This window comes from Chrysosporum bergii ANA360D, assembly GCF_029891735.1.
Classification (GTDB): Bacteria; Cyanobacteriota; Cyanobacteriia; order Cyanobacteriales; family Nostocaceae; genus Umezakia; species Umezakia bergii.
This window is the reverse complement of the sequence record NZ_JANQDH010000064.1, coordinates 1-52,020: the sequence shown is the minus strand read 5'-3', so window position 1 is coordinate 52,020 and position 52,020 is coordinate 1. Positions and strand designations below refer to the sequence as shown.

Annotated in this window: 42 protein-coding genes; 24 read left to right on the top strand and 18 right to left on the bottom strand. The window is 42.1% G+C overall.

Annotated elements, in window-relative coordinates; translation table 11 throughout:
- A partial coding sequence (locus NWP17_RS10155) for a DUF4347 domain-containing protein (protein ID WP_280654796.1) occupies nt 1–1,972 on the bottom strand: 1,972 nt, incomplete at its 3' end.
- Between the two features lie 859 nt (nt 1,973–2,831).
- On the opposite strand from NWP17_RS10155, the gene NWP17_RS10150 reads away from it, so the two are divergent.
- From NWP17_RS10150 to NWP17_RS10130, 5 genes are all read left to right on the top strand, one after another.
- Complete coding sequence (locus NWP17_RS10150) at nt 2,832–3,539, top strand: M15 family metallopeptidase (protein ID WP_280654795.1); 708 nt, start codon at nt 2,832–2,834, stop codon at nt 3,537–3,539.
- Nucleotides 3,540–3,689: 150 nt separating this feature from the next.
- Nucleotides 3,690–4,274 carry a DUF3611 family protein gene (locus tag NWP17_RS10145; RefSeq protein ID WP_280654794.1) on the top strand — a complete coding sequence of 195 codons (585 nt, stop codon included), beginning with the start codon at nt 3,690–3,692 and terminating at the stop codon, nt 4,272–4,274.
- Nucleotides 4,275–4,324: 50 nt separating this feature from the next.
- The gene (locus NWP17_RS10140; RefSeq protein WP_280654793.1) at nt 4,325–4,960 is read left to right on the top strand and encodes a restriction endonuclease subunit R; all 636 of its coding nucleotides are present in this window, start codon (nt 4,325–4,327) and stop codon (nt 4,958–4,960) included.
- A gap of 272 nt (nt 4,961–5,232) precedes the next feature.
- On the top strand, nt 5,233–6,018 hold the full coding sequence (locus tag NWP17_RS10135) for an ABC transporter ATP-binding protein (RefSeq protein WP_280654792.1): 786 nt from the start codon (nt 5,233–5,235) through the stop codon (nt 6,016–6,018).
- A gap of 17 nt (nt 6,019–6,035) precedes the next feature.
- The gene (locus tag NWP17_RS10130; protein ID WP_280654791.1) at nt 6,036–7,505 is read left to right on the top strand and encodes an MlaD family protein; all 1,470 of its coding nucleotides are present in this window, start codon (nt 6,036–6,038) and stop codon (nt 7,503–7,505) included.
- Nucleotides 7,506–7,522: 17 nt separating this feature from the next.
- Here the strand turns inward: NWP17_RS10130 and NWP17_RS10125 are convergent, their stop codons facing one another.
- Nucleotides 7,523–7,822: a DUF3288 family protein gene (locus tag NWP17_RS10125; protein ID WP_280654790.1), complete on the bottom strand. Its 300-nt coding sequence runs from the start codon at nt 7,820–7,822 to the stop codon at nt 7,523–7,525.
- Between the two features lie 233 nt (nt 7,823–8,055).
- Here NWP17_RS10125 and NWP17_RS10120 point away from each other — a divergent pair, with 233 nt between their 5' ends.
- Entirely contained in the window at nt 8,056–10,509 is a 2,454-nt protein-coding gene (locus tag NWP17_RS10120; RefSeq protein WP_280654789.1) for an ATP-dependent Clp protease ATP-binding subunit, read from the top strand.
- Nucleotides 10,510–10,736: 227 nt separating this feature from the next.
- Here NWP17_RS10120 and NWP17_RS10115 read toward each other — a convergent pair whose 3' ends face one another.
- The gene (locus NWP17_RS10115; RefSeq protein WP_280654788.1) at nt 10,737–11,678 is read right to left on the bottom strand and encodes an N-acetylmuramoyl-L-alanine amidase; all 942 of its coding nucleotides are present in this window, start codon (nt 11,676–11,678) and stop codon (nt 10,737–10,739) included.
- 251 nt (nt 11,679–11,929) lie between these two features.
- Here NWP17_RS10115 and NWP17_RS10110 point away from each other — a divergent pair, with 251 nt between their 5' ends.
- On the top strand, nt 11,930–12,550 hold the full coding sequence (locus NWP17_RS10110) for a hypothetical protein (RefSeq protein WP_280654787.1): 621 nt from the start codon (nt 11,930–11,932) through the stop codon (nt 12,548–12,550).
- A 103-nt stretch (nt 12,551–12,653) separates the two neighbouring features.
- Here NWP17_RS10110 and hetR read toward each other — a convergent pair whose 3' ends face one another.
- The 4 genes from hetR to NWP17_RS10090 form a co-directional block, all read right to left on the bottom strand.
- On the bottom strand, nt 12,654–13,553 hold the full coding sequence (gene hetR, locus NWP17_RS10105) for a heterocyst differentiation master regulator HetR (protein ID WP_280654786.1): 900 nt from the start codon (nt 13,551–13,553) through the stop codon (nt 12,654–12,656).
- An 820-nt stretch (nt 13,554–14,373) separates the two neighbouring features.
- Complete coding sequence (locus NWP17_RS10100; RefSeq protein WP_280654785.1) at nt 14,374–16,383, bottom strand: EamA family transporter; 2,010 nt, start codon at nt 16,381–16,383, stop codon at nt 14,374–14,376.
- Between the two features lie 594 nt (nt 16,384–16,977).
- Nucleotides 16,978–18,255, bottom strand: coding sequence for an inorganic phosphate transporter (locus NWP17_RS10095; protein ID WP_280654784.1), 1,278 nt, complete (start codon nt 18,253–18,255; stop codon nt 16,978–16,980).
- A gap of 93 nt (nt 18,256–18,348) precedes the next feature.
- Entirely contained in the window at nt 18,349–18,531 is a 183-nt protein-coding gene (locus NWP17_RS10090) for a hypothetical protein (RefSeq protein WP_280654783.1), read from the bottom strand.
- Between the two features lie 12 nt (nt 18,532–18,543).
- Between NWP17_RS10090 and NWP17_RS10085 the strand changes: the two genes are divergently transcribed.
- Entirely contained in the window at nt 18,544–20,325 is a 1,782-nt protein-coding gene (locus NWP17_RS10085) for an FAD-dependent oxidoreductase (protein WP_280654782.1), read from the top strand.
- Between the two features lie 101 nt (nt 20,326–20,426).
- A complete protein-coding gene (gene patX / locus NWP17_RS10080) occupies nt 20,427–20,621 on the top strand; it encodes a heterocyst-inhibiting protein PatX (RefSeq protein WP_280654781.1) in 195 nt (64 codons plus the stop codon).
- A 372-nt stretch (nt 20,622–20,993) separates the two neighbouring features.
- Here patX and gndA read toward each other — a convergent pair whose 3' ends face one another.
- A complete protein-coding gene (gene gndA, locus NWP17_RS10075) occupies nt 20,994–22,424 on the bottom strand; it encodes an NADP-dependent phosphogluconate dehydrogenase (RefSeq protein WP_280654780.1) in 1,431 nt (476 codons plus the stop codon).
- Between the two features lie 228 nt (nt 22,425–22,652).
- Between gndA and scpB the strand changes: the two genes are divergently transcribed.
- The 5 genes from scpB to NWP17_RS10050 all read left to right on the top strand — a co-directional run bounded on the left by scpB (nt 22,653) and on the right by NWP17_RS10050 (nt 25,612).
- Nucleotides 22,653–23,192: an SMC-Scp complex subunit ScpB gene (gene scpB, locus NWP17_RS10070; protein ID WP_280654779.1), complete on the top strand. Its 540-nt coding sequence runs from the start codon at nt 22,653–22,655 to the stop codon at nt 23,190–23,192.
- Between the two features lie 90 nt (nt 23,193–23,282).
- The gene (locus NWP17_RS10065; protein WP_280654778.1) at nt 23,283–23,627 is read left to right on the top strand and encodes a DUF760 domain-containing protein; all 345 of its coding nucleotides are present in this window, start codon (nt 23,283–23,285) and stop codon (nt 23,625–23,627) included.
- 242 nt (nt 23,628–23,869) lie between these two features.
- The gene (locus tag NWP17_RS10060) at nt 23,870–24,637 is read left to right on the top strand and encodes a thioesterase domain-containing protein (RefSeq protein ID WP_280654777.1); all 768 of its coding nucleotides are present in this window, start codon (nt 23,870–23,872) and stop codon (nt 24,635–24,637) included.
- A gap of 100 nt (nt 24,638–24,737) precedes the next feature.
- Complete coding sequence (locus NWP17_RS10055) at nt 24,738–25,298, top strand: J domain-containing protein (protein ID WP_280654776.1); 561 nt, start codon at nt 24,738–24,740, stop codon at nt 25,296–25,298.
- Nucleotides 25,299–25,345: 47 nt separating this feature from the next.
- Nucleotides 25,346–25,612: a DUF3143 domain-containing protein gene (locus NWP17_RS10050; RefSeq protein ID WP_280654775.1), complete on the top strand. Its 267-nt coding sequence runs from the start codon at nt 25,346–25,348 to the stop codon at nt 25,610–25,612.
- A 169-nt stretch (nt 25,613–25,781) separates the two neighbouring features.
- Here NWP17_RS10050 and NWP17_RS10045 read toward each other — a convergent pair whose 3' ends face one another.
- Complete coding sequence (locus tag NWP17_RS10045; protein ID WP_280654774.1) at nt 25,782–26,870, bottom strand: glycosyltransferase family 4 protein; 1,089 nt, start codon at nt 26,868–26,870, stop codon at nt 25,782–25,784.
- 459 nt (nt 26,871–27,329) lie between these two features.
- Between NWP17_RS10045 and NWP17_RS10040 the strand changes: the two genes are divergently transcribed.
- From NWP17_RS10040 to NWP17_RS10025, 4 genes are all read left to right on the top strand, one after another.
- Nucleotides 27,330–28,055 carry an ABC transporter permease gene (locus tag NWP17_RS10040; protein ID WP_280654773.1) on the top strand — a complete coding sequence of 242 codons (726 nt, stop codon included), beginning with the start codon at nt 27,330–27,332 and terminating at the stop codon, nt 28,053–28,055.
- Between the two features lie 217 nt (nt 28,056–28,272).
- Nucleotides 28,273–30,117 (top strand): bifunctional serine/threonine-protein kinase/formylglycine-generating enzyme family protein, encoded by a 1,845-nt coding sequence (locus NWP17_RS10035; protein WP_280654772.1) that lies wholly within the window; start codon nt 28,273–28,275, stop codon nt 30,115–30,117.
- Between the two features lie 148 nt (nt 30,118–30,265).
- Nucleotides 30,266–30,640: an NINE protein gene (locus tag NWP17_RS10030; RefSeq protein ID WP_280654771.1), complete on the top strand. Its 375-nt coding sequence runs from the start codon at nt 30,266–30,268 to the stop codon at nt 30,638–30,640.
- A gap of 13 nt (nt 30,641–30,653) precedes the next feature.
- Nucleotides 30,654–31,184 carry a ComEA family DNA-binding protein gene (locus NWP17_RS10025; RefSeq protein WP_280654770.1) on the top strand — a complete coding sequence of 177 codons (531 nt, stop codon included), beginning with the start codon at nt 30,654–30,656 and terminating at the stop codon, nt 31,182–31,184.
- Nucleotides 31,185–31,256: 72 nt separating this feature from the next.
- Here NWP17_RS10025 and lepB read toward each other — a convergent pair whose 3' ends face one another.
- Entirely contained in the window at nt 31,257–31,829 is a 573-nt protein-coding gene (lepB, locus tag NWP17_RS10020; protein ID WP_280654769.1) for a signal peptidase I, read from the bottom strand.
- Nucleotides 31,830–32,079: 250 nt separating this feature from the next.
- Between lepB and NWP17_RS10015 the strand changes: the two genes are divergently transcribed.
- Complete coding sequence (locus NWP17_RS10015) at nt 32,080–33,669, top strand: SpoIID/LytB domain-containing protein (protein ID WP_280654768.1); 1,590 nt, start codon at nt 32,080–32,082, stop codon at nt 33,667–33,669.
- An 11-nt stretch (nt 33,670–33,680) separates the two neighbouring features.
- On the opposite strand, the gene NWP17_RS10010 is transcribed toward NWP17_RS10015, so the two are convergent.
- From NWP17_RS10010 to NWP17_RS09995, 4 genes are all read right to left on the bottom strand, one after another.
- Nucleotides 33,681–34,199, bottom strand: coding sequence for a tetratricopeptide repeat protein (locus NWP17_RS10010; RefSeq protein ID WP_280654767.1), 519 nt, complete (start codon nt 34,197–34,199; stop codon nt 33,681–33,683).
- Nucleotides 34,200–34,246: 47 nt separating this feature from the next.
- Entirely contained in the window at nt 34,247–35,137 is an 891-nt protein-coding gene (argB, locus tag NWP17_RS10005) for an acetylglutamate kinase (protein WP_280654766.1), read from the bottom strand.
- A 69-nt stretch (nt 35,138–35,206) separates the two neighbouring features.
- Nucleotides 35,207–36,061, bottom strand: coding sequence for an SWIM zinc finger family protein (locus NWP17_RS10000; RefSeq protein WP_280654765.1), 855 nt, complete (start codon nt 36,059–36,061; stop codon nt 35,207–35,209).
- A gap of 90 nt (nt 36,062–36,151) precedes the next feature.
- Complete coding sequence (locus tag NWP17_RS09995; protein WP_280654764.1) at nt 36,152–39,370, bottom strand: DEAD/DEAH box helicase; 3,219 nt, start codon at nt 39,368–39,370, stop codon at nt 36,152–36,154.
- Nucleotides 39,371–39,880: 510 nt separating this feature from the next.
- On the opposite strand from NWP17_RS09995, the gene NWP17_RS09990 reads away from it, so the two are divergent.
- The 3 genes from NWP17_RS09990 to NWP17_RS09980 all read left to right on the top strand — a co-directional run bounded on the left by NWP17_RS09990 (nt 39,881) and on the right by NWP17_RS09980 (nt 44,407).
- Nucleotides 39,881–42,037: a polyribonucleotide nucleotidyltransferase gene (locus NWP17_RS09990; protein ID WP_280654763.1), complete on the top strand. Its 2,157-nt coding sequence runs from the start codon at nt 39,881–39,883 to the stop codon at nt 42,035–42,037.
- 172 nt (nt 42,038–42,209) lie between these two features.
- The gene (locus NWP17_RS09985; RefSeq protein WP_280654762.1) at nt 42,210–43,007 is read left to right on the top strand and encodes a segregation/condensation protein A; all 798 of its coding nucleotides are present in this window, start codon (nt 42,210–42,212) and stop codon (nt 43,005–43,007) included.
- Nucleotides 43,008–43,237: 230 nt separating this feature from the next.
- Nucleotides 43,238–44,407 (top strand): nucleotidyltransferase family protein, encoded by a 1,170-nt coding sequence (locus NWP17_RS09980; protein ID WP_280654761.1) that lies wholly within the window; start codon nt 43,238–43,240, stop codon nt 44,405–44,407.
- A 73-nt stretch (nt 44,408–44,480) separates the two neighbouring features.
- On the opposite strand, the gene speA is transcribed toward NWP17_RS09980, so the two are convergent.
- Nucleotides 44,481–46,496: a biosynthetic arginine decarboxylase gene (gene speA / locus NWP17_RS09975; protein WP_280654760.1), complete on the bottom strand. Its 2,016-nt coding sequence runs from the start codon at nt 46,494–46,496 to the stop codon at nt 44,481–44,483.
- Nucleotides 46,497–46,726: 230 nt separating this feature from the next.
- On the opposite strand from speA, the gene ndk reads away from it, so the two are divergent.
- Nucleotides 46,727–47,176 (top strand): nucleoside-diphosphate kinase, encoded by a 450-nt coding sequence (gene ndk, locus NWP17_RS09970; RefSeq protein WP_280654797.1) that lies wholly within the window; start codon nt 46,727–46,729, stop codon nt 47,174–47,176.
- Nucleotides 47,177–47,212: 36 nt separating this feature from the next.
- Here the strand turns inward: ndk and NWP17_RS09965 are convergent, their stop codons facing one another.
- The 3 genes from NWP17_RS09965 to NWP17_RS09955 all read right to left on the bottom strand — a co-directional run bounded on the left by NWP17_RS09965 (nt 47,213) and on the right by NWP17_RS09955 (nt 49,524).
- Nucleotides 47,213–47,956, bottom strand: coding sequence for a TerC family protein (locus tag NWP17_RS09965; RefSeq protein ID WP_280654759.1), 744 nt, complete (start codon nt 47,954–47,956; stop codon nt 47,213–47,215).
- A gap of 367 nt (nt 47,957–48,323) precedes the next feature.
- Nucleotides 48,324–48,773: a hypothetical protein gene (locus tag NWP17_RS09960; protein WP_280654758.1), complete on the bottom strand. Its 450-nt coding sequence runs from the start codon at nt 48,771–48,773 to the stop codon at nt 48,324–48,326.
- Nucleotides 48,774–48,831: 58 nt separating this feature from the next.
- Nucleotides 48,832–49,524 (bottom strand): hypothetical protein, encoded by a 693-nt coding sequence (locus NWP17_RS09955; RefSeq protein ID WP_280654757.1) that lies wholly within the window; start codon nt 49,522–49,524, stop codon nt 48,832–48,834.
- Between the two features lie 221 nt (nt 49,525–49,745).
- Here NWP17_RS09955 and acs point away from each other — a divergent pair, with 221 nt between their 5' ends.
- On the top strand, nt 49,746–51,716 hold the full coding sequence (gene acs, locus NWP17_RS09950) for an acetate--CoA ligase (RefSeq protein WP_280654756.1): 1,971 nt from the start codon (nt 49,746–49,748) through the stop codon (nt 51,714–51,716).
- Nucleotides 51,717–52,020 lie beyond the last annotated feature (304 nt).

The window sequence follows — 52,020 nt, the reverse complement described above, 5'->3', positions numbered from 1 at the left end:
AGTCTTTGTTATGAATCAAACCACCAGCATCTGTGGTGGTTAAATTAATGCTGTAAGTTGGTTTGGCTTCAAAGTTGGGTGAAGCGTTGATTCGTAGTTGATTTCCGCTGATGTTGAAGGCTGCTGCATCTGTACCTGATAAGCTGTAGGTGAATGAGCCTCCTTCAGGATCGGTGGTGCTGAGGTTGCCAATTACTGTGTTGGCTGGGACGTTTTCATTAATACTGGTGGTGCTTAATGTTATGTCTGTGGGTGCTTTGTTTTCGTTAGGGAGTTGAAATATCTGTCCATGAATATTGCTACGGCCATCTTCTGCGAATGAGTCCCAAGCAACAACAAACCTACCGTCTGTTAGGGCTGCTACTGATGGGTTACTTTGAATACTATTAGTGTAAGTGTTGACGAGAAACTCGCTGCCATTCTTAGTACCATCTGGGTTGAAATACTGCCCACAGATGTCTCCTAGAGATCCTGATTGCCAGGTGACGACGAAACCACCGTTATTTAGGGGAGTTACGGATGCTGCTATTCCCATTTGGGAAGTACTAATTTTAAATTCGCCGCCATTCGGTGTGCCATTTACATTGTAGAGTTGCCCGTATATTCCCCACGTTGACGGTACATCTTCTTCTGACTGCCATGTGACAACAAAGCCACCATCACTTAACCCAGTTACTGATGGGTTAGACTGAAGACCCGCAGTGGTGGTGTTAACGTGAAACTGGTTGCCATTCTTCCGGCCATCTGCATAGAAGCGCTGACCATAGATTTCAGTCAAATAATTGCCCCAAGTATCAAACCAAGAATGCCAAGTCACGACAAAATCACCGTTGGTGAGAGAGGCTACTGATAATTTATTGATACTGTCGCCTGTGGTAGTGACTTCAAACTCGCTGCCATTTTTTATGCCATTTGCGTAGTAGCGTTGCCCATAAATTCCATTACCTTGTCCTTCTCTGCGTGAAATGACGACAAATCCTCCCCCAGCGAGTTCAGCTACTGAAACATAACGGGAAACAGTGAACAAGATTGGTGGCAAGAATTCTCCTCCTTCTGTGTAAATGTTGACTTCAAACTCAACACCATTTTCTGTGCCATTTGCCGTGTAGAGCTGCCCATAAGTTCCAGATTGTGTGCCTGCTTTATCTGAGTACCAGGTAACAACAAAGCCACCATCACTTAATCCAGTTGCTGATGGAGCCCATTGACCATCTGTAGTATAGGTGTTAACGCGAAACTCGCTGCCATTTTTTGTGCCATTTGCGTAGTAGCGTTGCCCATAGATTCCGGACCCGGAGCCATCTTGTTCAAGTGATTCCCAGACAACGACAAAGCCACCGTCACTCAGATTTGCTAGTTGTGAGGATTGCTGACTATTTAGTGTGTGAGTATTGATTTGGAACTCACTGCCGACTTTAGTTAAACTCAACACACCTTCATAATTAAACATGGCATGGCTAGTAAAGGCCAGGGATAAGTCCATATTGGCGGTGGTTACTTCTAAGTTCCAATCTCCGTTGAGTGCGGCACTACCGGTTAAAGTCTTGGATGCTGCTACTTTTGCCCCGGTGAGGTTACTCAGGCGCTGGATAAATTCTTCTCCCGCATCTCCTGCGGCTACGTTACATCCATATAGTAATAGGTTGCTGATATGCCATTGCTGTAGTTGCTTGCTGTAGCGGTGGAGGGTGTCTAAATTTAATTGAGTGTCTCCTAAATACAAGCAACCGGGGGAACCGTGGCTGACTAGGTGAAGGGTGGTAGAAGGATATGAGGCTAGTGTTGCGGTGATTTGCTCTAGGCCATCTTTGGCGCTATCTAAGAGGATGACGGCTATTCCTGGTTTGACTCCGGCGAGGAGTTGACTCACCACGCGAACTTGGGAGTCGATGAATAGTATTTCTTGGGGGATTTCTTGGGGGATTTCTTGGGGGATTTCTTGAGCTGCTAGGGAAGTTGTGATGCTAAACATGGTTGTCTCCTGATAACTAAAGTAGAGGTTGTTTGAATGGATAATTTAATGGCTTCTTAATGGCTTCATAGCAGAGCTACATCATCCTATTACCTCTGGTTAAGGAGGAGGTTGATGATTGGTTGCTCTTGTTGGAAAACATCTAACTTAGAGATGCTGATGGATTTTGAATAGTCTTTTGTTTATGACCTATGGCTATGCGCCTTTGGTTTAGCTAACCATACATATACTAGCTGACCTAATTGGATTTGTCAACCCTTGTTTGCAATTTTTTTATGGGATTTCTCGCGCCTGAAATTCTGTGTTTATTAATGTTAATAATAATGGCTGTAATGCTTACTGCACAAGTATTTCACGATTTATTAAATGATAAATGTAGGCTGGATAACAAGAATAGGTTAAGAATAGGTTAAGGATATGTTAAGGATATGTTAAGAAAGTACAGTTAAATATTCTTGGCTGTGGGTGAAATATTGAATTGCACTGAATATGTGGCGGTTTTTTGGATGTGAAAATATAGTTTTTAAAAACGATGAGATTAATACTTGAATTCCTGGAGGGCTGACAACTCTCGCTCAAACCCTGTGGAAGTACTTATACTATATATGTTTATGTAATACAGATGACAGCGAATTTTGCCCAAGTGAGGTACATTATTAGGGGGCGGGATATATTCAGCAGCAAGCAGGACTTGTCCTGGGCGCAGTGGAAGTATTCTCCCGCTACAAGAAAAGCATTTACATTGGTCATTGGTATCTTAGGTGTTTAAGGAATGCTATAAGATTGTTTGAGTGGGTTAAATTATTAAAAAACAAAGGGTGATATAGCCCTTCTCAATCTAGTGAGTTACATTGATTTGATGCGGCCTTATCACGAAATACCGATAGTAGAATGCGGTGAACCGCTTGTGGCTATTCCTTTGAAATTTTTTGCGGTGGAATCCCCCCATGCTTATGAAAAACTTGGTGCAAATTATGGGGAATATTCACCTTATTATCTCCGCCAGGGTGTGATTGAGCATTTAATTGAAGCGCAAAGTTACTTACAGTGTCTTTACTCTGGTTGGTATATCCAAATTTTTGATGCCTATCGTCCGGTGGGTGTGCAGCAGTTTATGGTAGACTACACTTTTGCTCAGGCGTTACAAGAACAGGGGCTGACTGAGGCTGAGTTATCACCACTACAACGCCAAGAGATTTGGGAGTCGGTTTATGAAATTTGGGCTGTACCGAGTTGGGATGAAAATACTCCTCCTCCCCACAGTACCGGGGCCGCTGTAGATGTGACTCTGGTGGATGATACGGGGAAGGTGGTATATATGGGTTCGCCTATTGATGAGTTGTCAGAGCGATCGCACCCCAATTATTATGCCTATAGTGATTACCCGGAAGCAGGAGAATATCATGCTTATCGGCAATTGTTGCATGATGTGATGTTAAAAGCGGGTTTTCAACGTAATCCTAGAGAATGGTGGCATTTTTCTTTTGGTGATCAGATGTGGGCTTGGTTGTGTAATCAAGCAGATGGGGCTAGTTGTTTAACTGCACGTTATGGACGGGTTGGATAGTTGCTGAAGTTTTTAGTGAGCAGTGTAATTATGTCTGTGGGGGGGTCTGGGGGATGAACTGGGAAACTAATATTTAGTATGGGGCTAAGGAAATGAAATGGAAATTATCAAACAAATTATCAAACAAATTATACAAATTATAGAAATTATATGGAGCCAGAAACAGAAGTGCGATCGCTAGTGCGATCGCATTTAAGAACATCTAAGCACAAAATTGCCAATCAAATTCGTCTAACAGGATGGATGATGTTATGGGTACAATTGGCGTTGGCGCTGGTTTCTGGCTTATTATTATTATTTGCTTCTACTGGTCGTGATTTTGCCGATAAATCAAATCCCGGACTGGGAGTTGGTGTTTTTTGGGCTGTAATTGGAGTTTTATTATTATTATTCGGTGTATTTTGGGATTTTCGTTACACGCGCCTAGGCAGACGCTTAGACAATCCTAATCCTACTCTGCATCCAAGTAAAGCGGATACAATTACAACCATTCGCATGGGTATTTTGATCAGTTTGGTGGGGATGCTGCTGACTCTTTTAGGTGCTGGAAGCAGTGTGAGTGTGTTAGTGGCAAAGGTTGTATCTCAACCCCCTGGAGTGGCAATTGTTAATCCTAATAAGATTATTCGAGCGTTGGATGTATTTATACTGGTGGCTAATATTAATGGTATTGCTGCTCATTTTGTTGGTATTGTTGCTTCTATGTGGTTACTGGAAAAGGTCCATCAACATTAACCTAACCTACTATAATTTTAGTATTCCTGGCTCACATTCAGCAAAAATCCATGACAATTGTTAATGCTAGTAATTTGTCTCTAGAGGATGTTCAGCGTTTGTTTGGGTTTGAAAAACACTACGATGGTTTATTTTCTCCTCTTTTATCCCTGGAACCGATCACAGATGTAGAACACCAGGATTTGAAACAGCTTCAGAATGACTTTGATAAGTACCTGACAGCAGGTAAGGTTTCGGAAGGTCAGGTAAAGTTTTTGGTACTTGCACCGTTGTTGAGATTAGCTGGCTTTTATCGCTATCCCATGGAAATTCGCCTAGAAGAAGATATTGCTGATATTGAAGTTGAAGATGAGGATACCACCGTGAGAGGGAGGATGGATATTTTAGCTGTGAGTAAAGCTAAACATACCCAGTCCCAACTATATTTATGGATACTTTTAATTGAATCAAAAAATAGTCAAATTGATATTTTCACAGGTTTACCACAACTGCTGACCTACGCTTATAAAGGTTTAAATCATCAAACATCGGTTTGGGGTTTAACAACTAATGGCAGAGTTTATCAGTTTATTTATATTGAACAAGGTAATCCGCCCATTTATTACTTGATGCCGTTATTAAATTTTATGGAATTTCCCCGCGCTGTTGAAGTGTTACAAGTTTTAAAAGCAATTTGTGAGATGTAACAGGAAAATGGTAATGTGCTAATGGGTCTTGACATCTCCCCTGGTTGAAATACAGAGGATTGTAAACTGATGTTGCTACGCGGTCATCGGACAGGCTACGCAAAGTTTACGATATCGATATTATTTATTTATTAAATCATATCGTCTTGGGATTGTCAAAGCCCCCCTACTCACCTTGACTAAGATTATACTTAGCTGTGTGACTACTTGAGTTAGCATCTTATGGGTTTTTCAGTAATTTGTGGATGCTTATTTTTAATAACTAATGACCAATGACTAATGAACCATTAATTGAACTGAAAGGTATTTCTAAGTCCTTTGGTGAGAAGAAAATTTTAGATAATGTGGACTTGACAATTTATCGCGGGGAAGCATTAGGGATTATTGGACCTTCTGGAACTGGTAAATCAACGGTTTTAAGAATTATTGCCGGATTAATTGCTCCCGATGGTGGAGAAATTTATATCCAAGGGGTACGACGAGATGGGTTAATTGAGGACATTACTGATCCTATTAGTATTGGTATGGTGTTTCAACAAGCGGCGTTATTTGATTCGTTGACGGTAGATGAAAATGTGGGTTTTTTACTTTATCAACATTCAAAGATACCGCGATCGCGTATCCAAGAACTGGTAAAAGAAAAATTAGAAATGGTTGGTTTATCGGGAATTAGCCATTTGTACCCATCTGAACTATCCGGGGGAATGCGAAAGCGGGTAAGTTTTGCCAGAGCAATTATCTCTAATCCTGATAGTCTCACAGACGGGCCAGAAGTTTTACTATATGATGAACCCACCGCAGGACTTGACCCTATTGCTTCAACGGTGATAGAAGATTTAATTCGTCAATTGCAATCAACACAAGGAGTCTGTAGTACTTATGCCATTGTTACCCATCAACATAGTACCATTCGTCGTACAGTGGATAGATTAGTGTTCCTTTATCAAGGTAAAGTGCAATGGCAGGGTACTGTTAGTGATATGGATAATACAGAACATCCCTTGATGAGACAATTTATTACTGGCAGTATAGATGGACCGATTCAGGTAGCTGGGTAGGTGGATGGAGAAAAAATATGCGAGATATAACTAATAGTTTTGCTTCTAGGCGCACATTAAGAGAAGGCTCGGTGGGTTTGTTGATTATACTGGGTTTAGGGGCATTTGTGATGATTGTGCTGTGGTTGAATAGATTTACAGCTAGTAGCAATTCATATAAGTTTATAGTAGAATTTGCTAATGCTGGTGGTATGCAAAAAGGCGCACCAGTCCGGTATCGGGGGGTGAAAGTAGGTAATATTTCTGGGGTTAAAGCCGGATCAAATGCGGTAGATGTGGAACTGGAAATTACTAGAACTGACTTAATGATTCCCAGTGAGGTGCTAATTGAAGCTAATCAAAGTGGATTAATTAGCGAAAGTATTATCGACATTACACCGAAAAAATCTATACCTACTGGGGAGGCGATCGCTAAACCATTAGATAATGATTGTGATGAGAGTGTGATTATTTGTGATGGTTCTCGCTTACAAGGTGAAATTGGTATTAGTGTTGATGAACTGATTCGCACGGCCACGAATTTAGCCACTACATATAATGAGCCAGAATTTTATCAGAGACTGAATCGACTGTTAGAAAGCTCCACAGTAGCAGCCACAAATGTTGCATCCCTTAGTCAAGATTTCCAAAGTTTGAGCAAAAGCTTTGAAAAACAACTAGGGACATTTGCCAATACGGCCAATTCAGTACAACAAGCTACAAATAAACTGACTACATCCGCGACGAAAACGGTAGATCAATTAGGGGCGACAGCCAGTGAATTTAGTTCTACAGCCAATCAAGCTAATCGGTTGTTGAATAACTTAGATGAACTATTGACGAGTAATCGCAGTTCTTTGGTTGGTGCTTTAAACAATATTACCGAAACTAGCAATCAACTCCGGGTGACAGTCAGTAGTCTGTCGCCTGCGGTTAGTCAACTGACCCAAGGGGAATTACTGAAGAATTTAGAAAGCCTTTCCGCCAATGCGGCCCAAGCGTCAGCTAATTTACGGGATGCTTCTCAAACCTTAACTGACCCTCAGACTTTATTGCTCATGCAGCAAACCTTAGATTCAGCCAGGGTAACTTTTGCCAATACCCAAAAGATTACATCGGATTTAGACGAATTAACAGGTGATCCAGCTTTTAGACAAAATCTATTGCAATTGGTGAATGGTTTAAGTAGCTTGGTGTCTTCTACAGAACAGATGCAGCAACAAGTAAAGGTAGGGGCTACTTTAGATTCTCTCAAAACAGCTGTTAGCCAACCTGTTGTTAAGCAGCCTGTGGTGAAGAAACCAACTATTAAGCAGCCTCCTGTTAGTACACCCAAGATTGAGCTTTCCCCCACCAAGTCGAGACAACAGGCGCTGAATGTAAAACCCACACCTGCTGCTGATATTTGGGAAGCAAATCCCCAACCAATGGTTAATTCAGTAATTCCAGAATCATCTCAAGAAAAATTACTCAAGGAGTTGCGGAAGTATGGAGAGGAAAGAAAGTAATCACCAATGACCAATGACTAGTTCCAATCTTGCTCTTCTTTTTTACCGCGACTTTGATAAATTCCTCCCGCACTGTGGATTTGGCGGGTTTTGGCAAAAAGTTCTGCTTCCGTTAAACCCCACTGCTGCAACACTTTATCAAGGTCTCGTTGGATGTCTCTAGCCCCTGGAAAGCCTTGATAACGAATTTTTAATCTAGCTAATTCGGCTAAATTGTAGTCTGTTGGCTCTTGACGGAGTAGAATATCAATAGAGGGGCGATCGCGGTTGTAAAGGGGATGTTGTTGATCCTTGCTATTTCCGTGTAGATCAGACATGATTTATACCTTTAGTTGGATGATCATCTCATCCCAGTTCTAGAGTCAATCATCTCTCAATTAGGCAATGATTAATTATGACGGCAAACACACCTTACCTCATACGGCTCTCACCACAGCCATGTAAATTTAAGTAAAGATACATTATCTTTAAGAAAATACAAAAAAGTTTAAATTAGGGTGAAGATTTAGCCCACCCAAAGCCCAAAGCAGCAAGGGAGCAATAACCCGCTATGTTTGAACACTTCACTTCCGAAGCCATTAAAGTAATTATGTTAGCCCAGGAGGAAGCACGTCGCCTGGGACACAATTTTGTAGGAACTGAACAAATTCTCCTGGGTTTAATGGGAGAAGGGACTGGGGTTGCTGCTAAAGTGCTGTCCGAATTAGGTGTGAATTTGAAGGAAGCACGCCGAGAGGTTGAAAAAATTATTGGTAAAGGTTCTGGTTTTGTACCACCAGAAATTCCTTTTACTCCCAAGGTGAAAAGCTTATTTGAGCAATCCTTTAGGGAAGCTAATAACCTGGGACACAACTACATCAGCACTGAACACTTGCTTTTAGGTTTGACAGAGGCTGGTGAAGGTGTGGCGGCCAAAGTGCTACAAAATCTGGGGGTTGACCTGAAGAATATCCGCAGCAACGTGATCCGTCGTTTGGGCGAAGGTACGTCAGTGTTTGCTAGCACAGGTGGGGGTTCAAAGCGTACCCAAAACCTCAGTCTAGAAGAATTTGGCAGAAACCTAACTAAATTAGCCCAAGAGGGTAAGCTTGACCCTGTAGTTGGTCGAGAAAAGGAAATTGAGCGGACTATTCAAATTCTCGGTCGCCGGACAAAGAATAATCCGGTGTTAATCGGGGAACCGGGGGTGGGGAAAACCGCGATCGCTGAGGGTTTAGCTCAACGCATCGTCCATCAGGATGTTCCCGAAGTTCTGCTAGATAAGCTAGTGATTAGCCTGGATATGGGGCTATTGGTATCTGGAACCCGTTTTCGTGGTGACTTTGAGGAACGTCTGAAGAAGATAGTGCAAGAAGTGCGTTCTGCAGGTAATATTATTTTGGTGATTGACGAAGTTCACACCTTAGTTGGTGCTGGTGGTACGGAAGGAGGCTTAGACGCAGCCAATATTCTCAAACCTGCCTTAGCACGGGGTGAATTGCAATGTATTGGTGCCACCACTTTAAATGAGTATCGTCAGCATATTGAGCGTGATGCAGCCTTAGAGCGTCGTTTCCAATCAATTCTGGTGGGGGAACCCTCTGTACCAGAAACTATTGAAATTCTCTACGGCTTGCGTGGAGCCTATGAGCAGCACCACAAAGTACATATCTCTGATGCGGCTGTTGTCGCTGCTGCTGAGTTGTCGGATCGTTATATTAGCGATCGCTTTTTACCAGATAAAGCAATTGACTTGATTGATGAAGCAGGCTCTCGTGTGCGTCTGCGTAACTCCCGCATTTCTGCTAATCAAGAACTGAAGCAGCAATTAGTCAGTGTAAGTAAAGCCAAACAAGATGCGGTGAGAGTCCAGAATTTTGACAGAGCAGCACAACTGCGAGACGAGGAAGTGAAACTCGAAGCAGAACTGCAAGCAGATGCAGAAAATCAGGAATTTGTCAAGCCGCCCATCGTTGATGAGGAAGATATTGCTCAAATCGTCTCTGCTTGGACAGGGGTACCAGTGAACAAGCTCACAGAATCTGAGTCAGAGTTGCTGCTACACCTAGAAGACACACTACATGAGCGGTTAATAGGTCAAGAACAAGCAGTTACGGCTGTGTCTCGTGCTATCCGTCGAGCTAGAGTGGGGTTAAAAAATCCCCGTCGTCCCATCGCTAGTTTTATTTTCTCTGGTCCTACCGGAGTGGGTAAAACTGAATTAGCCAAATCCTTGGCTTCTTACTTCTTTGGTGCTGAAGAAGCTTTGATTCGTCTAGATATGTCTGAATATATGGAAGGACATACAGTTTCTAAGCTGATTGGTTCACCTCCTGGTTATGTAGGGTACGAAGAAGGCGGTCAACTCACGGAAGCTGTGCGCCGTAGACCTTACGCGGTGCTGCTTTTTGACGAAATCGAAAAGGCGCACCCGGATGTATTTAATATGCTGCTGCAACTGTTGGATGACGGACACTTGACTGATGCGAAAGGTCGGAAAGTGGACTTCAAGAATACTCTGATTATTCTGACTTCTAACATTGGGTCTAAGGTGATTGAAAAAGGTGGTGGTGGTTTAGGGTTTGAGTTTGAGACGGAAGCTAATGCTAGTTATAACCGTATTCGCACCTTAGTTAATGAGGAACTGAAGGCTTATTTCCGTCCTGAGTTTCTCAACCGGTTGGATGATATTATTGTCTTCACTCAGCTTTCTAAAGATGAAGTCAAGCAAATTGCTGATATTATGCTCCGTGAGGTTGCTACCCGCTTGACTGAAAAGGGAATCACTTTAGAGGTGACAGAACGCTTTAAAGACCGTGTGGTAGAAGAGGGTTATAGTCCTAGTTACGGTGCTAGACCTTTACGCCGAGCGATTATGCGGTTGTTGGAAGATCCTCTGGCTGAAGCAATGCTATCTGGAGAAATTACCGATGGAGTCATAGCTATTGCTGATGTTGATGATGACAATCAAGTGAGAATCACTAGGTCAGAACAGCGAGAGTTACTCTTGGCTAATGCTGGTTAGTGTGGTCACTGGGTTAATTAATTAGTAATTTTTACCCCTAGTAGTTATACTGGGGGATTTTCATAGGTATATATAACCCACATTCCGCATCCCATCTAAGAAATCGGTTGAGGAGCCGTATGAGGTGAAAGTCTCATGTACGGTTTTGGAGACGAGTCGGTCGGGTGACTGACCGGCTTAGTTTAATAAATTTTGTATTGCGGGCATTTTGCCCGCTACCGTCTATACTAACCAATGAATTTTCCCCAGGTCATTCTCCCCACAATACCATCTGCCAGTAAACCATTTTGCCTTTGAAATTTCCTAATGGCCGCTCCTGTCTGGGGACCATAGACACCATCAGCATCAGCACCTAAACGGAATTGTATGTATCTAACAACCGCACCACCAGCATGATGAGGTCTGACTATTCGTTTTGCTAAAATCAAGTTAATTGCATTCCAGGTGTTTGCGTCTGCAACTCCCGTTGGTGCTAGTCCCACAACATTCTGAAAGTTAACTGTTGCCGATCTAGTTGCCTGGCCTATGATATTATCCTCAGCCAAGGGCTTACCATTGCTATCCTCGATTTTTAACTGATTTAAGGCTCTTTGCAATCTAATGACTGTAGTGTCTGTATTCAACTCTTCATCAGGTACGGGATTAACGGGATTGGTAGGCAATTCACCGGTCAAGCCTTTGACAATAGCATTAGCAGTTGCTTCTGATTCAAAGATATTCATATCCCTTGGTGAATCGACAAAACAGCATTCTATCAGAATTGCTGGCATCCTGGTATTTCTCAAAACATATAAGTGGGAACCACTTTTCACTCCACGATTAAAAAACCCTAATTTGACAATTTCATTTAACACTGGTTGGGCAATTTGTCTTCCCGCTTGACTAGCTGCAAATACTTCCGTACCATTAGCTAAACCATTGAAAGCGTTGAAGTGTATGGAGACAAAAACGTCAACTCTGTTGGTATTGGCTGTATTGATTCTTTGAAATAGTGAATTGGTGACGGAAGTAGACCTATCTGGTTTACACGGTATTACTTCATGTCCCAGGGCGCGTAATTTGGAAATCACCCTGTTCCCGACATCTCTAGTCAAAACATCCTCAGATTTGATCCCTACAGCACCGGTGTCTGGAGGAGAATTGTGCGCGATGTCAATGCCAAATTTCATATGTTAAACCTCACAACTTTTGCTGATCAAGATGGCAAATAAAAGAACGAAGTAATCAAGCCACAGAAAGGTTGCAGCCGGGTTTTAGCTCGTTATACAATATACTCTGTATTTTATACTGGCTAGGGTTTGCTGAAAAAGTTATTTGTCTTGACTATGTAGCCAATATCTACCTGCTATTATTGGGTGGTCTGTACCAAAAGTTGCTGTACATTTGAGTTAACATAACTTTCGGTATTTAAACAAAGGCAATGAACAAAAAAAATCTGAGTAAAGTTGGGAACCAAACAGCCGGTTTAGCTGTCACAATATTCAAGACTGTAACCATTGGGCTGACAACGCCTGTTTTGGCTGTAGCTGGACTGTTGGCAATGATGACTCCGAGTATGGCAGTAACTACCTCTTACGCCAACGATTACCGTCTTTGTACGGCTCAACTCTTGAAGTTGGGCATAACAGAACAAGCAGTATCACAGGGATGTGCAGCAGCAGTCCGTCCGCGAGACTTGTCTGCTTGTGTGGTTAAAATCAATAAGCAAACCCAAATTAGTGTTGTAGATGCTCTTTCTTCTTGCGAGCAAGCCCGGCGACCCCAAAACTTTTCTAGTTGTGTGGTTGGTATCGCCAGGAATACTCCAGAAGCTGTTAATACAACAGTTTTAAATTATTGTGGTCGTAGCTTGTTACCCGATCGTTTTTCTCAATGTGTGGTGGGTTTACTTAGTGAGATTGATATGGCACCCACCCAGGCAATGGATACTTGTATTGATGCCAGTGACCGTGTTGGTGGCTTTTCACCTGCATTTACACCACAAAATCTAGCCCCCACTGAACTTAGTCCCTCTTTTGAGGTGATTCCACAAAGTCTATAAAATAGACTGCTATTAAGTTGACGAATTCTTTTAGGCTGGCTGTAAGTCCAGCCTATTCTGTGATAGCCATGATCGCCTTGCTGGAGACAGTACGGTTTAACTATCAATCTTCTTTTCTGCCAAACACCATCTGCAAAATCATGGGAATACCACCAGTTTGATGATATCTATCTGCCCAAGCCCGAATGATTTCATCTAACTCTTCCATAGCTTGCTCCCATTTGTCTGCTGGAATATCAAGCTCTTCTAAAGCTCGCATGGTGTTTGACCGCCTTTCTGCCCAATCCTTCATCATTCGGAAATACCGGGCAGTATCTTCCACCATGATGTATGTACGCTCCTGGTCGTCTGCTGGAGCATAGAAAGGGCGGGTAAGAGCATAAAATGGCATTCCCCAAGGAGAATCAATCCGAGTTACAGTACCGGAGTATAGTAGCCTACGTTTGATATGCTCTGCTAAGGCTTCGCTCAAAGGCATTTGATGCTCAGGTGGCAATAGCTCCTGCGATCGCTTGTGCAAAAATTCAATTAGATCCAGAAAGTCAAAAGAAGTGGTTAATTGAGCATCAGGCAGATTACTAGGTAGTTTTTGCTCGATTTGCCTTTTTTCTTCACTGGTGAGACTTGTACCAGGCACACGGGATCTTCCTGGTTGCCAAGGAAACTTTTCCATCCACACATAAGGCAACTGAATCAGATACCGGGGTTCTTGAGAACCGAGCATCTTTAACAATTTGCCCTCTGTCAGCGCCTGTCTTACTTCTTCTACAATTATTTTTACCCGTTTTGGTTCCAAGTGGTGCAAGTGACCGGTCATCCGTAGATTTTGTCCTTGCTCTAAATAGGTCATGTATATGGCACACTTAGCTGCCGTTGCGGCTGCATCTAGGAATGCTCCATGCCTATGCCCACTGGTCCGCATCGCACTGAAAGCCAGATAAAGCATGATCTGATCCATCGCACTGGGGCTAAGACGCTTAATCAGATCTATATCGTTACTCATATTTACAGACAACAATTGAATAGCACGTTTACAAATTTACCAGTCACACAGAACTTAGCAGCATACACCCAATTATACCCCATGTCCTTAGTCCCAACCTGAGAGAGAGAATGTTTTAACTCCAAAGTTTTGGGGAATTTAACACCATAGTTATTTTTGTCCCTCTCTGTCTGCATCCAACAGCTGTATTGTATGACTATTTGCTGTCTAAAGATTTGGAGCTTTGCTTGGGAACTATTTAGGAGTAGGTAACCTAATCAAACAACAAATATTGGTGGGTTTGTCCATATTCTGTAAATCAAGAATGCACCGATTACAACTTGTGGTGTTTTTGGGTTTTATTGGTGTTGGATTGCCCGGATAATTATCTACTTTGAATAAGTAGGTTAATTCCCAGTTGAAAATACCTTTTAGTTTACTACAAAATCATATTCTCCTTTCGTTTGTTTTGAGGTTAATTTTGTATAAAGTAATTTGTTGCCAATACCCCTATAAGTAACATCTAAATGGCTAATTTGCAACCATTTGTCAAGATTTCCTGATATTTACTCCCATCCATGAGTGTAATTTAAATTAATTATTTGCTCTGGAAAAGATAGCCAAAAAAGCTATAGTATGGCGAATTTTGGCCAAGTGAGGTATACTCATAGCATGGAAAATGCCTGCACTACAAAACGTTTATCATTTACATTTGTATCTCACTATACGAAAAAGGGCTATATCTCCCTAAATGAATAACAAAAAAATTGGGGTTTTTAACACCCATTACCACGCTTATTTGATGGCTAATTGCGTGTAACGATCCATGAAAAACCGTGATTTAATTTTCAGAATGAGAAGGTTTAACCTGAGTCCGCATTTTCTCAAAGCTGTAAGCTGCTACCCCAAAAGTTACGAACAGCACTCCCATAATTTGTACAACTGTCAAGGTTTCCTCAAGTATCAAACCGGCAAAAACTACGGTTAAAATTGGGACACCAGCGCCGATAATCGTCGCCCGCAACGCACCCAATTTGCGAATACCAACATTGTTGAGTACATAGCCTAGGAGAGTGAGAACGCCCAAAATAAAAGCACTCAAAATCAGTTCCAGCAAGTTAGGCTGCTGAACAGCAACACTCAAATTCTTTGGCCAAGGTAGGATCAAACAAATCAAGCTCAATAGCAACATAGTGGTAAAGTTAACTAATGTAAAAGATACTGGATGCAGCTTACTGGCACATATGCGCGTCAGAATCACGTAGCCAGCAAAAGCCACCCCAGCCAAAATAGCGATGCTAGTTCCCAGGAAAAAATTGACCAGACCCACATTTGGAGAACCGCCTAATACCAGTAATTCACCACAAAAAATAGCAGCTATAGTGGCAAAGTGGAATGTACTAGGACGATGGCGAAACAGTAACCACGAGAGAAGAGCGCCAATCATGGGGTAAACAAAGAATAAAGCGATCGCTGTTCCAGTTGCTACCTGACCAATAGCAAAGTAGAGCAAAACTTGAGATAAAAACAAAAAGCAACCACTGGCTATACTCAAAGGTAAAGTTTTCCGTTGCTTTAAACCACTATTTAGGGCAGAATTGCCACTTAATGATGGCACAAGACTTTGCATATCTTGCCATACTTGTGGATACATCATAGGGGCTAATAGTAACATTATTGGTACAACTACCAGTAAGCGTAAGGTTAAAATTAACAGTATATTCCCAAGGCTTGGCGAAACAATTCCGTGTATCTCTAAAACTCCAGAATTGTCGTAGGCTTTATAAAACATACCTTTGATGACTATGTTGTGCAGCGATGACACCACCGTTGACAACACAACCAACAAGAAACCTATTTGAATCGGAGAAACAACCCCAGGATTAGATGACTGTGATAATTCAGCTTTTGTATCTTGCTTGGTTGCTGGTTCGGAAGTGAGGGATTTACTCTCATTAACGGACAAATCCCCACTCAGTACCGATATTGGTTCACTTGGTGACTGTGGGGCTGATTGATTATGCTCCGAGGACAAATCCCCACTCAGTACCGATATTGGTTCACTTGGTGACTGTGGGGCTGGTTGATTCTGCTCCGAGGACAAATCCCCACTCAGTACCGATATTGGTTCACTTGGTGATATTGTCTCGTCAGATAAATTCTCAGTGGTGCTAGTTGTAATCTCTTCTAACTGTAAATATGTCTGAGAAGAATGAGGCGGTTCTTGCTCTGTTGTTTGCAAAATAGTAGGCGGTGATGCTTTGAGATTTGCTGGAGAGATTTCCTCTTTTGTTTTTACTAGTTCACTGCGTAGATGATTAATAAGCTCCTCCACAATGGCTTCTCCCTGCTGCTGTTGACTTTGCATCCGGGACAACTGTTGGGAAAGATTATTTTGATAATTTTTCAACTCTTGTTGTAAAGAATTAAAGGTACTGGTCAGAGTATCGTTCAAAGTACCAAGCATTTGTTCAGCATTCTGATGATTATCCCCTCCTGAGTTATGGGAATTACCTTCTACTGACTTGCTGACTAAATTGGCCAGAGATAATTGCAGTTGCGAGGATATATGCTTTGCTAAGGCCTCTGATAATTGACGAATTAACACCTGCTGTCCGGTAATTTGCTTGACCTGTTGTAAGTGTTCCTTTTCCGCTAATAACTCCTGGATTTCGTCAGATAAACGAGTTTTTTCCCCTTGCAGCCGTTTGATTTCTTCGTGTAACGATCTGAGGACATTTTGCTGGAGTCTTTCTAAATCCTCTACTACAGCCCATAAAGCCGTCTCTGCTGCTCTGGATAGCTCGCCTCTGACGCGCGGATTGTCTGGTCGCTTCTCAAATCGCCCCATTAGCTTCTAACCTCTAACACCTTGAAGATAAAGCTGCTTTGTGTGAACTTCCTGGACACTGATACTGATTTTATGTATTGGGTCAGGTAAGTTTAAAACTTTAGCAGAAGTTGCGTACATAAATGTAATTTTTCTGTCTAATTTTGTCATTCTAAATACAAACTTCGCAAATTCTGTCATTTATTTTACTCGAAAATCATGTATATACCTGACATCAAAGTTATTTAAATGTGTAGAAAAATCCAAACTTTACAGCCACTCCCAGTACTTGTTGACTAAGAACAGTAATGGGCAAAAGCTTATCAATAACTGCATTGCCACAGCCACATAGTTAAAGTTATAGTTTTTTTATGTTAATTTACGCAGGATGTAAAGTATGTGACAGTCGGCATGATCAATAGGTGTTAAACTAGGATTTCACAGCCAAGAAAAGCCAAGAAAAGTATTACTATCCCTTGTACACTATTTTAATGAATTAACGGCTATTTTGCCAAAACTAACTTTGTTTAGGCTGTTTTAGCAGTTGGGTTTTTCAGAGAAAAGCCCAGGAAATGTCAATTCATGAACATAGATCACCAATTAAACCAATTAATTTTAAAGCAATACAATCCTGGCAGTACTAAAGATGGCAATGCTGAAGATGGTACTCACGGGAAATGTAATTAGCCATGCAACTGCAATACCTTGTAAAGTTGGCAATTGAATTGAGTTGATATTCTGCACCAATCCCACACCAATAACACCACCTACAAGAGCATGGGAAGTGGAAACAGGTAAACCTAAGCGGGAGGCTAGTAGAATGGTGGTAGCGGTAGCCAGTTCGGCACAAAATCCGCTACTAGGCTGCAAGGGAATTATGTTTTCCCCAATCGTGGCAATTACCTTTTTACCCCACACAGCTAAACCAGCGACAATACCTACACCTCCCAGGATCAGAATCCACATAGGAATGGTAATTCCATTTATAGGTATATTACCAGTGGTATTTGTATACACTATGGCAGCTAAAGGTGCGATCGCGTTGCCAACATCATTAGAACCATGAGCAAAGGCCACAAAGCAAGCACTGATGACCTGAAACCGAGCAAATAAATTTTCTACATGAGTGAGAATCATTTCCCCTTTGTTTATTTTGTCTATATTATTCTCTACATCTGGCAACTGTCGCCAACTAATTACCGTGAGTACAACGGCTGCAATGGCACCTGTGAATAAGGGAAGATCGTAGTTAGGTAAGTTTAAACCGATTTCCTCATTCAAGTAATTAGTTAGGGGTTGGGTTAAGGAAGGCAGAACAATTACACCAAATACCCCCAACAGAATTACACTCAGCCAGGGAATCCACTGTTGTAGCTGTGCTAGTGGATTTGGTTGCTCTAAAATCCAATGCTTAATTTGACTGTAGAATAGGGCTGCTATCACACTACTGATTATGGGTGTGACAATCCAGCCCAGAGCCACTAAGCTGATAGACCACCAATTAATTCCATCAACTCCCACAGCTACCCAACTAAATCCAACCATCGCACCCACAACCGCATGAGATGAGGCCACAGGTAAACCGCGAGAGGTGGCAATTTGCAGCCACAAACCACAGGTAATTAATACTGTCACCATACCAATTACATAAATCTCTGGTGTAGGAGCGAATAAGGTGGGGTTGGCAATTTTTGTGGCTAAGGTTTGGGATACTTCCTGGCCAAATAATACCGCCCCTGTAAATTCCAAAATCCCAGCCATGATTATTGCCTGTTTCAGAGTGATGGCTTGGGAACCGACAGAGGTTCCCATGGAGTTGGCGACATCGTTAGCGCCGAGATTCCACGCCAGGTAGAAGGCTAGGAGGGCAATGAAAATTAACGTTATGGACATTTAGCTTGAGGGTAGATGGAAACAAAATAGCGATTCTCAAATCAATCATCAGCTTTGCTCTGGGGTGTCCCGGAACAGGCTTATCCCAAAATATCAAGAACTGCTATAAATATTTTCTACTGTTATCTTGTTTGCCCGGATTACGGATGAATTAAAATTTTTGATATTTTGGGATTGGGCGCGATCGCTTCCTACACGCCTGCTGATAAGTTTTGTAATGGGTAGCGATCGCCATTCATGGCTTGAACGTTGTATATCCAACAGTTCTACAGACACAAAAATTTTACCATGACCCAAACAACATACACAGCCGATGTTTTAGTAGTTGGTGGTGGAACCGGTGGAACAGCTGCGGCTATCCAGTCGGCGCGACAGGGAGCAAAAACTATTCTAGTGAGTGAATTTGCTTGGTTGGGGGGAATGCTCACCTCTGCGGGAGTATCCGCTCCTGATGGTAATGAATTGGTAGCTTTTCAGACAGGGTTGTGGGGGCGGTATTTACAAGAATTACGCCAGCGTCAGCCAGGAGGATTAAATAATAGTTGGGTTAGTTTTTTTAGTTATGACCCCCGCATGGGAGCCAAGATTTTTGCTGATTGGGTACAAGAATTATCTAATCTGCACTGGATTTCTGGACAAGTACCAAAAGAAGTATTGCAGCAAGGTAATTGTATAACTGGTGTGCGGTTTGCAGACTTTACTGTTACAGCCAAGATTGTTCTTGATGGTACAGAATTAGGGGATTTATTGGCTTTGGCGGAAATACCTCACCGTTGGGGCTGGGAATTACAATCAGCATGGGGGGAAAAGAGCGCTCCTGTACATCCTAATCATCTCACAGAAAAGTATCCTGTGCAAGCCCCTACTTGGGTAGTGGTGATGCAAGATTTTGGGGAAGCAATTGCGCCGGAAATTCCCCGCGGGCTGAATTATGATCCTGCTTTGTTTGCAGGTGCTTGGGATAACTATGGTGCGGAAAAATTTTTGAATTATGGGCGCTTACCAGGTGGTCGATTTATGATCAATTGGCCTATTTGTGGTAATGATTATGGGGAAGGTGTAGGGCGTTTAGTAGAATCAGAAGTAGCTAAACAAGAATTTTTGCAAGAATGTCGCTGGCATAGCCAAAACTTTGCCCATTTTATCCAAAATAATTTGGGTAGGCGCTTTGGCTTGGCTGAATCAGTTTTTCCCTCTCACTCTACTGCTTTGGCTTTGCATCCTTACTACCGGGAGAGTCGCCGCTTGGTGGGACTAACTACTGTGACAGAACAGGATATTTTGCCTATGGGCTGCGGTAGGGTAGCATCTTTGTTTCCCGATACCATCGCCATTGGTAACTATGCCAATGACCATCATTATCCTCAGTTCCACTTGTCATTGCAACCTAAATCAATTCGTTGGGGGGGACGTTGGACTGGTACACCCTTTACTATTCCCTACCGTTGCTTAGTTCCTCTGGAAACAGATGGTTTATTGGTTTGTGAAAAAAATATTTCTGTATCTCATATTGCTAATGGGTCAACTAGATTACAACCAGTGGTGATGAATATCGGTCAAGCCGCAGGAATGGCCGCGGCTATGTGCGTGGATTTGAAATGTCAGCCTAGAGATTTACCTGTTAGGCAACTACAAACGTATTTGTTACAAGATTTACACGCTCCTGCCTGTGTTGTACCTCTATTTAATTTAGATATATCACCCCAAAATCCACAATGGCGGAATTGGCAATTGTATTACTTAAATCACTTTCAAGCCTATCCATTAAGTGGTAATTACCCATGGGAATCGTCAAATAGGTATGACCACCAAGTATTTCAACCGGTGGTAAGCAGTCATAGCCAATGTTTTACCGGAGTTTTCCAGCGTTTAAACCAGGAAGACTATCATTTTACCATCATTGCACCAGCTGCATATCATGGGCAAACTTGGCAGATTGTGACTTTGCGATCGCATATACAAGAGCAATTACAAGCTGCTGTGCATGAGCAACTGCTGACTATTTGGGGTCACTTCAATCATGCTGGTGGTTGGTTATTAGCTGAAAGCCTTGATATATCGTCAAAGTAACTTTATTTCAGTAAAGTACAATACTTTTTTGTTCATTTTCCGGAAAAAGTATGAGAGGATCGATAACATTAGATAGGAGATTTCAAACATAAACATCTGTTATGCGAGCTACGATTTCACTTTTAGTTTCAAGTTTAGTCTTCAGTTCCTTTGCCTTTAACTGCCAAGCAAAGCTCAATCGCTTATCTCAGATGTTGTCATGCTCTTCTGGTTCGCAACAGTCATCTCAATATCAAGCCCAAGTCAGCGAACTAGACAGCCCAATACTACATCGGGGTAGTGGACGCTTCGCTTAAACTTGATGGAAAATTTCCATGGTAATGCTTAAACCTCCAGTGAGGCAAAATTTCTGAGTGTTGTATCTGATGTAGAGTTAGCAGTTGTCTGATTGTCACCAAGTCAAAAACTGCCTCTCTCACAAAGATATAAAATCCTAATATTCACGGTACATTTGCTACAATCAGCGCTGTTGCATCGCCAAAATTGCTGTAAATCTCAATTATCAGGCGATAGCTGCCCTCTATATGCGCTTATCCCATTTAATGGTGTGATGATGTGATGAATACATATGTAGATAAAGAGTGACTCTGAAACTCAGAGTCACTTATTAAATATCTAATTTCAACAATGCAAACTTTGACTATTACCCTTGGTCAAGGCGTGAAAGTTTACTTTTTAGCTTCAGCAATGGGAACCCACTCAGTGTGGAATGTTCCTGGCTTGTCAAGACGTAGGTAAGTATGTGCGCCGAAGTAGTCGCGTTGTGCTTGAGTGAGATTTTGGGGTAAGCGATCGCGGCGATAGCTGTCAAAATAATCTAAAGAAGCACTAAAGGCAGGAACTGGGATACCCACTTTTGCTGCTGTCATAATCACTTCTCGCCAAGCATCTTGTCTATCGAGAATAGTCTGCTTAAATTCAGGTGCTAGGAGTAGATTAGGCAAAGCAGGATTTTCGTTAAAAGCTTTCTTAATTTTATTCAGGAAGCCGGCGCGAATAATACAACCACCTTTCCAAATCCGTGCCATCTCACTCAAGTTTAAATTCCAGTTGTATGTTTTGGAAGCTGTATGTAACAGCGCCATCCCTTGAGCGTAAGAACAGATTTTGGAGCAATACAAAGCGTCACGCACCTTGTTAACAAAGTCCTTCCGGTCTCCGTCGAATTTAGAGCTAGGGCCTGTTAGGCTTTGAGATGCTGCTACCCGTTCGTCTTTAATAGAAGATATAATCCTGGCATTAACTGCTGCGGTAATGGTGGGAATAGCTACACCCAATTCTAAAGCAGTTTGTACCGTCCAACGTCCAGTTCCTTTTTGACCGGCTGCGTCAACAATTAAATCTACCAAAGGTTTTTTGGTTTCTGGGTCAATGTAAGGAAAAATATTAGATGTAATCTCAATCAAAAACGAATTAAGTTCATCTGTGGTGTTCCATTCCTTAAACACTTCATGCAGCTGATTATGATCTAATCCTGCTACATTCTTGAGCAGATCATAGGCCTCTGCAATTAACTGCATATCGCCGTATTCAATGCCGTTGTGTACCATTTTTACATAGTGACCAGAACCACCAGGTCCAATATAGGTGACACAGGGACCATCATCTACTTGGGCAGCAATTTTGTTGAAAATTGGTGATAGATACTCATAGGAACTCGGTGTACCACCAGGCATAAGTGAGGGGCCATTGAGGGCACCTTCTTCTCCACCACTCACACCCATACCCAGAAAACGCAATCCAGCAGGTTCTAATTCCTGAGTGCGTTTCTCTGTATCTTCAAACCAAGAGTTACCACCGTCGATAATAATATCACCTTCATCTAACAAGGGTTTGAGTTGGGCGATCACCGCATCCACTGGTTTACCAGCCTGCACCATCACCAGAATTTTGCGGGGACGTTCCAATGATGCGACAAACTCCTCTAAGGTAAAGGCAGCTTTAACGTTCCTTCCGGGCGCACGCTGCGCCATAAATCCATCTGTTTTTTCTCTGGAGCGGTTATAAACTGCAATTGGGAAGCCATTACGCTCAACGTTGAGAGCTATATTCTCGCCCATTACGGCTAATCCAATCACACCAAAGCTTTGTAGTGTCATAAATTATGTTTGGCTAACTCTTGCAGATCCTTTTATCTTTAGGGTAAACCGAGATTTTCCGTTCTCTCCTAAAGAAGACCTTAAGACTTAAATAAAATGCGAAAATTTATAATTAACATAACCAACTGCTCCGGTCAACTTTCCGTTACGAGCAGAATTTAAATTTGTGAATGATTTAAACGGTCATGCTTGTCAAGCATCTGTAGAAAATGTAGAACGTGCTATTAAATGACTACAGCAACTAAGATAGAAGCGATTCTGTATTTAAAAGGTAAGCCTTTGTCCCTCAGCGAAATAGCTGATTATGCAGGATGCGATCGCCGCACAGCTGAACAAGGCATCATGGAACTCATGGATAATTATGCTCACCGAGATAGTGCCTTGGAAGTAGTAGAAACCGCCACTGGTTACAGTCTACAACTGCGGTCAGATTTTCATGACTTAGTACAAACATTGATTCCTGTAGAATTAGGCACTGGCGCACTCAGGACATTAGCAGCGATCGCTTTAAATAACCCCATACTTCAAAGCGATTTAATTGAATTGCGGGGTTCAGGAGTATACCAACACGTCCCTGAACTGGTAGAACTCGGTTTTGTCCGCAAACGCCGAGACAATGATTCTCGGTCTTATTTACTACAAGTTACACCAAGGTTTCATCAGTATTTCCAAATTGAACAACTACCCCAAACATTAGAACACCGCCAACCAGAAGAACAACTACAACTAGACCTCACAGTCACAGAAGAATTAAAACCTGCTGATTAACATTTAGTCTTCCCTGTTCCCAGTTAATCAATTGCACTACTCTTGTACTATGGTTTAGAGTAGAATCAGCAACTCAGCTAAAATTTGCCAATGGTGTTTGACCCTGACTTTTTGAATGACAACTCTGAGGAAAACCCCCATCAGCTTCTGAACGACAATTTTGAGGAAAATCCTAATCAGTTACTCAAATATTTACAGCATCAGCCTCCTGAAGTTCTAGCCCGTGTCGCTCAGTCTGTCACTCCAGAAATTAAACACATAATTTCCCAAAACGTCCAAGGACTGGTGGGAATGCTTCCCGGAGAAAATTTCAATGTGCAAGTTACAACAGATAGGGATAATTTAGCCGGGCTTCTAGCATCGGCCATGATGACAGGATACTTTCTCCGCCAAATGGAGCAAAGAATGCAGTTGGAACGTTTGTCTAATAGTTAATAAGTACCCCCACACCTCAGCCACCTGTACGTGTGGGGGAAACTTAAGGCTTTACACATAAAAATTATCACTTTCATTGTCACAGCGCATCTGCTTAACATTAATTCATACTTTATAGCGAATTCTAGTTAATTAGGTATGGTAGCAGGCAAGATGTATTAAGCTGCGAGCAGGACGTCCGCACTACAAGATTTATATCATTATCTGTTTGCGATCGCACGTATTTAATAAATGCTAATGTTGTGGCTCATCTAGCTGCTGTTCTTGGTTCTTCTGTCACCACACCCTGGCCGACCCTAGTTCCTATTCAATCTCAGGGTTCATTACCGCCCTTTTTCTGTGTACCAGGTGCTGGGGGTAATGTTCTCTACCTGCACTACTTAGCACGATATCTGGGAGAAAATCAACCATGCTATGGTTTACAGCCACAGGGTCTTGATGGTGATTCAGTTCCCCTGGAAAGTATTGAGGAAATTGCATCTCAATACATTCAAGCCATCCAAAGTGTTCAACCAGCAGGTCCCTACTTCCTGGGTGGTCATTCCTTTGGCGGTCGAGTGGCTTTTGAAATGGCTCAACAATTACAACGTCAGGGAGAATCTGTGGGTCTAGTTGCTATTTTCGATACTCCAGCACCAATTCCTCAGTTTAACCATCAACGTGATTTCTCTGATTGGGATGATGCTAGGTGGATATGTGAACTGACTGGGGCAATTGGGGAAGCTTTTGGAGTAAATATAGAAATATCTCACCAGGCTTTAGTTGGTCTCTCACCAGAGGAGCAAATTAACTATGTGCAACAACAGTTAGAAGTAGTTGGCTTGTTCCCTGGTCAAACAGATACAAAATTACTGCGTGGCTTGTTACAAGTTTATAAAACACAATGTCAAATTAACTACCTACCACAACATACTTCTTCCACACCAATTACTCTGTTCCTAGCTGAGGAGGTAAATCCTCAGATGGAAGATGATTATTCCCGGAATCAAAGACGGGGAGAGAGCTTATGAATTTGCCCATAAAGCCGGTTTATACTAGGTTTCCTGTGTTCGCCGTTCCTAAAAGAATTAAAATAGAAAAAACTGAATTTGAGCAAAGTGAACTAAAGCCGTGACTGAAAACGGGACAAAGCGACAAATCAGCAAGATTACAACATACTATGCCGTGTTGGGACTGCATCCCTCCGCATCGGCTATTGATATTCGTCGGGCTTATTGGCAACTGAGTAAACGCTATCATCCAGATACTACAGAACTACCTGCCAAAGTTGCCACTGCTAAATTTCAGCAAATTAACGAAGCTTACGCCACCCTGAGTCATCCAGAACGGCGTTTAAGTTATGATGCTAAAATCGGCTATTCCCGGTTTGGGGTGATTCAACCACCAATGGATTTAAACCAACCGGTGCGGAAACCCTACGATTTTTCCAAATCAATTTATCTAGATGCCAGCGATCGCCCCTTATCAGCGGGAGAAATTTTTGTATTATTTGTGTTAGGCTTAACCCTAGTGGGTTGTGTGGTAGTTGCCATCGCTGTTGCTATGTTCCGTGGTGAAGCCAACATACAAACCCAAGTTACCCAACCACAAGTTGCTGATATTTCTCCCCTACCCAACCCAGAACAAATGAAGATTACTGAATATGGAACTTCTAGATATTTAAATTTTTAATTTTTGAAAATTTTATTTGCAATTTTGTTGTCTTTTTTGAGTGTCCTATGCTTACCCCTGATACACCTTTATATAGCCATCCTTTACCACAAATCGAACAGTGGTTAAAAGACCAAGGCTGTGAACAAGATGAAAAGCAGCCCAATTGTTGGCGTGTGCAACGACCCACTTGGCAAGCTGAACTGTGGCTTGATATTGAGGAAATTATAGTAAGATATTTCAAATCTGGGGAAAATAGCCAAGATATTCAACGCTCTTTTAAATATTCTCTCAGCCGCCAAGATATAGAAGAAGCTGTTTTTTCTGGTCCATAAACCAAAAACCAAAAACCAATTTAAATCAAGCCTCTGTCCACCCTTGACATTCTCCCCTAGCTACAGCTAAGGGGAATTAAAACATCACTGTTTAGGCTTTCTCTGAGAAATTTCTTCAGCAGAGCAGAAGTCGTTTTTTTTTCGGTAAATACCTGGCAGATGTAGTATCTCAGGAATTACTGCTCATACCCAAACTAACCACATGGTGCAGATCAGCATTTTGAGTAGATTTTTGTTGGAGAATTTGTTGATAAACTGCCTCATAACCATCGGTCATCTGTTCTAGGCTAAAGTTATTTTTAACATATTCTCGGCAAACATAGCGGTCTAACTGCCTCACCTGATCAAGGGCGCGACTAAAATCTTCAATGTTATTGCAGAGAAAACCAGTTTTTCCGTGTTTAATTATTTCCACAGTAGACCCTAATGTCATGGCAATAACAGGTGTACCAGCCGCCATTGACTCTACCATAACCAAACCAAAAGGTTCTCGCCAAGTAATAGGAAAAAGAGTGGCTACAGCACCCCCCATCAGGGCATTTTTTTGCACATGGTTTGCTTCACCCAGATACTCAATTTGCTGACCATCAATTTGGGGCTTAATTTCTTGGTCAAAGTATTTTTGGTCAACTACATCTACTTTACCTGCAATTTTCAAATGCCAACCAGTTTGTTTAGCAACAGATATCGCTAGGTGTGTACCTTTTTCTGGAGATATCCGACCTAAAAATGCCAAATATGGTGGATTATCCGGTTGGGGATGAAATTTATAACTGTTAACATCAATACCATTGTAAACTGTTGAAACATAGTTTAACCCTAACCTCAGTTCCCTCTGGGCATCGGAAATACTGACAAAAGGTTGATGTTTAGCATATTGAAACATCTTTTCGTTATCAGGGGTAAAAATACCGTGTAAGGTGTGAACTGTCGGTGTTTTAATCAGATTTGCATAGGGTAGTGCTGGACAGCACACATGGGAATGAATAATGTCAAATTCCTCCGCCCGTTCATAAACAAAGCCCAGTTGTAGCATTTCGTATATGTTTTGTTCCTTGACATCTGGATCAAGTCGTAAAGCACGGGGATGAACTGATACTAACTTGGCCAAACTAATAGAATCTCCTGAAGCGAATAAGGTGACTTGATGTCCCCGTCGAACTAATTCATCAGTGAGTAATCCTACAACTAACTCTATACCTCCATATGCTGGAGGCGGTACTCTCTCAATTAATGGGGCAATCTGAGCAATTCGCATCACAAAACTCCTGCAAGATAAACGATTTAAATACCAATTTAATAACTACATTATTTGAAATTATATTACTATTATCCTATATTTGTTTTCTACCTTAGTAGGGAAATATGGCTATCATCAGCACCTAGACTGAATCATAAATAATTAAAATACTTTTTTTCTCGAAAATGTTGGTTGAATCGGTCAATTTTTCAGCAAAATTCAATTGATTGAGATAATTTTTTAGTATGTTTTGCAGTTGATGTGATCTTTGTTATTCTCACCCCACAGCTAGAGAGTGAGCAGATATATTCCTTCAAGTCCATCCTCAGTCTTGACAATGTGAAAATTTTATGTTATGTAGGACACGGTGAATAATTAGAAAAAATTACAAACACAATTAACGTGGGTATTTCTACATCCAACAAAAAACCGCGTGCCTCTTGGCAGGGGGTTTTCACCATAATTTTATCTGGATTTATGTATCTGCCTATACTGGTACTTGGGTTTTATAGCTTTAACCAGTCACCTTATAGCGCAACTTGGCAAGGATTCACTTTAAGTTGGTACTACAAACTGTTTAGCGACGAGCGGCTGTTATCAGCTTTAAAAAATAGTTTGATAGTAGCCTTTTGTGCAGTGGGTGTTTCAGCAGTGTTGGGAACCTTAATGGCGGTAGGGTTAGCAAGGTATCAATTTTTGGGTAAGAATTTGTATCGGGGTATTTCTTACCTACCGTTAATTATTCCAGATATTGCCATCGCCGTGGCTACTTTAGTTTTTCTAGCCGCCTTTGCTATTCCCCTGAGTTTATGGACAGTTATTGCTGCTCATATAGTATTTTGCCTAGCTTATATCGCAATTGTCGTGTCTTCAAGACTGACAAATTTAGACCCCCACCTAGAAGAAGCAGCACTAGATTTAGGAGCTACACCAACACAAGCATTTCTGAAAGTGTTACTACCTCAGTTAACGCCTGGTATTATAGCTGGTTGCTTGCTGGCATTTGTTTTGAGTTTAGACGACTTTCTCATTGCTAGTTTTACATCTGGTAGCGGTTATAACACCTTACCTGTAGAAATTTTTAGCCGCATGAGAATAGGAGTCAAACCTGACATTAATGCTGTTAGTGTGATATTGATTACAGTATCTGCTATTATCGCCTTTTTAGGAGAATCTATTCGTACTTTTGAACACAAAAAATAATCTGCATATTGTACACAATTAACAAGACAAAACACACTTGACAAATTCCATAGTTTCACAATATTATTTTTATTGTGATCAAAATATATATTCTCAGAATTACTTCTATTTCAAGAGAACTGAAAATAGGTTTCTTCAGGTTTATTTGTTTAGATGTGTATTCTGAATTGGATATTATTGGGGCCAAGTTGGGACAAGATGCTACTTCCTCCTCATTATGCAAATTTGCCAAAATCCCAATTGCTCGAATCCATTTAACCCAGAAGGCAGTAGATATTGCATGAGTTGCGGAAAAAGTAACTTTGGCGAATTTCTCAGAAATCGCTATCGCGTATTGAGCCTTTTAGGGGAAGGAGGGTTTAGCAAGACCTATGCAACTGAAGACGCAGATAGACTAAATGCTCCTTGTGTCATCAAACAATTTTTTCCTCAAGTTCAAGGAACAACCCAACGAAGGAAAGCAGCAGAATTTTTTAAAGAGGAAGCATTTCGACTTTATGAACTAGGAGAAAATCATACTCAAATTCCTAGATTATTAGCTTATTTTGAACAGGGTTCGAGCTTGTATCTTGTGCAGGAATTTATAGAAGGACCAACTCTTTTACAAGAAGTTCAGCAAAAACCCTTTACCGAAGAAGAAATTTACCAACTTTTAACTGACTTATTGCCAGTTTTAGAATTTGTTCATGGTGCTAATGTAATTCATCGAGACATTAAGCCAGAAAACATCATTCGCCGTTACAGTGACGGTAAACCAGTATTAATTGACTTCGGTGGGGCTAAACAGGTAACACAAACAAGTTTAGCAAGACAAGCTACAGTGATTTATACTGTTGGTTATGCTCCATCTGAACAAATGGCTGGATTTCCTTGTCATGCTAGTGATTTATATGCTTTGGGTGTAACTTGCGTGCGTCTGTTAACACAAAGTTTACCAGTACAAAATAGTTATGGAGAAATTAATGATCCTCTTTATGATGCCATGAACGCTAATTGGTTATGGCAGGAAGAATTATATAAAAAAGGTATTACCATAAGCGAAGAATTAAGCAAAATTTTAAATAAATTATTAAAACATTTACCTAGTCAAAGATATCAATCAGCAACCGAAGTTCTCAATGATTTAAAGTCTTGTAAACAGCCGCTTGTTGAATCTAAAAAAACAGAAAATTCCCTACCCCTACTAATCAAACTACCACGACTACCACATAAAACAACACCTCCATTACCCCCCTTAGAAACCTTTGAATTTGAAGTAGTTACAGTAGATACAGCAGGTAGAGAAGTTCACCGGGACTTTCCCACCGCCAAATTTTTTGCTGAAAAATTGAGCGACACAGTAACCCTAGAAATGGTGTCAATTCCTGGTGGTAGCTTTATGATGGGTTCCCCAGATTTTGAAGGAGATGCTGATGAACGTCCTCAACACGAAGTGATTCTTAAACCATTCTATATGGGTAAATTTCCCATAACTCAAGGGCAATGGAAAGCTGTAGCCGCTTTACCAGAAATTAAGCAACCTTTAAATCCTTATCCCTGCAAATTTAAAGGTCATAATCGGCCTGTAGAAAATATATCTTGGTACGAAGCTGTAGAATTTTGCGCCAGACTGTCAGAAAAAACCGGACGTGAATACCGTTTACCCAGTGAGTCTGAATGGGAATATGCTTGTCGCGCTGGAACTACCACATCTTTCCACTTTGGCGAAGTGATTACTTCTGACTTAGTTAATTTTAACTGCAAAGAAACAACCGATGTGGGCAGTTTTCGCGTCGCCAATGCCTTTGGCTTGTATGATATGCACGGGCTAATATGGGAGTGGTGTGCTGATACTTGGCACAATAATTATCATGGCGCGCCTTCAGACGGAAGCGCTTGGGAAGTGGGCGGTGACTTTCACCGTCGGCTATTACGCGGCGGCTCATGGAATTATAGTGCAGAACTTTGTCGCAGTGCTAGCCGCAGTTGGAATGAGTCAGATGGTGGCTTGAGGATCTGCGGTTTTCGGGTTGTATTCCATCTCTCCCCCCCTCTCCCTCCGCGACTCTGGGTCTCTGCGTGAGATGTAAAAATGCTATTAATAACTATTTTCCCCAGTTCCCCGGTAGCTTTGGTGTAAAACTCAATTTATTCAACCTGTCCACATCCAGGTTAGGTATCATATCCATAGAAACTATAGAAACTGTAGTAGTGGTAGGTTAATAGGAAATATGTTCACTAAGCGCAAAAGTCGTACTATTGCGGCAATTTTAGCTTTATCTGGTACGCTGACAATTTCAGGCCTACATAAGTTTTATTTGGGACAACCCTGGTGGGGTTTGTTGTATGTCTTGCTTTCCTGGACACCCATCCCCAAGGTAGCCAGTGCTATTGAGGGAGTTTGGTATTTAGCCCAGGATGAGGCAGCTTTTGATCGTAATTTTAACTTGGGTAAGTCCGCAGTCAATAATTTACCCCAAACAGGTGATCATGTGGAAGGAATTGCCAAGGCTTTGCGTCAGTTGGATACTCTGCGCCAAGATGGATTGATTTCTGAATACGAGTTTGAACAAAAGCGCCGTCAGCTACTAGAGCAAATTTCTTGATATAAGTAAAAAAATGAACTGGCTACCTTTAAACCCTAAGTTACAAAAACTCCGGGCTAAACTCCTTAATGACCCTTATTACCGATTACAATCTGGGGAGGAAGTACAGTTAGCAGTAAAATTAGGTATTCGCATTGATGCTAATCAAGCCACTGTGGATGATTGGTTACGGCTACCTGGTTTGTCAATTCACCAAGCGCGATCGCTAGTGGAACTTTCTCGCTCTGGTGTTAAATTTTATTGTATTGAAGATGTAGCTGCGGCTTTAGCCATACCCACACAGCGACTAGAACCATTAAAGCCCCTACTCAACTTTATTTATTATGACGAAGAATCTTTAGATTATCCTACGCAGTTAGTTAACCCGAATACTGCCACTGTTGACCAATTGGTTAAAATTCCTTTTATAGATGTATGTTTTGCAGAAGCAGTGGTAGAAAATCGGCTATCAGCTGGGCTGTACCGGAACTTGGCGGATTTTCAGCGCCGTTTGGGTTTATCCGGTGAGGTTATTGCCCAGCTGATGTATTTTCTCAGGTTTTGATCAGGTTTTACCCATTTAATTTGTATAACCCCAGGGAAGATACCCGCACTACCAAAATCCAAAATCTAAAATCTAAATAAAACCAATGCGATCAAGAGGCCAAAAGCGAAATACTGCCCGACCAATGATGTTTTTTCTCGGTAAAAACCCCCAATAACGAGAATCATTACTATCATTGCGGTTATCACCCATGACAAAAAATTTCTCTGGGGGAACCTGTACAGCGGGAAATGGCTGATTGGGGGGTTCGGCTATGTAGTCTTCTTCTAAGGCTTTACCGTCCAGGTAAACTTTACCGTTGGTCACTTGGACTGTTTTACCGGGAGTACCAATAACTCGCTTAATAAAAGCTTGGTCTTGGGGATATCCCCGGCGTTGTAGTTCTGCGGGAGGCTGAAAAACGATGATTTCCCCAGTGGCGGGGGGGTGAAAACGGTATGAGACTTTTTCTACCACTAAGCGATCGCCTGTATGTAATGTAGGTAGCATTGAGTCTGATGGAATGTAGCGGGGTTCGGCGATGAATGTTCTGATCAAAATTGCCAAACATAAGGCGATGGCGATGAGAATTAGATTTTCTTGCCAACTACTCCACCCTTTTGATGATGTAGCAGTTGGTTTTGCATCACTTTTCTGAGGAGTCATAAAGATTTCAGCCGGTCGAAACAATGGGACGAATACTTTGTTATTTTGACGCTAAATGTATGATTGTGGCACTTTCACCCCTAACTGGGGTGAATATTTGCTGTTTTGAACATACCAAAAATTATCCCCCTGATAAATCGTCAGACTTTCCTTTAAATTCAAGTGTCTGTTAATTTGTGAAGTGGTGGTGCTGACAGAAAATGTGAGCAATTGTTAGCATTTTTGAATTTACAGGAATTATATAACTACTATGAAATCTACATTCTGGCATTTTTCCTACACTGTACTGACAACATTTTGCTTGTTGGGGTTGACTGGGGCTTCAACTATTGACCACAAAGATGAGGATGTAGAACTGAGAATTGGCGTAGTGCAACGATTTGGCCAAAATCCCCAATTCAAATTACAACTAGAACCCACATCAGGCGATCGCTTGCAGCTAAAATTTACCTACGGTAATGAGGAAAAAACCCTAGTTACCCAAAACCCACTCCAGCTAGAAACTGTCATGGAACCTTTACCTAAACTAGAGGTGAAGGAGGTAGTGGTTTTAGGTACATACCGTACCTTTGAAACTGCCGAAGACAGTGCTAAAAATTGGCGTTCTCAGGGAATAGAAGTGGAAATAGCCCAACCAGAACGCTGGCAAGTTTGGGCAAAACGAGAGGTTTACAACACTCCCCTACTGCGGCGCTTGTTATTCCAAGGTGTGCAAGCTGTCGGTAAGAACATGGCATATATGGACACTAAGATTTTAAAACAAGTGCCAAAAGTTACTTGGCAAGTGAATGGACAACGTTACAGCCCGAATAATTTAAAAATTACCAGCAATAAAAACTTAATTAGGGTCAGGGAAGGCGAAAACCTGGAAAAAAATCGTCTCTATCCAGGAAGGATGACTTTACAGCCCAACGCCTATGGTACATATACTTTAGTCAATGAAGTACCTCTGGAAAGCTATTTACGTGGAGTTGTACCTAACGAAATTGGCACAACTGCACCAACTGCCGCAGTAGAAGCCCAGACAATTATCGCCCGCACCTATGCTTTAAGAAATTTGCGGAGGTTTGTCACTGATAACTATCAATTGTGTGCTGATACACATTGTCAAGTTTATTACGGTTTAACTGGAGCAACCCCCAAAACTGACAAAGCGATCGCGGCTACTAGGAGTATGGTTTTAACTTATAATAATCAGCTAGTAGATGCCCTGTATTCCTCAACCACCGGTGGAGTTACTGCCTACTTTAGTGATGTTTGGAATGGTGAAGATCGTCCCTATTTAAGCCCGGTAGTAGATGCTCCTACCAACCTTTGGAACTTATCTGAGCAGAGTTTAGCCGATGAAAGCAACTTTAAGAAGTTTATTCATCAGCGAGAAGGATTTAATGAAAGTACCTGGAATACTTTTCGTTGGAACAAGGAAACTGCCCTTGATGATATCAACCAACTTTTAAAAAGATTCCTGGAAATTAAAAATAGCCCCTATGCCAAATTTAACACCGTTGAGGCTATGTCAGTAGTCAAGCGCAGTAAAAGTGGACGCATTCTTGAACTGGCGGTAAAAACAGATATTGGGGTGTTTACTCTGGAGAAAGACGAAATTCGCAGCGCCTTTGCAGCACCGAGAAGTACGCTGTTTTACATAGAACCACTCAACAAAGGCACAGTTAATTTGTGGGGATATGCGTTTATTGGCGGTGGCTTAGGACATGGAGTTGGCTTGAGTCAAACTGGCGCGCAAAACTTAGCTAAACTGGGTTGGTCAAATGCCAAAATTTTGCAATTTTATTATCCTGGCACTCAAATTAAAAGTCTCAGCAATAATATCCAGTTTTAACAGGTGAGTAATTAAAAGCTCAACCAAGCCAAGTATAAGAAGGTGAATAAAATCACAATTAGTGCCACCCCAATAAAACGATTGTCTTTGGTATTTACCTGGGTCAGATCCACAAATTTTGGTTCAGCCGGTGCTTTACTTGTGGATTGGCGAGGACTGCCAGATGCACGAATTTTGGTATCATTATCAGACAATGCCCCTAAATCGGGGATTTGGGTCATCCATTCACTAGGGCGTTGCAATTTTGGCGCTTTTAAAATGTAGATTAACCGCTTGGCCTGTTTGCTAGTTTCTGGGAAAGGATGGCGTTGCAGGTGTTGACAAAGGGCGATGGCCTCTTCAGTGCGTCCGGCTGCTTCATAAGCTGTTACCAGCCAAACTTGCACTTCACCCCCAAGGCGAGAATTTGCAGATAACAAGGCCCTGGCTTTTTCTAAATTTTCTACAGCTTCTCGATATTGCCCATTTTCAAAGTTAAGTTTTCCAGTCTGATAAAGACTTCTGCCAATTTCTACACTTTCTGTACTCACGTTTACATTACCCGCTCTGTTGCCTACAGCGTTAATTTATGGTATCATCAAGAAAAGTGCGATCCGATGATCATAGTGCCAATACCACCATCGGTAAAAATTTCTAACAGTAGGGCATGGGGAATACGACCATCAATAATATGTGCCGCACTTACACCTTGGGCAAGCGATCGCACACAACAATTAACTTTAGGAATCATCCCACCGCCAACTATACCATTGCCCATCAATTCCCGAGCTTGGCTAATATCTATTTTAGCAATCAAAGTAGATGGGTTTTTGTAGTCTTGAAGAATACCTGGTGTGTCGGTCAGCAAAATTAACTTTTCCGCACCCAAAGCAGCAGCGATTTCCCCAGCCACGGTATCAGCGTTAATATTGTAGGCTTGTCCATTGTGGTCTGTGGCTACGCTAGACACCACCGGAATATAGCCATTACTAGAGAGAGTTTCCAAAATTTTAATATTCACACTACTTACTTCCCCCACAAAACCGATACCTTCTTCATCTTGCGGGCGGGCGGTAATCAAGTTACCATCTTTACCACACAGTCCTACTGCCGAGCCTCCAGCCTGGTTGATTAGGGAAACAATTTCTTTATTGACTCGACCCACTAAAACCATTTCCACTACATCCATGGTGGGGGCATCTGTGACTCGCAGACCATTTTTAAATTGTGCTTCAATCCCTAGTTTACTTAACCAGGTATTAATTTCCGGACCACCGCCATGGACCAGAATGGGACGCAAACCCACGCAGGATAAAAAAACAATATCCCGCATTACTTTGTCTTTCAGGGTGCTATCTTTCATTGCTGCACCACCATATTTGACAACAACAGTTCGACCTGCAAATTGTTGGATGTAAGGTAGTGCCTCGCTGAGTACCCGTACACGGGTAGCCTCCGTTTGCCTGATGTATTCCGAATCGTTTTCCATTACGAGGGGCTGTTGAGAATTAAAACCTATTTAGTGAGTATAAAAGAATTTGGAACCTGGCACAATCTTTTAACTGGACTGGTTAGAGTAATAGGCTTCCATGTTCATGGCTGCTAACATTGCTTGCTGACTTACCTGTTTATACACAGTATCTAAATATTGCGTCACCACATCAGCAGAAGTTAAACTTACGCCACTTTCGTCTGTTTTCGCTAAAGGGATTGGCCCCCATACGTCCAACACCGTTTCGCTACTGGAAGGAGCAATGACCACCAAAGAAGATTCTAGTGGTTGGTGGTATTGCCAAAAACCAGCAAGATTGATAGAGGGTTGGGGGTGGGTAGTGGGCTGTGTGATGTCAGATGTTTTACCTTTGGTAACTTCAGCCTTAGCGCCGCGCAGTTGACGTAAATCACTAATAATTTGCTCTTTGGTGCGTCCCCGTAATTGAAACAACACAAAGGGATCTTCACTAAAGCGATCGCCTAACTGATAGTATACTGCACCAATATGTTTACAAGGATTTGCCTGATCAGGACAAGAGCATTTACTATGGACATCAGACAGTGTAAAAGGAAATAAAGATAAACCATTGGCTGTAAAAACTTCCTCAATATTTTGGGGCATTTCTCCCGCTAACAGCTTGGCTGCAAAAATTGCTTTGTGGGACATGGTTTCAACTACATAACCCCATTCTTCCTCACTAAAATGATCAAGAGACAAAGAAACCTGATAAGGTTCAGGTTCACTCCCTTGTACTCTCGCTAATACTTTTGCCCCTTTAAACTCAATCTGGAGGACATTTCCCAGTCGAGCATAGTTTCTAGCCCGTTCCAAGCGCTTTTTAAAGCGATAGGAATCTAGTAATTCTAGCCACTTTTGTGACCACCATTCACGGCTTGCCTGCAAAGTATCGTTATTCATAATTGGTAGTTGGTAAAAATTTTTCTAGTGCGGGCATCTTGCCTGCTACTGTACCTAATTGGGCAAAATGCCCTAGTTGTCGTTGATATATTAATCTGCTTCAATTATGGCACTGCGATCCAGTACGAGTAAGTTACGCAACTGATCTGTATCCATTTCAGTAAGCCACTCCTCACCAGTACCAACTACTTGTTCAGCTAATTGTTTTTTACTGTCAATCATGTCATGAATTTTTTCTTCTAATGTACCATTACAAACGAATTTATGCACTTGAACATTGCGGGTTTGACCAATGCGAAATACTCTATCAGTGGCTTGATTTTCAACAGCGGGATTCCACCATCTGTCAAAGTGAAACACATGATTAGCCCTGGTTAAATTCAATCCAACCCCACCAGCTTTTAAAGAAAGGATCATAATGGGAGGACCTTGGGGATCATGTTGAAAACGGTCAATCATTTCCTCTCGTTGTTTTTTACTGGTACTACCATATAAAAACAAGATTTCTTCCCCGATTTTATGCTGTAAATGAGCCTGTAATAACTTACCCCATTCAGCAAACTGAGTGAAAATTAAAGCCCTGTCTCCCCCCTCTAAAGCCACGGTCAACATTTCTTCTAGGCGGAGCAATTTTCCCGAACTATACTGTTGTAGTGTGTCTTGTTTCAAATATTGGGACGGGTGATTACATATTTGTTTTAGTTTGATTAATAAAGCTAAAATCATCCCTCGACGTTGCACACCTGAAGCAGCTTCTATTTCTGCCAATGATGCTTCCACAACTTGTTGATAAAGTGTGGCTTGTTCAGGAGTGAGACCACAAAAAACCGTCATTTCTTGCTTATCTGGCAAATCTTGAATAATATCCCCATCTGTTTTCAGGCGACGCAGAATAAACGGTTGCACTAAAGCCCTCAACTGATTTAAAGATGCTGTGTCACCATACTTTTCAATTGGTATGGCAAAGCGTCTCTGAAAAAATTGACGATTGCCCAAATACCCCGGATTGAGAAAATCTAAAATAGACCACAGTTCTTGGAGTTTATTTTCTACTGGTGTTCCTGTTAGGGCTATACGAAAGGTAGTTTTTAATTCTCTCACAGCCTGTGATTGTTTAGCTTCAGGATTTTTGACATTCTGGGCTTCATCTAAGACAACTACCCGCCAATCAACACTCTGTAAAGTTTTCACATCCCGGTGTATCAGTGAATAACTAGTAATAATTACATTGTGTTTTTCCACCCCTGCTATAAACCCTTTACCTTTAAGACGTTTATCGCCGTGGTGCTGTAAAACTTTGAGACTAGGAGCAAATTTTTTAATTTCCCGTTCCCAGTTCCCTAAAATAGAAGTGGGACAAACAAGTAATGTGGGATGGGACAGTGCATCCTGTTCTTGGAGATGCAGTAAAAAGGCGATGAGTTGAATGGTTTTACCCAGTCCCATATCATCTGCAAGACACGCACCCAAACCCCAACGTTCCAAGAAAGCTAGCCAAGCCACTCCTCTTTGTTGATAAGGTCGCAACTCTCCCTGAAAATTCCTAGGTGTGGGTAAGGGGGCGTAAGCCGGGGTTGTTGCTTTATTCGTTAGCGTCCCAATTAATTCCTGCAATATCCCAGATGCTTCAAAGCTGACCACAGGTAACTTTTCAATCACCTGGGTATCTCCAGAACCCAGACGTAAAGCATCTTCTAAGCACAGCGTCATTTGGTTTTTACGAGCGGCAAAAAATGCCTGTGCAGTTTTAATATCCTGGTCTCGCAATTCCACCCACTCGCCGTTAATTTCTACCAACGGGCTATTTAAGGCCACAAGTTTATTAAACTCGGTTTGAGAAATAGTTTGTCCACCAATTGCTAATTGCCATTGAAAATTTAGTAAACTCCGTAAACCCAAGGGTTGCTGTTGTTTATTTTGGGTTTCAGCAATAATTTTCAAGCCCAAACGATTCGCCCATCCTTCCCGGTTAGCCAAACTAGGGGGTAAAATCACCCCTAAACCACTATCTTCAAACCGCCAAGCCACAGACTTAATAAATTCATATGCCTGTAATGGGTTAAGGCTACAAGATTGCGGATACTCTGTTTCTAAACTGGGTGCAAGAATTGGATACAAGCGGGAAGCTAACCCCAACCCCCGCAATAATGTTTCTTGGGGTTGATCAATGGTGCGACCTTGATAAATTAACTGTTCCACTGGTTGATGCCAAATAGTTACCGCATCTACCAAAAAATCAGGATCATCTGTGGCTTGCAACAAATATACTAATAGCCAGTCTTTTGAGTCGGATGCAGGGGGAAGCAATTGAAAACAGCTGCGAAATGAGGCTTTTCCTGTTAGTTGGTATTGCAAAGGCATAGTCCACGCTTTCAGCGCAGCTTCTAGTCTTTCTACTCCCATCGCATCTGCATTCACTTTGTTAGATGCACCAGTTAAACCTTGTAGCCATTGTCGCACTGTAAATGGCAAAGATGCCATGACTCTGGTTTCTACTGGTGCTTGCGCAGTCATCATTCCCCGCACTTGGGCATCTATGGTACTATTGAGAAAATCTAATAATAATTCCTGGGGTTTGGTTGGCAAGTCCACTGCTAAATACTGTTCTTCCAGGTCAGGAGTTTTTTGATAAGTACGACAGGCTAAAGGCATTTTTGCGGAAAATTTTTCTAGGCGGGTTCCATCTACAGCGCTATCTAAGAGAACTTGCCACTTAGCAACAATAGAAGTATCTAATTGCGGTTGAATAGTTGGCAAAAACTTACACCGGGAAATTAAATCTAAACTCCAACGGGCTACTTGTGACCAAAAACGTAACTCCGCACCAAATACAGTATCTCCTTCCTGAACAGCGTTTAAGGGAATAGCCGCCAAAAATTTTATGGCGGCACTTGGGTTGAGGCAAAAACCTTCTACTCGCCAGGGTTGAAGATATGGGGGTGACTTGCTCTGGGTGGCTAAAGTGGCAGAATGCAAAGGAAAAATAAATACTATTTCTTCCTGATTATGTTCTGGGATGTGAGTTGGTAAAGCAATGATTTGAGAGTGGGTAGGCCAGCTGATTTGGTTAAGAGTTGTACGTTTACGAGTGCTAGAAGTGCTGGCTATGTTAACTTGGTTTGGCTGGATGATGTTATGATCAATCATCCATGCACTCAAATCAACTGATGTCATTGCCAAGGGATGTGCTGGTATATCCGGGGATGTAATAGTCTGTAATTTTACTTGTGATGAACGCCAAGTTTCACCCCAAATAAATAAACAACTATTGTCATTTTTTAGTAACCAATTACCGTGTAAAAGTGCCATTTGCTAACTGCCCCAATTTTCGGATAACTAAAGTATTAAATTATTAATTTTGCAGTTTTAACTGTGAGCGATAAAATTACTTATCAAGTTTCTCCCCCAGAAAATGCTACACAAACAAGGCCGAAACTGGGAAAGAATCAACCCTAAAGCCTGGTTTAAAAGCTAGCTAACTTTTTCCCCATACCCTAACGCTGATGGTGGAGGAAAAATAAAAAAAAATCATTTGACTACAGTTTAGGTCAAAGCACCCCGCTTATGGAGCTAGTGCGGTTTTTTCACTCAGTATCTCTTATTGTACAACTGGGATTACGCCATCTGGGAGGAAGAAGGTATGTTCTCAGCCTCCACAGCTAGCAAAGATTTTTCCCCCTGTCCATTAAAAAATATTTAAAATCTGGTTGTTAGTTTAACAAGTTGTTTATCTTTATGTGTACCAGAAGTCAGTTTGAGAGCATAAATGTTAGGATTGCCACAGAGAGAGAATAGCAAAAGAGAAGGAAAAAAAACTGCATGGCAGAAGTTGATAAGTCAATATCCTTCGATGGTAGGGATATTAGACTGAAAGTAGGCTTACTAGCTCCCCAAGCTGGTGGGTCAGTTTTGATAGAGTCGGGGGACACATCTGTTTTAGTGACGGCTACACGCTCCCAGAGCAGAGAGGGAGTTGATTTCCTTCCCTTGACGGTAGATTATGAAGAAAGATTGTATGCCGCAGGTAGGATTCCCGGAGGAATCATGCGGAGAGAAGGTCGTCCACCAGAAAAAACTATTCTTACCAGCCGCTTGATAGACCGCCCCATGAGGCCTTTATTTCCTTCATGGCTGCGGGATGACCTGCAAATTATCGCCCTTACCCTGTCGATGGATGAGTTAGTACCACCTGATGTTTTAGCGGTGACCGGCGCTTCCATTGCCACCCTAATAGCAAAAATTCCTTTTAATGGACCAATGGCGGCGGTGCGGGTTGGCTTGGTGGGAGATGATTTTATCATTAACCCCACTTATGCAGAAACTGAAAATGGAGATTTGGATCTGGTAGTGGCAGGTTCACCCCACGGTGTGATTATGGTGGAAGCAGGAGCCAATCAATTGCCAGAGCAAGATATTATCGAAGCGATTGATTTTGGTTATGAAGCAGTTAGAGATTTAATTAAAGCCCAGGAAGACTTGTTGGCGGAAATGGGTATAGAGGTTGTGCAAGAAGCACCACCAGAAGAAGACCAGACCCTGAACAATTATATCCGCGATCGCGCCAGGGATGAAATTAAAAAAATCCTGTGTCAATTTGACTACAGCAAGGGAGAACGGGATCAAGCTTTGGACGCTCTCAAGGAGCAAGTTGCTGGTGCCATCGAGGAACTGCCAGAGGAAGACGAAGTTAAAGCTGCGGCAATTGCCAACAGCAAAGCAGTTGGTAACACCTTCAAAGACATCACTAAACACCTCATGCGCCGTCAAATCATTGAAGATAACGTCCGCGTTGATGGGCGCAAACTCGATGAAGTACGTCCTGTTTCTTGCCAAGTTGGTGTCCTACCGAAGCGAGTCCATGGCAGTGGTTTATTTAATCGGGGGTTAACTCAAGTATTATCCACTTGTACTCTTGGTACTCCCGGAGATGCCCAAAACCTCACCGATGACTTGCAAGCAGACCAATCCAAACGTTACCTACATCACTACAACTTTCCCCCGTTTTCCGTGGGAGAAACTAAACCCTTGCGTTCCCCTGGAAGGCGGGAAATTGGTCATGGTGCTTTAGCCGAACGAGCTTTAGTACCAGTGCTACCCCCCAAGGAAAAATTCCCCTATGTAATTCGGGTAGTCTCAGAAGTGCTTTCTTCCAACGGTTCCACTTCTATGGGTTCGGTGTGCGGTTCTACTTTATCCTTGATGGATGCTGGCGTACCAATTACCAAACCTGTGAGCGGTGCGGCAATGGGTTTAATTAAAGAAGATGACGAAGTACGAGTTTTAACTGACATTCAGGGAATTGAAGACTTTTTAGGCGATATGGACTTTAAAGTCGCCGGGACAGATAGCGGTATTACCGCGCTGCAAATGGATATGAAAATCCCTGGACTGTCATTAGAAATCATTGCCCAGGCCATCCACCAAGCTAAATCGGCTCGGCTGCATATTCTGGAAAAAATGATCGAGACCATACAAGAGCCACGAGTTGACACTTCACCCTATGCCCCACGTCTCTTGACCATCAAGATTGATCCAGACATGATTGGTTTGGTCATTGGACCTGGAGGTAAAACAATTAAGGGCATCACTGAAGAAACTGGTGCGAAAATTGACATTGAAGACGATGGCACAGTGACAATTTCTGCTGTGGATGAAAGTAGGGCTAAAAAAGCCCGTAACATCATTCAAGGCATGACCCGTAAGTTAAATGAAGGTGATGTTTATGTAGGGCGTGTGACCCGAATTATCCCCATTGGTGCATTTGTAGAATTTCTGCCAGGTAAAGAAGGCATGATTCACATTTCTCAATTAGCTGACTATCGCGTTGGCAAAGTTGAAGATGAGGTAGCGGTTGGGGATGAGGTGATTGTCAAAGTGCGAGAAATTGACAATAAAGGACGGATTAATCTCACACGTTTGGGTATTCACCCAGATCAGGCAACTGCCGCACGGGAAGCCGCCACAGTGAATCGTTAGTGAATCGATAAATCGATTGGGGATTTTAGATTTTTATCTAAAATCCACGATGCCTGATTTGAAGGCATGGCAGTATTTTGCCGTCATTGAAAATCAAAATTATTATTAAAACCGAAGGATGAGAAAGATTCAAGTCTAGTGTTGACAGGTATTTGGTGACTAAATTTATTTTATGGACGCTTCGGAGTTATTAGAAACAATCATACAGCTGATTGATCAGGCTGAACAAGGGGACATTGATCCTTGGGATGTGCAGGTAATTGACGTAATTGACCGTTATCTAGAATTAATGGCACCGGAGGCCAAAGCTAAAAATTATGAATCTGACTTGTCGCAATCAGGACAGGCTTTTTTGTCAGCATCAATGCTAGTGTTATTCAAAGCTAACACCTTGATGCAATTATCTTTAGTAGAAGACACAAACGAGGATGTAATAGATGATGCAATCTCACCAAGTGAGGCTGGTCTATTGCATCATGCCCATCGTTTGCAATTAGAGCGACACTTGCGTCGCCGTCCCTCAGCAATGCCACTGCCAAAGCGTCCTGTAACTCTCCAAGAGTTAATTAAGCAATTGCAGATCATGGCCAGCCAGCTTAAACTGGTTGAGAAATCGAGCCAACCTGTCCGCTCCAAGCGTCAGCCCAGCGCCCAAAAGATGCGCCAAGCGCTAGAGTTAGCACACCAGGAAAATCTGACGGAAGTGGCTGGGGAACTAGAGCAAGTGTTGCATGGTTACGCAACAGAGCTATTTTTCCAGCAAAGTTGTTTGAATCTAGAACAACTTGTAGATTTGTGGACTCAAACAAAGCAACCACACCAAAGCGGCTTTCACCATGAGTCAGAACATAGCCACTTAGTTAGTGTTTTCTGGGCGCTACTACTGCTTTCAGCTGAATCTAAAGTTGAACTATTACAAGAGGAATTTTACCAGGAAATTAAAATTCGCTTGCTCACAGATTCACCTTAGCTTAAACAAAAAGAAGCTTCTCACCTGCCCGCAGGAGAGTGTAGGAGTATGTCACTGGCGATATTTAACTCCAAAACAAAAATAAACTAAAATTATACCTAAAAAGTGGCAATAGCCAGCAAATTCCTGTTATGCCTGTTTTGAGGAGATACTTTGCCCAAAAATTAAAATTGATGATTAAGCATCACTGGAGCAAAGTAAACTAGTTTGTCTTTGAGGAATAAAATTGTATGAAAGCCATGATTCTTGCGGCGGGTAAGGGTACTCGTGTGCGTCCTATTACTTACACAATTCCTAAACCAATGATTCCCATTCTGCAAAAGCCGGTGATGGAATTCCTGCTGGAACTGTTGCGCCAGCACGGATTTAACCAGATTATGGTGAATGTTAGCCATTTGGCTGAGGAAATTGAAAACTATTTTCGTGACGGTCAACGGTTTGGCGTAGAAATTGCTTATTCTTTTGAAGGCAAAATTGATGACGACGGCAAATTAGTGGGGGAAGCCATTGGTTCTGCTGGTGGAATGCGGCGTATTCAAGACTTCTCACCATTTTTTGATGATACTTTTGTGGTTTTGTGTGGTGATGCTCTTATTGACTTAGATTTGTCTGCGGCTGTGAAGTGGCATAAATCCCAGGGTTCAATTGCCACAATAATTACAAAATCTGTCCCACTGGAAGAGGTTTCTAGTTACGGTGTGGTAGTGACTGACGAAAATGGACGCGTTAAAGCTTTCCAAGAAAAACCGCCGAAGGAGGAAGCTATTAGCACCAATATCAACACTGGTATTTATATTTTTGAGCCGGAGGTGTTTGATTATATACCTTCTGGCGTTGAATATGACATTGGTAGCCAGTTATTTCCCAAATTAGTAGAAATTGGTGCGCCTTTTTACGCCATTGCCATGGACTTTGAATGGGTGGATATTGGTAAAGTACCCGATTACTGGCGGGCAATTAATGGTGTATTGCTAGGAGATATTAAAAATGTGCAAATTCCAGGTAACCAAGTCGCCCCTGGTATCTACACTGGTTTAAATGTTGCTGTGAATTGGGATAAGGTGGATATTACAGGACCTGTGTACATTGGTGGCATGACTAGGATTGAAGATGGCGCTAAAATTGTTGGACCAACGATGATTGGTCCCAACTGCTGGATATGCAGTGGAGCAACTGTAGAGAACAGCGTTATTTTTGAATGGTCACGATTAGGCCCTGGGGTAAGACTGGTTGATAAATTGGTGTTTGGTCGTTATTGCGTAGATAAAAAGGGAAATGCAATAGATGTTCAAGCGGCTGCTTTAGATTGGCTGATTACGGATGCTCGTCAAACACCGCCATCGGAAACACCTTTTGAGCGCCAAGCCATTGAGGATCTGCTGGGGATGAATGTAATTTAGCTCATCCCCCAGCCCCTCTCCTGTGTGGAGAGGGGAGTAAAACCTTAATCCAAAATCTAAAATCTAAAATTCCCTAGCTGTTTAGATAGGTGTATCTTCCTAGACTTTGTTCGTAGGTTTGTAGTAGTCGCTGGGATTCAGCTAGGGTGATGTGTTTTTCTTCTAAGGCTTTTTCACAGCGTTGACGGATGTTTTCTACCATGTCTTCAGAATCATACTGTACATATTTCATCACTTCGCTCATGGTATCACCTTTGACGACGTGCTGAATTTGGTAGCCTTTCGGTGTTAACTGGATGTGAACAGCATTAGTATCACCGAATAAGTTGTGTAAGTTGCCCATGATTTCTTGATAAGCTCCATTGAGGAACATTCCTAGGTAGTAAGGTTCTTCTGGCTTGAAGGTGTGCAGTTCTAAAACTGATTTGACATCCCGTAGGTCAATAAAGCGGTCGATTTTGCCGTCACTATCACAGGTCAGGTCTGCTAATATTCCCCGTCGTAGGGGTTCTTCGTCCAGCCGGTGTATTGGCATGACGGGGAATAGTTGGTCGATCGCCCAACAATCTGGTGCTGATTGAAACACAGAAAGATTAACGTAGTAAATGGAAGCCATGATTTTTTCTAGGTCTTCCAGTTCATCTGGTACGTATTCCTGCTGTCTGGTAATGTTGAGAGTTTTTTGACAACAAGCCCAATACAATCGCTCGGCTTTGGCTCGTTCTTCTAGGCGCAGAATTCCTAGATTGAATCTGCTGATGGCTTCTTCTTTAAATTGGGCTGCATCGTGGTAAAATTCTTGATAATTCTCTTGGTTGATGGAGTGGTAAGTTTCCCACAAGTATTTGATTAAGGGGGATTCCTGTTCTTCTGGGGGTTCTGGTAAGTCTAGAGGAACATCGTTAGTACTGAGAACATCAAAAATTAGTACCGACTGATGGGACGCGATCGCCCTTCCACTTTCACTAATCAATGTTGGTACGGTAATCTGCCGCTCCGCACAAGTATCTTTTAACTCTGCCACGATGTCGTTAGCATAGTTTTGCATATTGTAGTTTTTGGATGCGTAGAAGTTGGTTTGAGAGCCGTCATAATCTACACCCAAGCCGCCACCAACATCGAGATACTTCATGTCAGCCCCCAACATGGCTAATTCTACGTAAATACGGCTGGCTTCTTGGATGGCATCTTTGATTACATTAATGGCGGAGATTTGTGAACCAATGTGGAAGTGCATTAATTGCAGACAATCCAGCAAATTAGCTTCGCGTAGTTTGTTGACAGTTTCCATAATTTGGGGAATTGTCAGACCAAATTTAGCGCGATCGCCTGTGGAAGTTCCCCAGCGTCCCATACCTTGGGTACTGAGTTTAGCGCGCACTCCCAAAATTGGTTTAATACCTAACTGACGGTGAGCATTAATCACCAAGTCCAGTTCTTCAATCTGTTCAATGACGATAATTGAGGTTTGCCCCAGTCTTTGGGCTAACATTGCTGTTTCGATGTATTCTTGGTCTTTGTAGCCGTTGCAAATCAGCAATGCTCCCGGTGTATCCAACAAAGCTAAGGCAATCATTAATTCCGGCTTAGAACCGGCTTCTAAGCCAAACTGATGGGGTTTACCGAACTTGACTAAATCTTCAATTAAATGGCGCTCTTGGTTACACTTCACAGGAAACACGCCACGATATATACCTGGGTAATTGTAGCGGGCAATGGCTTTGCCAAAACAAGCATTTAACCGCTCAATCCGGTCTTCCAAAATATCCGAGAAGCGAATTAACATAGGCAGTCCTAAGTTACGCAGTTTCAAGGCGTTGACTAATTCAAATAAGTCTAGTGAGCCACCGCGATCGCCCTTGGGAGAAACGGTAATATGACCGGCAGCATTAATGGAAAAGTAAGGCTCTCCCCAACCTTGTATGCGGTACAAGGCTTCGCTGTCCTCAATTTTCCAGTGACGAAGCGGGCCTTCTGTAATATTACTAGGCGGTAAGAGCTTTTTTGGTTTGTGACCTTTGACTTCTAATTTGTGTCCATTCACAGGCATGACCACCCCTTCAGATCTAGCAGTTAACTCAGCACCCATGTTTAGTAACCTCTGTATTTCACCCACGAATTAACAATTTAACGCATTCTATCGGCAACTGATATGCTCTTACAGATAATTTCTGAGGTAGACTCTGATTGGTCACTAATTATTGCTGATTAGTTCTTGGTCATCTGTCAAGGTTATCAAGCCTTGATGACATGAACAGGAGATCAAAAGCAATGACAAATACGACCGGAGAAAAAAATATTCAGTTTTGGGAGATAGCTGTGGAACGCACATTCTTAGCAATTAAACCAGATGGTGTACAGCGTGGACTGGTGGGTGAAATCATCCGTCGCTATGAAGCTAAAGGTTTTACCCTGGTGGCTTTAAAATTCATGACAGTCAGCAAGGAATTAGCCCAACAGCATTATGATGTTCACCGGGAACGGCCATTTTTTGCCAGTTTAGTCGAGTTTATCACCTCTGGACCAGTTGTAGCCATGGTTTGGGAAGGTGATGGGGTTGTGGCAGCTGCGAGAAAAATTATTGGCGCAACTAACCCCTTATCAGCAGAACCTGGAACAATTCGGGGAGATTTTGGCATTAACATTGGCCGCAATCTCATTCACGGTTCTGATGCTTTAGAAACCGCACAGAGGGAAATAGCCCTGTGGTTTAAAGAAGAAGAATTAGTCAGTTGGGAACCACATTTAACACCTTGGTTACAAGAGTAGTTTAGGAATTAGGGAATGAAGAATGAAAATCATCCTTCATTCCCTAGCTTCTAGCTTCTGGTTTGGTGCTTCACTCTTTTCGGATTCTGTTTTCGGTGGTTCAACGACGGTACGCTGAGAAAATCCCCAGACTAAAATCAGAGCGATGGCAGAAATTACTAGCCATTCTGGTGGAACTAAATCATCGTTGATCACTCTTAACAACAGACGCAAACCCACAAAGGCCACCGTGATATAGCCTGCATCTTCCAGGTTCTTAAATTCATCTAACCACCGAATAAACAATCCGGCCATAAATCGCAATGTGATAATTCCAATTGTTGCACCCGTCAGCACTAGCCATGTTTCTTGAGAAACAGCGATGGCAGTTGTCACACTGTCTAAAGAAAATGCTAAATCTGTAAAGGCAATTATTGGTATGGCTTGTAACAAAGATTTAAAACGTGGTCCGTGATGATGGTCGTCCTTGGCTTCTTCTGAGGTAAAGTGTTGAAATACTAACCACAAGAGATAAGCTGCACCTAATAATTCAAATTGCCAAAATTTTTGTACCCAAGTAGCCGTGAGAATGAGGGTAATTCGTAGCACATAGGCAACGACTAAACCAACATTAAGGGCTTTACGTTCTAGTTCTTTGTCTTCTAGTCCCTGAGCAATGGCAGCTAGGGCGATGGCATTGTCGGCGGATAGCACCGCTTCTAAGAAAATCAAGATCAACAGGACAATGGGGGCTTCAACGCTGAAATTAAACTGAAGATAATCAAAGATGTGGTCTAGCATTCCGGGTTTCTCAAGCAGGATAAAAATTATTTGAAAAGTGCAAAAAAAAATAGTGGTTTTATATAGCTTAACTGTTTAGTGCTGTATTCTCATGGAAATGATATTCAGGCGATCGCTTGTTGTTGGCTATGTAAACCAAGAGCGATCGCGTTTTCCTGGTTATTGTATCAAGTACATGAATGAAATAATACTTGACAGCAGCTAAACGGTACGGAGTATGAGGCTCTGATCAGGGAACAGGGAAAAATAAATAAAGGTCTGGTGTATTAAATTGGATCAGACTGTAACCATTGTTGCAAATCAGCTACAGTGGTAAAGTCTAATAAATCTTCACCATCCCAAGGTTTGCTGTTGCACGTCTCCCAGTTCATCTGATGGCTATATCTGCTATTTTTAACAAAAGACTCTCTGCTAAATTTAACAATTTCTCATGATGAAGATTAACATGATATTCCTCACCAGCTAACAAGTTCCGGACTAGAGATAATCGCTCATCTACTGTGGCAATTCTCCAACATACTTCTAAGTTTACTGCTAAATCAAACAAAGAACGCTGCCCTAAATGTTCTCTGACTCTGACGGCCACATCATGATCACTAACCAAAAATTCCTTAATTCCATCTAATAATTTGTTACATAAAATCTCTTCATTTCCCCAATTTTCTAGCCAATTACTATCTGCATCTTCAATGTATAAATGCACAAAATCAACACCGTAGGTTAGCCAGTCATGCTGCATTCTCCGGGCTGTTGTTAAAGCTTGAGTAAATTTTTCCACAGGGGTTTCGTAGCTTTGAGTTTCTTGTCGGTGAGCCATAAAAGCTGTGATTGCTGAATGAGTATCTAGGGGAAAAACAAAAACCTGGAATTTGGAATTAATCTAATTTCAAATACTTACCACTTGAAAGATAGTCACTGTTGTACATGGCTATGTTGACTAACTGTCTGATGAAATTGGCATCTTTGGGATTGTAACTTAAAAATATTCCTCTCTCTATTTCCCATGATTGCAGTGTCACTTGCCACAAATGATACTTTTGCTGATTAAACTCTTCGGATACGCTGGTAACTTGAATACATAGTGGTTTTTGTTGGCGATTACTAACAATCAAGTCTGTTGCCATAGACAAATCCGCAATATAACGTTTCCACACACTACCTTGACGCTGCACAACATCTTGGGCTATTGCTCTAATGATATCATCATCTTGTTGATTAAATTCCCCTGCCATGAGTTTTTGTTTCCAAATGTAAAATTTGGAGTCATTGGCGTTTATCCATCTGGGAAAAAGATAGCTGTACCAATATTTTTCATTGGGGGTCATTTGCTCAAACTTAGCTTTTTGTTCTGCTGGGGAAGATGATGATTTAATCATCAGCCAAATGGTAGAATCCGTAATTACTTCTAATAAAAAAGCTAGGACAAATGGTTTGGCGGTCAGAGAACCTGTTTTGATATTTTTTACCCAACGATTAATTTCATCTAATTTTTTGGCCAGGTTAGGGTCTATCGAGTTGGCTTCCTCGATGAGGTTGGTGAGTTGATCCTTGATGTCTTGTGCTTGCAAACGATGCCCTACTTTTAATAATAATTAACGCTTTGTTAATATAACTACGGTGGGCCAGATATCAAATATAAGGCTATTTGCATGATTTATACAATCTGACGCACCCTACTAATGTGCCGGAGTAATTGCTGGTATTGTAACTCTTAACGAAAATCAAAGCAATTGTGTATAACTTTCAGTACACAATAGTTGACAACGCCATAGAGAGAGAAAAATTAATTATGTCTGAGCCAACCATAGAATCCATCTTACAGGAGAAGCGCTTATTCCCTCCCACTAGGGAATTTGCCCAAAACGCCCATATCAAAAGTCTGGCAGACTACCAAGAACTATATGCTCAAGCTCGAGCTAATCCCCAGGAATTTTGGGCAAAATTAGCCGCCACAGAGTTAGAATGGTTCCAAAAATGGGAGACAGTACTAGATTGGCAGCCACCTTTTGCTCAGTGGTTTGTGGGTGGGAAAATTAACATTTCTTATAATTGCCTGGATCGACATCTGACAACCTGGCGTAGAAATAAAGCAGCGCTAATTTGGGAGGGGGAGCCGGGAGACTCCCGCACCCTCACTTATGCCCAATTACATCGGGAGGTGTGCCAGTTTGCCAATGTGCTGAAGCAGTTGGGGGTGAAAAAAGGCGATCGCGTGGGTATTTATATGCCTATGATTCCTGAAGCGGCCATTGCTATGTTAGCTTGTGCTAGAATAGGTGCGCCCCATAGTGTGGTATTTGGTGGTTTTAGTGCAGAAGCTTTACGCGATCGCCTCAATGATGCAGCAGCTAAGTTAGTGATTACTGCTGATGGTGGTTGGCGTAAAGATGCTATTGTTCCCCTGAAAGCACAAGTAGACAAAGCCTTGGCAGATCACACCGTCCCTAGTGTTACAGATGTACTAGTTGTCAAACGCACCTGTCAACAAACTCACATGGAACCAGGGCGGGATCATTGGTGGCATGACCTACAACAGGGTGTATCAGCAGATTGTCCGGCAGAACCTATGGACAGCGAAGATATGCTGTTTGTTCTTTACACCTCCGGTAGTACGGGTAAACCCAAGGGTGTTGTACATACAACTGCTGGTTATAACTTATATACTCACATGACCAGTAAATGGATTTTTGATCTGCAAGATACAGATGTATACTGGTGTACTGCTGATGTGGGCTGGATTACCGGACATAGCTATATAGTTTATGGGCCTCTTTCCAACGGTGCTACTACTTTAATGTACGAAGGTGCGCCCCGTGGTTCTAATCCCGGTTGCTTTTGGGATGTAATTGAAAAATACGGCGTGAATATCTTTTATACAGCCCCTACAGCGATTCGGGCATTTATCAAAATGGGGGAACACCATCCCAAAACCCGCGATTTATCTTCTTTACGTTTGTTGGGGACGGTGGGTGAACCCATTAACCCAGAAGCTTGGATGTGGTATCATAAAATTATTGGTGGCGAACGTTGCCCCATTGTAGATACCTGGTGGCAAACAGAAACCGGTGGTATTATGATTACAGCACTACCCGGAGCTATTCCCACTAAACCAGGTTCGGCAACTCTTCCCTTTCCTGGAGTTATTGCGGATGTGGTAAATTTAGAGGGTGACACTGTACCTAATAATGAGGGGGGTTATTTGGCAGTTCGTTATCCTTGGCCGGGGATGATGCGGACGGTATACAATGACCCACAACGCTTTCGTCGCACTTATTGGGAACATATCCCCCCGAAAGATGGTAACTATATCTACTTTGCAGGTGATGGGGCTAGACAAGATGAGGATGGCTATTTCTGGGTAATGGGTCGTGTGGATGATGTGTTGAATGTATCAGGACATCGCCTGGGGACTATGGAAGTAGAATCAGCTTTAGTTTCTCATCCCGCAGTAGCAGAAGCTGCGGTGGTGGGTAAGCCGGATGAACTTAAAGGGGAGGAAATTGTGGCTTTCATCAGTTTAGAAGGAACTTATCAAGCCAGTGAAGATTTGAGTAAAGAACTGAAACAGCACGTTGTCAAAGAAATTGGAGCGATCGCCCGTCCTGGGGAAATTCGCTTTACTGATGCTTTACCCAAAACCCGATCCGGTAAAATTATGCGGCGCTTGCTGCGGAGTTTAGCTTCTGGTCAAGAGGTATTTGGTGATACTTCTACCTTAGAGGATCGCAGTGTTTTGGATAAGTTGCGGGAAGGTGCTTAAAGGCTGTTGGTCAAGTATCTTGTAGGGTGTGTTGTGCGGTGGTGCAGCACACCGTTTTTAGAACTTTGTCCGGTAAAAAACAGACGATAGTTTCTTGACCGCAGCCCTGGTAATATTGGCTGCTTTTGGCGTGCGTCTGTATGAGCAATGTAATAATTCCTATTTTAACGTGAGTTCGACGGAGAGGAAGGGGCAAAAAGCTTGCTGTGTAAGAATTTGCTCAAGCGGCATTCATGGGAGCGATCGCGCACAGTGAGACATCACTACGATTAATTGAGAATCGGTAAAAAGTGACAAAAAAATG

Excerpts from the sequence above, each read along its gene's own strand:
- NWP17_RS10025 (WP_280654770.1), top strand. The coding sequence starts at position 30,654 with ATGAACTGGCTACCTTTAAACCCTAAGTTACAAAAACTCCGGGCTAAA.
- acs (WP_280654756.1), top strand. The coding sequence starts at position 49,746 with ATGTCTGAGCCAACCATAGAATCCATCTTACAGGAGAAGCGCTTATTC.
- NWP17_RS10145 (WP_280654794.1), top strand. The coding sequence starts at position 3,690 with ATGGAGCCAGAAACAGAAGTGCGATCGCTAGTGCGATCGCATTTAAGA.
- NWP17_RS10015 (WP_280654768.1), top strand. The coding sequence starts at position 32,080 with ATGAAATCTACATTCTGGCATTTTTCCTACACTGTACTGACAACATTT.
- NWP17_RS10030 (WP_280654771.1), top strand. The coding sequence starts at position 30,266 with ATGTTCACTAAGCGCAAAAGTCGTACTATTGCGGCAATTTTAGCTTTA.
- NWP17_RS10130 (WP_280654791.1), top strand. The coding sequence starts at position 6,036 with ATGCGAGATATAACTAATAGTTTTGCTTCTAGGCGCACATTAAGAGAA.
- NWP17_RS09995 (WP_280654764.1), bottom strand. The coding sequence starts at position 39,370 with ATGGCACTTTTACACGGTAATTGGTTACTAAAAAATGACAATAGTTGT.
- NWP17_RS10140 (WP_280654793.1), top strand. The coding sequence starts at position 4,325 with ATGACAATTGTTAATGCTAGTAATTTGTCTCTAGAGGATGTTCAGCGT.
- NWP17_RS09980 (WP_280654761.1), top strand. The coding sequence starts at position 43,238 with ATGAAAGCCATGATTCTTGCGGCGGGTAAGGGTACTCGTGTGCGTCCT.
- gndA (WP_280654780.1), bottom strand. The coding sequence starts at position 22,424 with ATGACACTACAAAGCTTTGGTGTGATTGGATTAGCCGTAATGGGCGAG.
- NWP17_RS10065 (WP_280654778.1), top strand. The coding sequence starts at position 23,283 with ATGGTGTTTGACCCTGACTTTTTGAATGACAACTCTGAGGAAAACCCC.
- NWP17_RS09960 (WP_280654758.1), bottom strand. The coding sequence starts at position 48,773 with ATGGCTCACCGACAAGAAACTCAAAGCTACGAAACCCCTGTGGAAAAA.
- patX (WP_280654781.1), top strand. The coding sequence starts at position 20,427 with ATGCGAGCTACGATTTCACTTTTAGTTTCAAGTTTAGTCTTCAGTTCC.
- NWP17_RS10115 (WP_280654788.1), bottom strand. The coding sequence starts at position 11,678 with ATGAAATTTGGCATTGACATCGCGCACAATTCTCCTCCAGACACCGGT.
- NWP17_RS10095 (WP_280654784.1), bottom strand. The coding sequence starts at position 18,255 with ATGTCCATAACGTTAATTTTCATTGCCCTCCTAGCCTTCTACCTGGCG.
- NWP17_RS10040 (WP_280654773.1), top strand. The coding sequence starts at position 27,330 with ATGTATCTGCCTATACTGGTACTTGGGTTTTATAGCTTTAACCAGTCA.
- NWP17_RS10035 (WP_280654772.1), top strand. The coding sequence starts at position 28,273 with ATGCAAATTTGCCAAAATCCCAATTGCTCGAATCCATTTAACCCAGAA.
- NWP17_RS09965 (WP_280654759.1), bottom strand. The coding sequence starts at position 47,956 with ATGCTAGACCACATCTTTGATTATCTTCAGTTTAATTTCAGCGTTGAA.
- NWP17_RS10135 (WP_280654792.1), top strand. The coding sequence starts at position 5,233 with ATGACTAATGAACCATTAATTGAACTGAAAGGTATTTCTAAGTCCTTT.
- NWP17_RS10110 (WP_280654787.1), top strand. The coding sequence starts at position 11,930 with ATGAACAAAAAAAATCTGAGTAAAGTTGGGAACCAAACAGCCGGTTTA.
- speA (WP_280654760.1), bottom strand. The coding sequence starts at position 46,496 with ATGGGTGCTGAGTTAACTGCTAGATCTGAAGGGGTGGTCATGCCTGTG.
- NWP17_RS09990 (WP_280654763.1), top strand. The coding sequence starts at position 39,881 with ATGGCAGAAGTTGATAAGTCAATATCCTTCGATGGTAGGGATATTAGA.
- lepB (WP_280654769.1), bottom strand. The coding sequence starts at position 31,829 with ATGACTCCTCAGAAAAGTGATGCAAAACCAACTGCTACATCATCAAAA.
- argB (WP_280654766.1), bottom strand. The coding sequence starts at position 35,137 with ATGGAAAACGATTCGGAATACATCAGGCAAACGGAGGCTACCCGTGTA.
- NWP17_RS10120 (WP_280654789.1), top strand. The coding sequence starts at position 8,056 with ATGTTTGAACACTTCACTTCCGAAGCCATTAAAGTAATTATGTTAGCC.
- NWP17_RS10100 (WP_280654785.1), bottom strand. The coding sequence starts at position 16,383 with ATGGGGCGATTTGAGAAGCGACCAGACAATCCGCGCGTCAGAGGCGAG.
- scpB (WP_280654779.1), top strand. The coding sequence starts at position 22,653 with ATGACTACAGCAACTAAGATAGAAGCGATTCTGTATTTAAAAGGTAAG.
- NWP17_RS10000 (WP_280654765.1), bottom strand. The coding sequence starts at position 36,061 with ATGAATAACGATACTTTGCAGGCAAGCCGTGAATGGTGGTCACAAAAG.
- NWP17_RS10085 (WP_280654782.1), top strand. The coding sequence starts at position 18,544 with ATGACCCAAACAACATACACAGCCGATGTTTTAGTAGTTGGTGGTGGA.
- NWP17_RS10050 (WP_280654775.1), top strand. The coding sequence starts at position 25,346 with ATGCTTACCCCTGATACACCTTTATATAGCCATCCTTTACCACAAATC.
- hetR (WP_280654786.1), bottom strand. The coding sequence starts at position 13,553 with ATGAGTAACGATATAGATCTGATTAAGCGTCTTAGCCCCAGTGCGATG.
- NWP17_RS10150 (WP_280654795.1), top strand. The coding sequence starts at position 2,832 with ATGCGGCCTTATCACGAAATACCGATAGTAGAATGCGGTGAACCGCTT.
- NWP17_RS10125 (WP_280654790.1), bottom strand. The coding sequence starts at position 7,822 with ATGTCTGATCTACACGGAAATAGCAAGGATCAACAACATCCCCTTTAC.
- NWP17_RS09985 (WP_280654762.1), top strand. The coding sequence starts at position 42,210 with ATGGACGCTTCGGAGTTATTAGAAACAATCATACAGCTGATTGATCAG.
- NWP17_RS10045 (WP_280654774.1), bottom strand. The coding sequence starts at position 26,870 with ATGCGAATTGCTCAGATTGCCCCATTAATTGAGAGAGTACCGCCTCCA.